The 57671-nt window shown below is 70.4% G+C and carries 50 protein-coding genes and 1 pseudogene (2 of these 51 only partly in view); 35 read left to right on the forward strand and 16 right to left on the reverse strand.

The features are described from left to right. Both NRB56_RS33765 and NRB56_RS33770 read left to right on the forward strand, forming a co-directional pair. Positions 1-68, forward strand: partial view of a hypothetical protein gene (locus NRB56_RS33765; RefSeq protein WP_319943921.1) — the final stretch only. It extends 217 nt beyond the left edge of the window; 68 of the gene's 285 nt are visible here — the last part of the coding sequence; its start codon lies off the left edge, out of view; the stop codon is at positions 66-68. Between the two features lie 104 nt (positions 69-172). After that, entirely contained in the window at positions 173-1981 is a 1809-nt protein-coding gene (locus NRB56_RS33770) for an alpha/beta hydrolase domain-containing protein (protein WP_153348425.1), read from the forward strand. A 349-nt stretch (positions 1982-2330) separates the two neighbouring features. Here the strand turns inward: NRB56_RS33770 and NRB56_RS33775 are convergent, their stop codons facing one another. After that, a complete protein-coding gene (locus NRB56_RS33775; protein WP_153348426.1) occupies positions 2331-2948 on the reverse strand; it encodes a TetR/AcrR family transcriptional regulator in 618 nt (205 codons plus the stop codon). A 104-nt stretch (positions 2949-3052) separates the two neighbouring features. On the opposite strand from NRB56_RS33775, the gene NRB56_RS33780 reads away from it, so the two are divergent. After that, entirely contained in the window at positions 3053-4195 is a 1143-nt protein-coding gene (locus tag NRB56_RS33780; protein WP_153348427.1) for an acyl-CoA dehydrogenase family protein, read from the forward strand. 305 nt (positions 4196-4500) lie between these two features. Here the strand turns inward: NRB56_RS33780 and NRB56_RS33785 are convergent, their stop codons facing one another. Further along, positions 4501-5106, reverse strand: a complete 606-nt coding sequence (locus tag NRB56_RS33785) for a TetR/AcrR family transcriptional regulator (RefSeq protein ID WP_319943922.1) — start codon at positions 5104-5106, stop codon at positions 4501-4503. A gap of 2 nt (positions 5107-5108) precedes the next feature. Here NRB56_RS33785 and NRB56_RS33790 point away from each other — a divergent pair, with 2 nt between their 5' ends. Both NRB56_RS33790 and NRB56_RS33795 read left to right on the forward strand, forming a co-directional pair. Continuing rightward, on the forward strand, positions 5109-6227 hold the full coding sequence (locus NRB56_RS33790) for a hypothetical protein (RefSeq protein WP_227838551.1): 1119 nt from the start codon (positions 5109-5111) through the stop codon (positions 6225-6227). A 192-nt stretch (positions 6228-6419) separates the two neighbouring features. Next, positions 6420-7265 carry an enoyl-CoA hydratase/isomerase family protein gene (locus NRB56_RS33795; protein WP_194291088.1) on the forward strand — a complete coding sequence of 282 codons (846 nt, stop codon included), beginning with the start codon at positions 6420-6422 and terminating at the stop codon, positions 7263-7265. A 7-nt stretch (positions 7266-7272) separates the two neighbouring features. Here the strand turns inward: NRB56_RS33795 and NRB56_RS33800 are convergent, their stop codons facing one another. Next, positions 7273-10080: a helix-turn-helix transcriptional regulator gene (locus NRB56_RS33800; protein ID WP_194291089.1), complete on the reverse strand. Its 2808-nt coding sequence runs from the start codon at positions 10078-10080 to the stop codon at positions 7273-7275. A gap of 88 nt (positions 10081-10168) precedes the next feature. On the opposite strand from NRB56_RS33800, the gene NRB56_RS33805 reads away from it, so the two are divergent. The 5 genes from NRB56_RS33805 (at position 10169) to NRB56_RS33825 (ending at position 16102) form a co-directional block, all read left to right on the forward strand. After that, a complete protein-coding gene (locus tag NRB56_RS33805; RefSeq protein ID WP_153348430.1) occupies positions 10169-11809 on the forward strand; it encodes a carboxylesterase/lipase family protein in 1641 nt (546 codons plus the stop codon). Beyond that, the gene (locus NRB56_RS33810) at positions 11806-13263 is read left to right on the forward strand and encodes an AMP-binding protein (protein WP_406603569.1); all 1458 of its coding nucleotides are present in this window, start codon (positions 11806-11808) and stop codon (positions 13261-13263) included. The genes NRB56_RS33805 and NRB56_RS33810 overlap by 4 nt, the downstream gene beginning before the upstream one ends. Then, complete coding sequence (locus tag NRB56_RS33815; protein WP_319943923.1) at positions 13260-14747, forward strand: AMP-binding protein; 1488 nt, start codon at positions 13260-13262, stop codon at positions 14745-14747. The genes NRB56_RS33810 and NRB56_RS33815 overlap by 4 nt, the downstream gene beginning before the upstream one ends. Beyond that, the gene (locus tag NRB56_RS33820; RefSeq protein WP_153348432.1) at positions 14744-15676 is read left to right on the forward strand and encodes an enoyl-CoA hydratase; all 933 of its coding nucleotides are present in this window, start codon (positions 14744-14746) and stop codon (positions 15674-15676) included. The genes NRB56_RS33815 and NRB56_RS33820 overlap by 4 nt, the downstream gene beginning before the upstream one ends. A 66-nt stretch (positions 15677-15742) precedes the next feature. Continuing rightward, positions 15743-16102 (forward strand): nitroreductase/quinone reductase family protein, encoded by a 360-nt coding sequence (locus NRB56_RS33825; protein WP_194291090.1) that lies wholly within the window; start codon positions 15743-15745, stop codon positions 16100-16102. Positions 16103-16108: 6 nt separating this feature from the next. Here the strand turns inward: NRB56_RS33825 and NRB56_RS33830 are convergent, their stop codons facing one another. From NRB56_RS33830 to NRB56_RS33840, 3 genes are all read right to left on the reverse strand, one after another. Next, positions 16109-16990, reverse strand: coding sequence for a TIGR03854 family LLM class F420-dependent oxidoreductase (locus NRB56_RS33830; RefSeq protein ID WP_153348434.1), 882 nt, complete (start codon positions 16988-16990; stop codon positions 16109-16111). Positions 16991-17096: 106 nt separating this feature from the next. Then, entirely contained in the window at positions 17097-19049 is a 1953-nt protein-coding gene (locus NRB56_RS33835; protein WP_153348435.1) for a VWA domain-containing protein, read from the reverse strand. Beyond that, entirely contained in the window at positions 19046-20440 is a 1395-nt protein-coding gene (locus tag NRB56_RS33840; RefSeq protein ID WP_319943924.1) for a sigma 54-interacting transcriptional regulator, read from the reverse strand. The genes NRB56_RS33835 and NRB56_RS33840 overlap by 4 nt, the downstream gene beginning before the upstream one ends. A gap of 355 nt (positions 20441-20795) precedes the next feature. Here NRB56_RS33840 and NRB56_RS33845 point away from each other — a divergent pair, with 355 nt between their 5' ends. The 5 genes and pseudogenes from NRB56_RS33845 (at position 20796) to NRB56_RS33865 (ending at position 24955) form a co-directional block, all read left to right on the forward strand. Then, positions 20796-21590: a hypothetical protein gene (locus NRB56_RS33845; RefSeq protein WP_153348436.1), complete on the forward strand. Its 795-nt coding sequence runs from the start codon at positions 20796-20798 to the stop codon at positions 21588-21590. A 245-nt stretch (positions 21591-21835) separates the two neighbouring features. Further along, on the forward strand, positions 21836-22114 hold the full coding sequence (locus NRB56_RS33850) for a hypothetical protein (protein ID WP_019930639.1): 279 nt from the start codon (positions 21836-21838) through the stop codon (positions 22112-22114). Positions 22115-22216: 102 nt separating this feature from the next. Then, positions 22217-22990 (forward strand): annotated as a pseudogene (locus tag NRB56_RS33855) (ABC transporter ATP-binding protein); the annotation flags it as partial. A 49-nt stretch (positions 22991-23039) separates the two neighbouring features. Continuing rightward, positions 23040-24011 carry an aliphatic sulfonate ABC transporter substrate-binding protein gene (locus tag NRB56_RS33860; protein ID WP_153348437.1) on the forward strand — a complete coding sequence of 324 codons (972 nt, stop codon included), beginning with the start codon at positions 23040-23042 and terminating at the stop codon, positions 24009-24011. 200 nt (positions 24012-24211) lie between these two features. Further along, positions 24212-24955, forward strand: a complete 744-nt coding sequence (locus NRB56_RS33865; RefSeq protein ID WP_406603567.1) for an ABC transporter permease — start codon at positions 24212-24214, stop codon at positions 24953-24955. A 12-nt stretch (positions 24956-24967) separates the two neighbouring features. Here NRB56_RS33865 and menC read toward each other — a convergent pair whose 3' ends face one another. Together menC and NRB56_RS33875 are read right to left on the reverse strand one after the other, a co-directional pair. Continuing rightward, complete coding sequence (gene menC, locus NRB56_RS33870) at positions 24968-26077, reverse strand: o-succinylbenzoate synthase (RefSeq protein ID WP_153348438.1); 1110 nt, start codon at positions 26075-26077, stop codon at positions 24968-24970. A 283-nt stretch (positions 26078-26360) separates the two neighbouring features. Then, on the reverse strand, positions 26361-27305 hold the full coding sequence (locus NRB56_RS33875; RefSeq protein ID WP_153348439.1) for an AraC family transcriptional regulator: 945 nt from the start codon (positions 27303-27305) through the stop codon (positions 26361-26363). An 87-nt stretch (positions 27306-27392) separates the two neighbouring features. On the opposite strand from NRB56_RS33875, the gene NRB56_RS33880 reads away from it, so the two are divergent. Further along, entirely contained in the window at positions 27393-28268 is an 876-nt protein-coding gene (locus NRB56_RS33880; RefSeq protein ID WP_153348440.1) for an NAD(P)H-binding protein, read from the forward strand. Here NRB56_RS33880 and NRB56_RS33885 read toward each other — a convergent pair. Continuing rightward, a complete protein-coding gene (locus NRB56_RS33885) occupies positions 28235-29410 on the reverse strand; it encodes a 4-hydroxybenzoate 3-monooxygenase (RefSeq protein WP_153348441.1) in 1176 nt (391 codons plus the stop codon). The genes NRB56_RS33880 and NRB56_RS33885 overlap by 34 nt on opposite strands. A gap of 157 nt (positions 29411-29567) precedes the next feature. Here NRB56_RS33885 and NRB56_RS33890 point away from each other — a divergent pair, with 157 nt between their 5' ends. The 4 genes from NRB56_RS33890 (at position 29568) to NRB56_RS33905 (ending at position 33786) form a co-directional block, all read left to right on the forward strand. Next, on the forward strand, positions 29568-30335 hold the full coding sequence (locus NRB56_RS33890) for an IclR family transcriptional regulator (RefSeq protein ID WP_153348442.1): 768 nt from the start codon (positions 29568-29570) through the stop codon (positions 30333-30335). A gap of 245 nt (positions 30336-30580) precedes the next feature. Further along, the gene (locus tag NRB56_RS33895; protein WP_153348443.1) at positions 30581-32041 is read left to right on the forward strand and encodes an aldehyde dehydrogenase family protein; all 1461 of its coding nucleotides are present in this window, start codon (positions 30581-30583) and stop codon (positions 32039-32041) included. Positions 32042-32108: 67 nt separating this feature from the next. Continuing rightward, positions 32109-32582, forward strand: coding sequence for a GNAT family N-acetyltransferase (locus NRB56_RS33900; RefSeq protein ID WP_153348444.1), 474 nt, complete (start codon positions 32109-32111; stop codon positions 32580-32582). A 67-nt stretch (positions 32583-32649) separates the two neighbouring features. After that, entirely contained in the window at positions 32650-33786 is a 1137-nt protein-coding gene (locus NRB56_RS33905; protein ID WP_153348445.1) for a Fic family protein, read from the forward strand. A gap of 60 nt (positions 33787-33846) precedes the next feature. Here NRB56_RS33905 and NRB56_RS33910 read toward each other — a convergent pair whose 3' ends face one another. Both NRB56_RS33910 and NRB56_RS33915 read right to left on the reverse strand, forming a co-directional pair. Next, entirely contained in the window at positions 33847-34899 is a 1053-nt protein-coding gene (locus NRB56_RS33910; RefSeq protein ID WP_153348446.1) for an aminotransferase class V-fold PLP-dependent enzyme, read from the reverse strand. Between the two features lie 65 nt (positions 34900-34964). Beyond that, positions 34965-35531: a TetR/AcrR family transcriptional regulator gene (locus NRB56_RS33915; protein WP_319943926.1), complete on the reverse strand. Its 567-nt coding sequence runs from the start codon at positions 35529-35531 to the stop codon at positions 34965-34967. 197 nt (positions 35532-35728) lie between these two features. Between NRB56_RS33915 and NRB56_RS33920 the strand changes: the two genes are divergently transcribed. The 10 genes from NRB56_RS33920 (at position 35729) to NRB56_RS33965 (ending at position 46963) form a co-directional block, all read left to right on the forward strand. Beyond that, positions 35729-37081, forward strand: coding sequence for an MFS transporter (locus NRB56_RS33920; RefSeq protein ID WP_319943927.1), 1353 nt, complete (start codon positions 35729-35731; stop codon positions 37079-37081). Between the two features lie 166 nt (positions 37082-37247). Next, entirely contained in the window at positions 37248-38255 is a 1008-nt protein-coding gene (locus NRB56_RS33925) for an isopenicillin N synthase family dioxygenase (protein WP_319943928.1), read from the forward strand. After that, positions 38252-39538: an O-acetylhomoserine aminocarboxypropyltransferase/cysteine synthase family protein gene (locus tag NRB56_RS33930; RefSeq protein ID WP_153348447.1), complete on the forward strand. Its 1287-nt coding sequence runs from the start codon at positions 38252-38254 to the stop codon at positions 39536-39538. The genes NRB56_RS33925 and NRB56_RS33930 overlap by 4 nt, the downstream gene beginning before the upstream one ends. After that, entirely contained in the window at positions 39531-40322 is a 792-nt protein-coding gene (locus NRB56_RS33935) for an alpha/beta fold hydrolase (protein ID WP_319943929.1), read from the forward strand. Before NRB56_RS33930 ends, NRB56_RS33935 begins: the two co-directional genes overlap by 8 nt. A 10-nt stretch (positions 40323-40332) precedes the next feature. Next, positions 40333-41904, forward strand: a complete 1572-nt coding sequence (locus tag NRB56_RS33940) for an ABC transporter substrate-binding protein (RefSeq protein ID WP_153348448.1) — start codon at positions 40333-40335, stop codon at positions 41902-41904. A 10-nt stretch (positions 41905-41914) separates the two neighbouring features. Next, positions 41915-42865: an ABC transporter permease gene (locus tag NRB56_RS33945; RefSeq protein WP_319943930.1), complete on the forward strand. Its 951-nt coding sequence runs from the start codon at positions 41915-41917 to the stop codon at positions 42863-42865. Further along, positions 42862-43905: an ABC transporter permease gene (locus NRB56_RS33950; protein WP_319943931.1), complete on the forward strand. Its 1044-nt coding sequence runs from the start codon at positions 42862-42864 to the stop codon at positions 43903-43905. The genes NRB56_RS33945 and NRB56_RS33950 overlap by 4 nt, the downstream gene beginning before the upstream one ends. Beyond that, positions 43902-44858, forward strand: a complete 957-nt coding sequence (locus tag NRB56_RS33955; RefSeq protein WP_227838552.1) for an ATP-binding cassette domain-containing protein — start codon at positions 43902-43904, stop codon at positions 44856-44858. Before NRB56_RS33950 ends, NRB56_RS33955 begins: the two co-directional genes overlap by 4 nt. Next, positions 44855-45649 carry an ABC transporter ATP-binding protein gene (locus NRB56_RS33960; protein WP_153348449.1) on the forward strand — a complete coding sequence of 265 codons (795 nt, stop codon included), beginning with the start codon at positions 44855-44857 and terminating at the stop codon, positions 45647-45649. Before NRB56_RS33955 ends, NRB56_RS33960 begins: the two co-directional genes overlap by 4 nt. A 114-nt stretch (positions 45650-45763) precedes the next feature. Further along, a complete protein-coding gene (locus NRB56_RS33965) occupies positions 45764-46963 on the forward strand; it encodes a GNAT family N-acetyltransferase (RefSeq protein ID WP_319943932.1) in 1200 nt (399 codons plus the stop codon). Between the two features lie 12 nt (positions 46964-46975). Here the strand turns inward: NRB56_RS33965 and NRB56_RS33970 are convergent, their stop codons facing one another. Further along, entirely contained in the window at positions 46976-48274 is a 1299-nt protein-coding gene (locus NRB56_RS33970) for a sensor domain-containing diguanylate cyclase (protein WP_319943933.1), read from the reverse strand. A gap of 20 nt (positions 48275-48294) precedes the next feature. Beyond that, a complete protein-coding gene (locus NRB56_RS33975) occupies positions 48295-49104 on the reverse strand; it encodes an SAM-dependent methyltransferase (protein ID WP_319943934.1) in 810 nt (269 codons plus the stop codon). A 258-nt stretch (positions 49105-49362) separates the two neighbouring features. On the opposite strand from NRB56_RS33975, the gene NRB56_RS33980 reads away from it, so the two are divergent. The 3 genes from NRB56_RS33980 (at position 49363) to NRB56_RS33990 (ending at position 52214) form a co-directional block, all read left to right on the forward strand. Further along, positions 49363-50010 carry a TetR/AcrR family transcriptional regulator gene (locus NRB56_RS33980; protein WP_153348450.1) on the forward strand — a complete coding sequence of 216 codons (648 nt, stop codon included), beginning with the start codon at positions 49363-49365 and terminating at the stop codon, positions 50008-50010. After that, the gene (locus NRB56_RS33985) at positions 49967-51184 is read left to right on the forward strand and encodes an oxygenase MpaB family protein (RefSeq protein WP_153348451.1); all 1218 of its coding nucleotides are present in this window, start codon (positions 49967-49969) and stop codon (positions 51182-51184) included. Before NRB56_RS33980 ends, NRB56_RS33985 begins: the two co-directional genes overlap by 44 nt. Before the next feature lie 271 nt (positions 51185-51455). Further along, positions 51456-52214: a DUF6319 family protein gene (locus NRB56_RS33990; RefSeq protein WP_153348452.1), complete on the forward strand. Its 759-nt coding sequence runs from the start codon at positions 51456-51458 to the stop codon at positions 52212-52214. A gap of 6 nt (positions 52215-52220) precedes the next feature. Here the strand turns inward: NRB56_RS33990 and NRB56_RS33995 are convergent, their stop codons facing one another. From NRB56_RS33995 to NRB56_RS34005, 3 genes are read right to left on the reverse strand one after another with little or no spacing between them, the layout of a single operon-like run. Further along, a complete protein-coding gene (locus NRB56_RS33995) occupies positions 52221-53741 on the reverse strand; it encodes a GGDEF domain-containing protein (protein ID WP_153348453.1) in 1521 nt (506 codons plus the stop codon). Next, on the reverse strand, positions 53741-54346 hold the full coding sequence (locus tag NRB56_RS34000) for a hypothetical protein (protein WP_227838553.1): 606 nt from the start codon (positions 54344-54346) through the stop codon (positions 53741-53743). Before NRB56_RS34000 ends, NRB56_RS33995 begins: the two co-directional genes overlap by 1 nt. After that, a complete protein-coding gene (locus NRB56_RS34005; RefSeq protein ID WP_153348454.1) occupies positions 54343-54981 on the reverse strand; it encodes a pyruvoyl-dependent arginine decarboxylase in 639 nt (212 codons plus the stop codon). Before NRB56_RS34005 ends, NRB56_RS34000 begins: the two co-directional genes overlap by 4 nt. A gap of 300 nt (positions 54982-55281) precedes the next feature. Here NRB56_RS34005 and NRB56_RS34010 point away from each other — a divergent pair, with 300 nt between their 5' ends. Then, the gene (locus NRB56_RS34010) at positions 55282-57621 is read left to right on the forward strand and encodes a hypothetical protein (protein WP_153348455.1); all 2340 of its coding nucleotides are present in this window, start codon (positions 55282-55284) and stop codon (positions 57619-57621) included. 36 nt (positions 57622-57657) lie between these two features. Further along, positions 57658-57671, forward strand: the 5' portion of a protein-coding gene (locus tag NRB56_RS34015) for an MFS transporter (RefSeq protein ID WP_319943935.1). It continues 1531 nt past the right edge of the window; the window shows 14 of its 1545 coding nt (coding positions 1-14); its start codon is at positions 57658-57660; its stop codon lies beyond the right edge, outside the window.

Consider the following 57671-nt stretch of genomic DNA (forward strand, 5'->3'; position numbering starts at 1 on the left):
ACGGGCGCTGGCACGACGACGAGCACGACGGCTGGGGGCACGACGACGGCCGCTGCCGTGCGTGGTGACCTTTCCCGCTGAGTAGCGGGCCCGGAGCCCGGCGCGGCGATCCGATGCGGATCGCCGCGCGTACCGTATTCGGGGCCGGTCAACCCGAACCCGAGGAGCGCGCATGGCCGTGGAAGCCGTCCGGATCGAGTCCGTCGAACCGTACGCCGACCCGCGTTACGAAACGGTGAGGGGGACGGCGGCATTCGCGGTCGATCCCGCGCATCCGGCGAACGCGCGCATCACCGATCTCGCTCTCGCGCCGCGCGGCGACGACGGACTGGTGCGATTCGACGCCGACCTGCGAATCGTCCGCCCGGCCGGCGCGCCCAGCCGGAATCTGTTGTTCCTGGTGCCCAATCGCGGCATGCTCGGCGGGCTGCCGTTGAGCACGGGCGCCACCCCCGACTACGCGAACCTCGAAAAGGTCCCGCCCGGTGACGGTTTCCTGCTGGACCGCGGCTGGACGGTGGCGTGGTGCGGCTGGCAGTGGGATGTGCGCCGCGGGCCGGGGCAACTGGGCCTGACCGCGCCGGAGGCGGCCGTCGAACCCGGCTGGATGCGGGTGGAATGGCGCGCCGACATCGCCGAGAAGGAGCATCCGCTCGCCGACGCCATGCCCGGCATCGGTGCGCTCTTCTCGTTCACCGAATATCCGACCGCGGACCTCGCCGACCCGGCGGCGGTACTCACCGTGCGCACCGCGCCGGACGCCGAACCGGTCGAGATCCCGCGCGGCGACTGGCATTTCACCGACCCCACGCACATCGCGCTCACCGGGGGCTTCCGGCCCTTCCACTGGTACCGGCTGGTGTTCCGGACCACCAAGGCCCCGATCGCCGGCTGCGGGCTGCTGGCGGTCCGGGATCTGGTGTCCCACTTGCGGGCCGGCGGTTTCGAGCACACGTTCGCCTACGGCATCTCGCAATCCGGCCGGTTTCTGCGGCAATTCCTCTGGGACGCACTGAATCTCGACGAGTCCGGCCGCCGGGTCTTCGACGGTGTCCACATCGATCGGGCGGGCGCGCATCGTGGCGAGTTCGATCACCGGTACGCCCAGCCGTCGGTGACCGGTGTCGAGGGTTTCGGCACGCTGGCACCGTTCGACAGCGCGAGCCTGCTGGCGCGGCAGCGGTCCCTCGGCGGGGTGCCGAAGGTGATGCAGATCAACACCGCCGCCGAATATTGGCGCGGTGACTCGGCTCTGGCGCACATCGACGCCGGGACCGGCACCGATCTGCCCGACGATCCGGACGTGCGGGACTACCTGGTCGCCGGTACCGATCACTTTCCGCCGATGGGCGGGATGAAGAGTTTCTTCCCCGCCGCGAACCCCGCGCACGATCTGGACATGACACCGGTGCTGCGCGCCCTGCTGGTGGCGCTGGAGCAATGGGTACGCGGCGAGGCCGATCCGCCGGACAGCCGGGTGCCGCGCGTCGCCGACGGCACGGCGGTGCCGCGCGCGGAGGTGCTGGACCGCTTCGCCCACGCGCACCGGCCCGACCCCACCGCACTCGCCGTGACACACCGGCTAGACCTCGGACCCGACGCCGACCACGGCGTCGGCCGCTGGCCCGCCCGGCTCGGCGACCCGTATCCCGCGCTGGTGTCCGCGGTCGACGACGACGGCAACGAGATCGCCGGTGTCCGGCTGCCCGCCGTCGAGGTCCCGGTGGCCGCTTACACCGGCTGGAATCCGCGCCGCGCGGTGCCGGGACTGCCCGATGTGCTGTACGAAAGGCTCGGCAGCAAACTCGATTTCCCGCCCGGCCGGCCCTCGGTCACCCAGCGCTACCCGACCGTGGCCGCCTACCGCACCGCCGCCGCGGCCGCGGCCGACCGGCTGGTGGCGGCGCGACTGCTGCTGCCCGCGGACCGCGCCGCGGTCGTCACCGCCGCCGTCGCCGAATACCGTTCCGCCGCAGGCTGATCGAGTGCCGGTAGCCGCGCCGGCTCCGGCCTGCCCGGTGGTATGGCTGCCGCCCGTCCGGTGTGGCGGGCGTGTCGATCAGCGCTCTGGGTTGCCCGGTGGTGTGGCTGCCGTCTGCCCGGTGTGGCGGGCGTGTCGATCAGCGCTCTGGGTTGCCCGGTGGTGTGGCTGCCGTCTGCCCGGTGTCGTGGACATGTCGATCAGCCGGGGATTGCGCGCGGGCCCGGAATTCCGGCGGTCACCGCGCCCGTCGTGCTGTTCGTGGTGCCGTGTGCCGGTGCCCCCGGGCGGCCGAGGCGAGCCGCTGACCCCGCAGGCCTGCGCCGACTCCAGCGCGGGTTACCCGGCCTCAGCCGTTCTCGCCGCCGCGCAGGGCGTGCTCCGTGAGCGCGGTCCAGTCGGCGAGGACCTGTTTGCGGCGGGCGCGGTCGCGGCCGACCATGTCGTCGAGGGTGGCGCCGCGGACCACGTTGATGGTGATCCAGAACGCGGACTCCAGGCGCTCGCGGGGGAGGGCCGGCTCCAGCCGGGCGGCGCAGATGTCGAGCAGTTCGACGGTGAGATCGTGTTGCACGCGCAGCATTTCGCGGCGCAGGTCGCGCTCGTAGGCGATGCCGACGTAGAGCTCCACGGCCGCGCGGCCCAGTTTGCCGGCGAACGTCGCGGTCACCAGTTCCACGAGAACGCTTCCGGCGGTGGCGGTTTCGCCAAGAGCGCGGGCACGCCGCAGCATGGCCTCGCGCTGACGCTGGGTCAGGTGGCCGATGGTATGGGCGAACAGTTCGGCGCGGGTGTGGAAGTGGTGCAACTGCGCGCCGCGGGTGACCCCCGCACGGGCGGTGATGTCGGCGATGGACGCGCTGCCGTACCCGACCTCCGCCAGCGAGTCGATCGCCGCGTCCAGCAGCAGCGCGCGGGTCCGCAGACTCTTCTCCTGATGTTTGTTCGGCGGCAGGGGCGAGGGCATCGGCCCAGTGTAGCCGGAACAAATTGCGTGCTGCCTTGCATGTAATCGAGTGCTGTGCGTACTGTGATGGCGTCGACGTCGAATGCGGTGAGGAGAGGGACGACATGCCGGTGGACCGCCTGCTGCCCACCCCGGAGGCCCGGGATCTGCTGGAGCTGACCCGCGAGATCGCCGAGAAGGTGCTCGAACCCCAGGTCGTCGCGGCCGAGAAGGATGAGACCTACCCGGCCGAGGGATTCCGGGCGCTGGGAGCGGCCGGGTTGCTGAGCCTGCCGTATCCGGAGGAGTTCGGCGGCGGCGGGCAGCCGTACGAGGTGTACCTGCAGGTGCTGGAGGAGATCGGCTACCGGTGGGCGGCGGTCGCGGTCGCGGTGAGCGTGCACAGCCTGTCGTGCCATCCGCTGTTCGCCTACGGCACCGACGAGCAGAAGCAGCGGTGGCTGCCGGAGATGTTGTCGGGCAACCTGATCGGGGCCTACAGCCTGTCCGAGCCGCAGGCGGGATCCGACGCGGCCGCGCTGCGGTGCCGGGCCACCGAGGTCGCCGGCGGCTATCGGATCACCGGGTCGAAGGCGTGGATCACCAACGGCGGCAAGGCCGATTACTACACCCTGTTCGCGCGGACCGGGGAGGGCTCGCGCGGCATCTCCTGCTTCCTGGTGCCGGCCGGCACCGAGGGCCTCACCTTCGGTAAACCGGAGGAGAAGATGGGCCTGCGCGCGGTGCCCACCACCTCCGCGTCCTACGACGAGGCGTTCCTGCCCGCCGAGCGCCGCCTCGGTGAACCGGGACAGGGCCTTTCGATCGCGTTCAGCGCGCTGGATTCCGGGCGGCTGGGTATCGCGGCCGTCGCCACCGGTCTCGCGCAGCGGGCTCTCGACGACGCGGTCGCCTACGCGAAGGAGCGAGAGGCGTTCGGCCGCAGGATCATCGATCATCAGGGCCTGGGGTTCGTGCTGGCCGATATGGCCGCCGCCGTCGACACCGCGCGCGCGACCTACCTCGATGCCGCCCGCCGCCGGGATGCCGGGTTGTCGTACTCGCGGCAGGCCAGCGTGGCGAAACTGGCCGCCACCGACGCCGCCATGAGGGTCACCACCGACGCGGTCCAGGTGTTCGGTGGATACGGGTACACCCAGGACTTCCCGGTCGAGCGCTATATGCGCGAGGCGAAGGTGATGCAGATCTTCGAGGGCACCAACCAGATTCAGCGCCTGGTCATCGCGCGGCACCTGGCCGGCGCGTAGTCCGCGCCCCGCCCCCTGCTGGTGCGCAACTGAGCCGGAGCGAGAGCCTGCGGCCCGGAGCGGCGGTGTCTGCGGGCGGGTCGGCGGTGTCTCCGGCCGGACTGGCGGAGCCCGCGGCCCGGCCAGCGGAGCCTGCGGCCGGACTGGCCGAGCCTGTGGCCGGACCGGCGGAGCCTGCGTTTGGACTCGCGGAGCCTGTGGCGGGGCGGGCGGAGCCTGTGGCCGGACCGGCGGAGCCTGCGGCCGACCAGCGGAGCCTGCGGCCGGAGCGGTAGTGCCCGCGCGCTTCCGCCTCCGCCTCCGCCTCAGCCGCGGCCGCGGACCAGCGGTAAGTAGACCTCGTCGACGATGTCGACGAGTACGTCGTCCGGCGCGGTGGGGATACCCCGCACCACGAACTCGTTGCGCAGCAACACCATTGCCACGGTTGCGACGCGTGGGTGCAGTGCCTCCGGGGCCGCATCGCCGCGTGCGACGGCTCGGCCCAGGATGGTGAGGCAGTCGGCGGTCATGCTGTCCGTGGACTGCTCGGGTAGCCGGCCCATCAATTCGGTGGCGCCCCCGGCGGCCGCCAGCAGTTCGCGCAGGATCGTGCCGAGCGGTGAACTCCAGTGCCGATTCGCGCGCCGGAGCAGTTCCAGCATGTCGCCGCGCAGGTCGCCGGTGTCCGGCGGCCGGACCTCGGTGGTCAGCTGCCGGTAAGCGGCGATGCCGAGCGCCAAGCGGTTCGGCCAGCGCCGGTACAGGGCGTTCTTGTTGGTGCCGGCCCGTTGCGCGACCTTGTCCATGGTGAACGCGGCGAAGCCGGATTCGGTGAGTTCGTCGGCGGCGGCCCGCAGGATCGCCTGTTCCAGGGCGGCTCCCCGTCGCCGGATGGCCGCGCCGCCCGCTGGTTCCGCTGGTTCCGACACGGTTGTCCACCGTACCGTGCGGGGCCGCGCTTGCGCACTCGCATCCGACAGTTTTAGGGTACTTAAAGTACCGTATTGCTTCGACGAAGGGCTCGACCGTGCGTGCCAGAGGTATCAGCTACGACACCGGCTTCCTGCGGAACGGCAGGTTTTCCCGCGCCGATCCGGATCCGGAAGTCATCGGGCGTGAACTGCGGATAATCCGTGACGATCTGCACTGCAATGCCGTTCGCGTGATGGGCGGCGACCCCGACCGGCTGGATCTCGCCGCGCGTCTCGCCGCCGATCTCGGTCTGGAGGTTTGGTACTCACCGTACCCTCTGGATCTGGATGCGGACGAGATCCTGGCGCTTTTCGCCGAGTGCGCCGAGCGGGCTGAGCGGCTGCGGCGTGGCGGCGCCGACGTGGTCTTCGTGGCGGGAGCCGAACTGTCCCTGATGAATCCGGGCTTCCTCGCCGGGGACACGCTCGAGCAGCGGCTCGACGCGCTGCTACGGCACCGCGACCGCCTGCCCGCCGTGATCGCCGAAGTCACCCCGCGGATCAACGCCTTCCTGGGCCGGGCCGCGGCCGTGGTCCGTGAGCGCTTCGGCGGCCCGATCACCTACGCCGCGGTCCCGCTCGAGCGGGTCGACTGGTCGCCGTTCGATATCGTCTCGGTGGATCTGTACCGGTCGGCCGAGGTCGCCGACGCCTTCGCCGACGGGGTGAGAACCCTGGTGTCCCAAGGGAAACCGGTCGCGATCACCGAATTCGGCTGCGCGACGTTCGCCGGTGCGCCGGACCGCGGCGCGACCGGGCTGGACATCGTCGTGAATGACGAGAACACCGATGTCCCTTCGCATCTGGACGGCGAGTACGTGCGGGACGAAGCCGGGCAGGCGCGGTACGTGCGTGAATTGCTGGAGATCTTCGATGCCGAGGGTGTCGACGCCACCTTCGTGTTCACCTTCGCCCTGCACGACTTCCCCCATCGGCCGGGCGATTCCCGCCGCGATCTCGATCTGGCGAGCTACGGCGTCGTCCGGGTGCTCGAAAACGGTTCGGGCACGACCTATCCCGGCCTGCCCTGGGAACCCAAGACCGTCTTCGCCACGATCGCCGACACCTACGACATATGACAGCCGACCGGCCGGTCCGGCTACGTGGTCGACCGCGCTCATCAGCGCATTGATCGCTACCTCGCGGGTGTATCCCCACTGCGCCGCCGGCGACCCGTGCGGCACGGTCGATTCGGCCGGATACGGAGTGGCTCACGAGGTCCGTGCCGAGGGCCGCTCCGACGAAACGACGCAATGTTGGGAGAAAGTCGCGTGACAACATTCGATCCGCTGTTCCGCACCCACCTGGACGAGTACGCACCGCACTTCGAGCAGTTCTTCAAGCTCCGGCGCGAGGACGGCATCCTGGAGGTGCGTCTGCACACGAACGACGGGCCGCTGCGATGGGGTGGTGGCCCGCACCGGCAGTTGATCCCGTTACTCCAGGCGATCGACCACGACGAGGACGTGGAGGTCGTGATCATCACGGGAACCGGTGATTCCTTCAACGCCGCGATCGATACCGCCGAATACGTCGGCCGCGGCATGCTGAAGCGATGGGACGGCTGGGCGACCGGATACGACCTGACCTACCGTGATCAGGTTCGCGAGCCGCTCGCGCTGCTGGGGCTGTCCGTGCCCGTCATCGCGGCGGTGAACGGTCCCGTTCTCACGCATGCCGAATTGGCACTGCTGAACGACATTGTGATCTGTTCCGAGACAACCATTTTCGCCGATGGCCATTGGGAAGGACTCGGGATCGTGCCCGGCGACGGGGTGCACACGATTTTCCGTGAACTGCTCGGATTCAATCGCGGACGTTATTTCCTGTACTCCGGACAACAGATCGACGCGCGGGAAGCCCTCGCACTCGGCCTCGTCGGCGAGGTACTGCCGCCGGATCAGGTGCTCGAGCGCGCGTGGCAGATCGCCCGCGAGTGGTTCATGACGAAGAGTCGCGTGCAGCGCCGGATGGCGCGTGCGACCCTGATCCAGCCGTGGCGCGAATTGTTCGTCAAGGAAATCGGATTCGGTATGGCACACGAATGCCTGGGTGCCGCGATCGGTCCGCCGGCGCCGCTCGGTGGGCCGCTGCGGGAGCTGTTCGGGGTCGACTGATCCCGGGTCAGGCCGGGTGGTCGGCGACTCCGACGCGCACCCGGCCTGACTCGACCGCCCGCGCCAGCTCGACCCGGTTGGCGCAGCCGGTCTCGAGGTAGATGCGGCTCAGATACGCCTCGACCGTTTTGACACTGAGGAATACGGCCGCCGCGATCTCGCGATTCGTGTATCGCTGGTGAACCAGCCGGACGATCTGTTCCTCGGTCTCGGTCAGGGAATAACTCCGACGCGTTCTCGAGCGTGGGAGCGGCAGGCCCCGGTGCCGGAGTTCCGCCACCGCCTGCCGTTTCCACGGTGCGGCGCCGAGCGACTGGAAAATGCGGGCGGCCTCGGTCAATTGGGGGCCGGGTTCGTGGTCGACCGCGCCGAGGGCGAGGCGGACGACCCCGCGTTGCAGGGCGAGACCGTACCGATCGGCGATCCGCCGTGCGTCGAGCAGGCATTCGACATCCGCGGTGGCCCGGCCGTAGGCGATCCGGATCGCGACCGCGGTCGGGTGGTCGACGCGGTCGGGGTCCGCGGTGACGAGGTCGCGGACCAGATCGGCGGCGAGCTCCCGGTGCCCGGCGCTGATCTCCACCTCGGCCGACCGGCTCCGCAGCAGGGCGTGCGCCCACTGCGGGGTGCCCGGGTGTTCGAGCTGGTCCGCGAGCAGTTTCCGCGCGATGTCCAGTTCGCCGCCGAGCAGATGGAAGCCGGCGCGGGCCCAGATCTGCAGGGCGGTCGAATGCGCGTCACCGGCCGGCGGCCGATCGGCGGCGCGGCGCGCGGCCGCCCATTCGCCCCGGTGGGACCGGATCTCGATCTCGGTGGCGCGCAACACCGCGAGATGGGTGCGCGATCCGGTCGACACGAGGTCGTGCGAGATCGAGTCGATGATCGCGAGTGCCGACGACCAGTCACCGAGATGCAGCGCGTTCTGCACCGCAGCGGTCGCGAGGTCGTGGCTGTACAGCGTCCACCCCACGGTGGCCAGCAGCCACTGGGCACGCGCGATCGACGCCGAAGCGAGTTCGGTCTCGCCGGTGCCGGCGTGCGCGTAGGCCACCACCGCGTGCGCCGCGAGCGCGTGGGACTGCGAGGCCGCCCGCGCGGCGTCCTCCATCGCCGTGCACAGCCGCCGCAGCGGCTCGAGCCGGCGCTCGACGAACCGCATGCGCATGAGATGGCCGAGTGCGACGATGCGATCGTGCGGATGCAGGCGGGGAATCGAATCCGTCACGAGCGCAGCACTTTCCAATGCTTCGTCGGCTCGTCCCACCCCCATCCGGATGTGCGCGGCGCGGGCCGTGAAGACCGGGTTCCCGCCCGACCGCGGCACTTCCGCGTCGACCAGTGCGGCGGCGTCGTCCATGGCGCCGGCCAGCACCATGCCGTCGACGATGCGGATCGCCAGCCGGGTGCGCGCCGGACCGTCCGGGATGCCGTCGAGGGCGAGCAGGCCGGCCTCGACCGACTCCTCCGGACGCGCCGCGAGCAGCAGGGCCCGGGACAGGTCGGCCAGCAGTTTCGTGCGCCGCGGATCGCCTACCGGCACAATGCCGATGGCGGTCCGATACCAGCCGATCGACGACTGCGGCGCGGCCTCACAGGCCCGCTCGGCGGCCCTGGTCAGCATGGTGATCGCCTGATCGTCGCCGACCTCGGCCACCCGGCGGATGTGGTCGGCGACCTCGAAATCGACCCCCGGGGTGGACGGTAGTGCCGATAGTCGTTGTGCGGCAAGGCGATGCCAGCGCCACCGGGTGGCCGGTCCGATCTCCTGATACAGCGCCTCGCGTACCAGATCGTGGGACACGCTGTAGCCGTGGCGTTCTCGCAATCGCAGGATGCCCTGATCGACGAGCACGTCGAAGGCGCCGACCGCTTGTTCGGGGGTCAGGCCGGCCAGCTCGGCGGCGAGGTCGACCCGGCCCTGACCGACCACCCGCAACAGCGCGACGGCCCGGCTGAGACTCGCGGCCTCCGGCCCGACGCGCAGGACGCGGTGCAGGAAACTGCGGCGCCGGTCCTCGGCGAAGGTCGGGATGTCCGTGGTGCCGGCACCGGCCGCACCGTCGCACAGCGTCAGCGTCGCCTCGATGGCGAACAGCGGATTGCCCTCGCTCCATCGGCGGATGGTCTCGAGTTCACTCGCGTCGAGGGGGCCGCCGGCGAGTGTGCGCGCGATCCGGTCGATATCGGGATCCGGCAGCGGTCCGAGCCGGACCTCGGCGAGGGCATGGTCGGCGTCGAGACGTTCGAGCAGCCGGGTGACCGTGGGCGGCACCGCGCCGTCCCGGCAGCGCAGATTACCGACCAGGACCATCGGGTGCTCGCCACGCAGCCGCAGCAGATGGCCGAGCAGCACGACGGTGTCGTCGTCGGCCTCGGCCAGCTCGTCGAACGCCAGAGCCACCGGACGGCTGCCGGTGACGGCGGAGCAGAACCGGGCGGCGGCGGCCCGGACCGACGCGGTCGGTCGCTCCGCGACCAGGTCGAAGGCGGTCACCAGGGCCCGGCCCGCGGCGGCGGCGTCCGGCGGCAGGTCCGGCAGGACCCGGTCGATCGCGTGGCGCAGACAGGCGTAGGGCACCAGCCGGTCGAGCCGATCGGCCCGCACGTCGAGCACGACCCAGCCGTCGGCCGCCAGACCCGCGACCGTCGCGGCGAGCACGCGGGATTTGCCGAGACCGGCCTGGCCGAGCAGGATCGCGGCGCCGACGGCCGTGTCTCGGCAATCACCGAGCAGTCTGCGCAGAGCCGCGCATTCGTCGTCGCGGCCGACGAGCGGTAACTCCCGGCTCACGGGCGTACGCACCTGCACCGACACCCTTGTCTCCTGACTGTTGTGGCGAACGTAACACGCGTCCCGGTACCGGGGCCATCCGCCACCGGGCCGCGGCAACCGCCCGGCCATCGTGGCGTTCGCGACCAGCGCCGATCTGTTAACTACCGGGGGATTCCCTCTTCAGCGCCGGACCGCTGCCCTCGCATCATCGACAGGACATCCGATGCGAGGAGATACGATGGACGCAGTCGTCGCGACGACATCCGGTCCGGTCCGGGGCACGATCGAGGACGGCCTCACCGTCTTCCGGGGAATCGCCTACGCACAGCCGCCCGTGGGGCCGCTGCGGTGGGCCGCCCCGGAACCGCCGGTGCCCTGGACCGAACCGCGACCGGCGGTGTCCTTCGGTCCCGCGGCCCCGCAACCGCGTCCTGACGGGATCGTCGGAGACATCTTCTCTCCCGCCTTCCCGAGCGGCGAGGACTGCCTGTCGCTGAACGTGTGGACGCCGGATCCGCAGGCCACGGGCCTGCCGGTGTTCGTGTGGATCCACGGCGGCGCGTTCCTGTTCGGCAGTGGCGCAGACGATCTGATCGATCACGGCTCGTTCGCCCGCTCGGGAATCGTGTTCGTGTCGATCAACTACCGCCTCGGCATGGACGGTTACCTGTACGTCGAGGGCGACGAGAACGCCGGTAACTACGGCACGCTCGATCAGATCGCGGCGCTGCGCTGGGTGCGGGCCAATATCGCGGCGTTCGGCGGCGACCCCGAACGGGTCACGATCGGCGGGGAGTCGGCCGGTGGCACCGCCGTCGCGGCGCTGCTCGCGGCGCCGGCCGCCCGGGGGCTGTTCGTCCGGGCCATCGCGCAGAGTGCGTATCCGGAACCGCTGCTGTCACCGGATTCCGGGCGGATCGTCGCTCGCGAGCTGGAGTCGCGGCTCGGGGTGCCGGCCGGCGACCTGGCGGCCCTGCGCGAGGTCCGCGAATGGCATCCGCGCGATGTCACCACCGTGGTCAGGGAACTGTTCGAGGATGTGGCGAACCGCGACGCCACCCACTACGGCGCCGAGATCGCCGCGCAGATGAACCCGCTCATGCCGATCGTGGGCGGCGAGGTGCTGCCGTCCCGGCCCGTCGAAGCGGGCGCCGCGGGCGAACTCGCGGATGTGGACCTGCTCATCGGCACCAACCGCGACGAATTCCGGATCGTCTTCGCACTCGGGATGATGTCGGTCGACGACGCCACGATCGATGCGGTGTTCGAGGCGACGTTCCCCGGTCGCGGCGCCGAGGCGCTCGCGACCTACGCGGCGGGCCGGCCCGGCTCCTCGCGCCTGGATCTCCTGGCCGCGCTCGAGACCGATCGTTCCTATCGCGTGGGCTCCACGCTCCTCGCCGACGCCCATGCCCGACATCGCCCCGGCTCGACCTGGTTCTATCGATTTGCTTGGCCCTCAACGGCTTTCGATGGCCAGATCGGCGCGGCGCACGCGGTGGAGCTCCCGTTCGTCTTCGACGCGCTCGGCACACCCATGGCCGAGGCGCTGACCGGTCCCGGGGCGCCGCAGCCGCTGGCCGACGACATCCATCGGGCCTGGGTGGCCTTCATCACCACGGGCGATCCGAACCACGACGGCCTGCCGACATGGCCGGCGTACGACCACGCGAAGCGCCGGGTCATGGAGCTGGGATCCGGGCATCGGGTCGTGGCGGCCCCCGACGCCGACGAGCTCGCCCTGTGGATCGGCGACGAGGAAGGACGCTGACCATGCGTCCCGTCGGCGACATTCTCACCGAGCACGCGCGGCAGCGACCCGACGATATCGCCCTGACCTGTGGTGATCGCTCGGTGACGTGGCGGATGCTGGAGTCGCGGGCCAATCGCCTGGCCAGGGCGTACCGCGAACTCGGCGTCGAGGCCGGCGCCATGGTGACGATCGCGCTGCCGAACTCGATCGAGATGTTCGAGGTCTGCTACGCGCTCTGGAAACTGGGCGCGGTGCCGCAGCCGGTCTCCGCCGGACTGCCGGGCAACGAGCTCGCGCAGATCGTGGAGCTGGCCGATCCCGCGCTCGTGATCGGAGTTCCCCGCGACCTGGCGCCGGGGCGACGGACCCTGGCCGCCGGATTCGAGCCCTCGGCCGAGCTCGCCGACAGCCCGTTGCCGACGGCGGTGTCACCGGCCTGGAAGGCGCCGACGTCCGGGGGCAGCACCGGCCGCCCGAAACTGATCGTCTCCGGCCACACCGGCGCACCCGACATCGATGCGCTGGCCACGGTCTTCCGCCTGCGCCGGGACCAGGTGCAACTCGTGCCCGGACCGCTGTATCACAATGCGCCGCTGACGATGTCGACCGTCGGCTCGTATCTCGGTCAGCACGTGATCCTCCTGGAACGGTTCGACGCCGCGGCCGCCCTCGCCGCGATCGCGCGGCATCGCGTCACGATCGTCGATCTGGTGCCCACGATGATGCTGCGGATGCTGCGGCTGATCGACGCCGAACCCGATCGCTACGATCTGAGCTCACTGGAACTCGTCTGGCACATGGGCGGGCCGTGCCCGCCGTGGCTGAAGGACCGCTGGATCGAATTGGTCGGCGCCCACAGGCTTTTCGAACTGTACGGCGGGACCGAGAGTCAGGCGTTCACGGTGCTGGACGGGGCCGAGTGGCAACGGCACCGAGGTTCGGTGGGCCGTCCCGTGACCGGCGAGATCGGCGTCGTCGACAGCCGCGGCGACCTCGTGCCCGCCGGCGTCGAGGGTGAGGTGGTGTTGCGGCGCACGGCCGGCACACCGCCCACCTACCGCTACATCGGCGCCGAACCGCGGGTCTTCGCCGGGGGCTGGGAGTCGCTGGGCGACCTCGGATACCTCGACGACGACGGCTACCTCTACCTGACCGATCGTCGCGCCGACCTGATCGTGAGCGGTGGGGCGAACGTGTATCCCGCCGAGGTCGAGGCGGTCCTCGAACAACACCCCGGCGTGACGGCGGCGGTCGTGGTCGGCCTGCCCGACCACGACCTGGGTGCGCGGGTGCACGCGCTGGTACAGGCCGAGGGGACGATCGATGGCGGTGAGTTGCTTCGATTCGCCGCGGACCGGCTCGCCCGCTACAAGGTCCCGCGCAGTGTGCGGGTCGTGGACGAGGCCCTGCGCAACGACGCGGGGAAGGTGCGCCGCAGTGCGCTGCGAGATCGAGAGGTGACACGACAGTGAACGACCTACGCCCGATCGGGGACCTGCTGACCGAACATGCCCGGCAGCGCCCCGACGCGCCGGCGGTGACCTGCGGCGCGGAGTCCCTCACGTTCGCCGGGCTGGAGGCGCGGGCGAATCGGCTCGCGCGCGCCTACCGGGAGCTCGGCGTCCGGCACGGCGACCTCGTGAGCGTCGGCCTGCCGAACGGCATCGAGTTCTACGCGGCGTGCTACGCCATCTGGAAGCTCGGCGCGACCCCGCAACCGCTGTCCGCTCGGCTGCCCGCCGCCGAGCTGACCCAGGTACTGGCCGTCGCCGAACCGTCCCTGATCGTGGGTTTCCCCGCGGACCTCGCGCCCGGCCGCGTCAGCCTGCCCGCGGGTTTCGTCCCCGATCCCGCGCTCGCCGACACCCCGCTGCCGTCGGCCGAGTCGCCGGCGTGGAAGGCCCCGGCCTCGGGCGGCAGCACGGGTGTCCCGAAGATCATCGTGTCCGGCGCCACGGGCGCCTTCGATGTCGATGCCGTGGGATCGGTATTCGGCATGCGCCGCAACCAGATTCACCTCGTCCCCGGACCTCTGTACCACAACGCGCCGTTCGCGTGGTCGATGCTCGGCTCGTATCTCGGTCATCACCTGATCGTGTTGCCGCGCTTCGACGCCGACGCCGTACTCGACGCCGTCGAACGGCACCGGGTGCAGTGGCTGAGCCTGGTCCCGACGATGATGCACCGCATCGCGCAGGCCCTCGACGCCCGGCCCGGCGGCGCCGATCTCGACTCCCTGGAACACGTCTTCCACACCGGCGCGCCCTGCCCGCCCTGGCTCAAGCGGCGCTGGATCGACCTGGTCGGCGGCGCACGCCTGCACGAGGGGTACGGCGGCACCGAGGGGGTGGCGTTCACCTCGATCGATGGTGACGAATGGCTCACCCGCCCCGGTTCGGTCGGCCGGGTGATCGTCGGCCGGATGCGGGTGGTGGGCCCGGACGGGCTGGAATTGCCGACCGGCGAGATCGGCGAGATCCAGTTGCAACGCCCGGCGGGCGCGGCGCCCACCTACCGCTACCTCGGCGCCACGGTCACCGAATCCGCCGGCGGCTGGGACTCGATCGGAGATCTGGGCCGTTTCGACGCGGACGGCTATCTCTACCTGAGTGATCGCCGCGTGGATCTGATCGTCTCCGGCGGCGCCAACGTCTACCCGGCCGAGGTCGAGGCGGCACTGCTCGAACATCCCCGGGTGTCGTCGGTCGCCGTCGTCGGGCTGCCGGACGACGACCTGGGTCAGCGCGTCCATGCCGTCGTCCAGCCCGAGGGCCGGCTCGAGGCCGGCGAACTACTCGAGTTCGCGGCCACCCGGCTCGTGCGCTACAAGCTGCCGCGTTCCGTGCGCTTCGTCGGCGAACCACTGCGCGACGAGGCCGGCAAGGTCCGCCGCTCCGAGGTGCGCGAGCGCGAGATCGCGCTGCTCACCACCGCCCCCACCGAAGGATTCCGATGACCGGCTACACCTACCTCGAGTACGAGACGTTCGACGACGGCAGCATCGTCCGCATCGCGCTGAATCGCCCCGAGCGCCGCAACGCCCAGCACCGGGGCCTGCTGGTCGAACTCGACGACGCCTTCCTGCGCGCCGAGCGCGACGATGTCGTGCGCGTCGTGATCCTCGCCGGCAACGGGCCGACGTTCTCCGCCGGTCACGATCTCGGTTCCCCCGAGCACATCGCCGAGACGACACCGGGCCCGACCGAGCACCCGACGTACCGCATAAACGGCGGTACGCGACTGGCCGCCGAGCGCCGAATGTTGCAGGAGCACCACTACTTTCAGGAAAACACCAAACGCTGGCGCAACCTGCGCAAGATCACCGTGGCCCAGGTGCAGGGCGAGATCTTCGCGGCCGGGCTCATGCTCGCGTGGGCATGCGATCTGATCGTGGCGGCGACCGACGCGCGCTTCGCCGATCCCGTGGGCCCCCGGCTGGGCGGCGCCGGCGTGGAGTACTTCGCCCACCCCTGGGAGTTCGGTCCGCGAAAGGCCAAGGAACTGCTGCTCACCGGCGACGCGATCGACGCCGAGGAGGCCTACCGCCTGGGCATGGTGACCAAAATCTTCCCCGTCGAGACCCTCGCCGAGCGCACCCTCGAATTCGCGCGCCGTATCGCCACGGTGCCGACCGCGGCGGCGCTGGTGACGAAGGAGGCCGTGAATCAGACGGTCGATGCCCAGGGCTTCCAGACCGCGCTGTCCGCCGCCTTCTCGCTGCACCACTACCTGCACGCGCACTGGGCCGAACTGCACGGCAGCGACATGCCGCTGGCGACACCGGAAGACGGTGTGCCGCACTGGCGTACCGCCCCTCCGGTCCGGATCGCCGGCAAGGACTCGGTGGCCGGCCGGGACCCCGCGGCCGTCTCCGACGCCGGATGACGGGCCGATCGGCATGTTTCGGCTAGGTTGGGGGACCGGCATCCGATCAGTGAACAGGAGGGCACGATGGAGTTGGGCAAGGTGCTGGCACCGGTGATCCACGGTTTCAACGGCGGGATCGTCGCCCTGACGAAGGCGCCGTACATCGGGCCCCGGGTGAGCAGGTACATCACCGAGATCACCTATGTGGGAAGGAAATCCGGCCGGACCATCACGACGCCGGTCGGCTACACCCGCTCCGGCGACGACGTCACCATCGCCGTCTCGATGCCGGAGCAGAAGTCGTGGTGGCGCAATTTCCTCGGCGACGGCGGGCCGATCAGCATCAGGCTCGACGGTGCCGAACGGTCCGGGCACGCGGTGACGCAGCGCGACGACAAGGGTGTACGGGTGCAGATCCGGCTCGACCCCATCAGGTCGGCGTAGGGCCGATCAGTTCTGGCGGGGCAGCAGTTCCGCGGCGAAGCGCTCGGTGAACTCGTCGAACGGTTGTTTGCCGGTGGGCGTGACGACGAATTTGGTCAGCCCCGCCTCGAGATAGCCGTCGATCAGGCGGTGCAGCGCGGGCCAGTCGGCGGCGATCAGGTCGCGCGGGTCGCTGTCGGGCCGGCGGCCGCGGATCGCCGCCGCCAGGTCCGCGGGCAGTTCGCCGTCGGCCAGGGTCAGGTTGATGCCGAAGTGGTCGGGTTCGATCTCGCGCCCGGCCTCGGCGGCGGCCGCGCGGATCGCGCGCACACCCGCCTCGGCCTCGGCGGCGGTCAGGAAACTGCCCAGCCAGCCGTCGCCGTACCGGCCGATGCGGCGGAACGCGCCGGGGGCCGAACCGCCGAGCCAGATATCGAGCGGCCGGGCCGAACGCGGTCGCAGCGCCACCTCCGGCACATCGAAGAATTCGCCGGTGAACGGCCCCTCGCCGCCGTCGAGCGCCGCGCGCAGCAATCGCAGCGACTCGTCGAACACCGCACCGCGTTTCCCCTCGGGGACCGGGAACAGCGCGCGCTCCCCGGGCCGTGCGGGCTGCAAGCCGAACACCGGCAGTACCCGCTTGGGCGCCAGCGCCGCGAGCGAGGCGAGTTGCTTGGCGACCAGCACCGGATTGCGTCCGGGCAGGATCGCCACCGAGGTGCCGACCTTCAACCGGGTGGTCCGCGACAGCGCGAACGCCATCCCGACGATGGGCTCCACCGCCTCGGAGTACACGATCTCGGACAGCCACAGCGAGTCGATGCCCGCGGCCTCCAGCCGGTCGACCATCGCGGGGAGTTCCTCGGCCGCGGTCTGTGCCCCGGACCCGACTCCGAATCGAATCTTCATGCGCGCCTCCTCGATTGCGTAACCGGCCGACCGGCGCCTTTCATTCCCGCCCCGGGTTCGGTGCCACCCGCTCGGCCGGCCGGCGATACCGCGTGCCGCACGCGGTTCAGCGCCGCCGCCCGCGCAGATAATCCGAGACGACCGCCGCGCCCAGGCCGTCCAGATCCGGCGCCACCACCCGGCCGCCGCTGCGGCGGGCGACCAGGTCGACGAACGATTTCAGCCGCGGGTCCTCGCCGAGCATGAAGACCGTCACCGAGGCGCCGAGTTTGGCCAGCGCGTCCACCTGGGCCATGGTCACCGCGAGGGTGCGCTGATCCGGTGGCCAGTTGAACCAGGTGTCGCCGTTGGGTTCCAGGTGCGCGGTCGGCTCGCCGTCGGTGACGACCAGCACGACCGGTACCGCGTCGGGGTGGCGGCGCAGGTGCCGGGCGGCGAGCAGCAGTGCGTGGTGCAGGTTGGTGCCCTGCTCCCAGACGGCCTCCAGGGCGGTCAGTTCGCCGATGTCCACCGTGCCCGCGTGCCGGCCGAAGGTGATCAATTCCAGTGCGTCGGAACGGAATCGGGTGCTGATCAGTTGATGCAGCGCGAGCGAGGTGCGCTTCATCGGCAACCACCGGCCGTCCTGCACCATCGACCACGAGGTGTCGACGCACAGCGCGACGGCGGCGCGGGAGCGTTGTTCGGTCTCCATGATCTCGACATCGGAGACGTCCATCCGCACCTCGCGGCGTCCGGCGGACGCGGACCGCAGCACCGCGTTGCGCACGGTGCGCGACACGTCCCAGGGCTCGGTGTCGCCGAACTGCCACTGCCGGGAACCGCCGGTCGGCTCGCCCGCGGCTCCCGCCCGCGCGGTGTCGCGCTGGCCGCGCCGGGACCGCAAGCGGCCCACGATGTCTCGCAGCGCCACCTCGCCGAGACGGCGTAATGCCTTGGGTGTCAAGCGCAGTGAACCGTCGGCGGTGCGCTCGAACAGGCCCTGGCGGCGCAGCTCCCGTTCCAGTTCCGCGAGCCGTCTCGCGTCGACGCTCGCGTCCTGGCCGAGCTGGCGTTCCAGCGCGTCGAGATCGATGTCCTCCAGCCGGGCGCCGGGATAGGACTGCGCGAGTTGTTCTGCGAGCGCGTCCAATTCGGCCAGATCCTGCAGCGCCTGGGCGCCCTCGCCGAGACCGAGCGGATCCTGGCCGCGGAAGCGCTGGGACGATTCCCAGTCCTCGCCGGGGCGCAGCGCGCGCAGATTCGCGTCGAGCGCGGCGACCTGTCCGGCGATGCGCGGGTCGCCGAACGCCTGGCCGATCAGTTCGGACAGTTCCGCGCGCTGCTCCTCCGACATCGAGTTGAGCATGCGCTGCGCGGCCGCCGAGCGGGCCGCCAGCGCATCGATCAATTCGTCCGTGTTGCGCGGATTCTCGGGGAAGAACTCGCCGTGCTTGGTCATGAACTCGCCGAACTGCCGCTCGGTGTCCTCCCCGCGGGCATGCGCCGCGAGCAGGTCGTTGAGGTCGGACAGCATCTGCTGGATCCGCTCGACGTCTTCGGGGGTCGTGCCCTGCAGGGCCTGTTTCATGCCCTGGAACCGGGATTCCATCAGTTCCTGGCCGAGCAGGTCGCGGATCTTGCGGTAGTTCTCGCGGCCGGTCTCGGACTTCCACTGATATTCGGCGAGTTCGTTGACCGCGGCCGCGGTGCTGGACGGCAGCGCGTCGAGCTGGGCCTCGGCGAACCGGGCATCGTCGGAGGGGTCGGGGAACAGGGCGCCGCGCTCGGCCTCGACCGCCTCGTCCAGCAGCCGCCGCACCTCCTGCAGGGTGCCGTCGAGCCGGTTGCGCCGGGTGATCTCGGCCCGGCGCTGCCACAGCCGCCGGGTCAGTTCCTCGAGGCCACTCATGTTGCGGGTGCCGCGCCGCAACAGCTCCTGCAGCGCGGTGCGCGGCGAACTGCCCTCCATGACCTCGCGCCCGATCTGGTCGAGCGCCTCGCGCAGATCCAGTGGGGGCGCCAGCGGATCGGGGCCGTCGTGGTACGGCCCGTAGGAGTAGCGGCCGGGGCCGGTCATCGCCCGTACACCGCCATGCCGTCGTCGGAATCCTTGGCGATCTGGCGGGCCAGATACAGGGCCTCCAAGCCGAATTCGACGGCCGCCGCGATGCGGGTCGGCGGATCGGCCGCTTCGGCGCCGAGCCGGCGGGCCACCTCGTGCAGGACGGGCAGCTCCGGCAGCGCGGCCAGTACCTCGGTGCCGGGCACCCGCTCGCCGGTGGTGACCAGGTGACCGTCGCCGACGGCCTCGGCCAGCGGCCGCAGGTCCAGGCCGCCGAGCCGGCCGCGCGCGGTCTCCGCGAACGAGCGGCGCAGCAGGTGGGTGAGATGCTCCTGCTCGCGGCCCTCCTCGCCGGATTCGAACTCCAGCTTGCCGCGCAGCACCGCGGGAACCGCGTCGAGGTCGACCGGTCGCGCGACGGCCGGCGACTCGCCGATCAGCGCGGACCGGCGCAGCGCCGCTGCGGCCACCGTCTCCGCCGCGGCGACCGCGAATCGCGCGGACACGCCGGACCGCTGGTCGATCGCGGTGGATTCGCGCAGTTGCCGGACGAACCGGGCCAGCACCTCGATCAACGGGTCGCCGACCTCGGCCACCAACTCGGCCTCCTGGCGGATCAGGGCCATCTCGGCCTCGACCGTCAGCGGGTAGTGGGTGCGGATCTCCGCGCCGAAGCGGTCCTTCAGCGGGGTGATGATGCGGCCGCGATTGGTGTAGTCCTCCGGGTTCGCGGTGGCGACGAGCAGCACGTCCAGCGGCAGGCGCAGCGTGTAGCCGCGGACCTGGATGTCGCGCTCCTCCATCACGTTCAGCAGCGCGACCTGGATGCGCTCGGCGAGGTCGGGCAGCTCGTTGATCGCGACGATGCCGCGATGCGAGCGTGGCACCAGGCCGAAGTGGATGGTCTCGGGGTCGCCCAGGCTGCGGCCCTCGGCCACCTTGACCGGGTCGACGTCGCCGATCAGGTCGCCGACGGAGGTGTCGGGGGTGGCGAGCTTTTCTGCGTAGCGCTCCGAGCGGTGCCGCCAGGCCACGGGCAGGTCGTCGCCGAGTTCGGCGGCCAGCCGGCGGCCGGCCGGGCTGACGGGATCGAGCGGGTGCTCGCCGAGTTCGGCGCCGGCGATCACGGGACTCCACTCGTCCAGCAGGCCGATCAGCGTACGCAGCAGCCGGGTCTTGCCCTGGCCGCGCTCACCGAGCAGCACCACGTCGTGCCCGGCCAGGAGCGCGCGCTCGAGCTGCGGCAGCACGGTCCGGTCGAAGCCGACGATGCCGGGCCACGGGTCCTCGCCCGCACCCAGCTTGGCCAGCAGGTTCTCCCGGATCTCGGTCTTGATCGAGCGGGGCAGGTGGCCGGCGGAGCGCAGCTCGCCTGCGGTGGTGGGCAGGTGTTCAGGAACTGTCACACTACGACGCTACGTCGATCGGGCCACGGCGTCGATGTTCCGGTGAACGCGGAAACCTGCCGGAAATATGGTTGACAATCTCGCCGCCAACGGTATTCGCCCTGTCCGATGTGACACAACTCACTGATGTGCGATGGCTATTCGAGTTGGTCTGCAACGCAACGCAATCCGGTTCGGGCAAAAGCAAATCAACCGCAAATTCATGTTGTGAACGCTGTCATGACAATTCTGAGGATGCGCTGAGGATTAGCCGAGCCCTAGCATCGCCGATGATCACAGTTTGCTTGCGATCGTGGAAAACCCGAGGCAGACGGGTTGGAGGCGTCGCCCTACCCCGAAAGTGCCTGAGATTCAGATGAGGAAAACCATTACCATCGCCGCGCTCGTCAGCGTGGCGGTCGGGATCACCACCGGTGTCGCGAACGCCGATGAGGCATCCGCTCCGCAACCCATCCGGGTGCACACCCTGGAACAGCGCCAGGACGCGGGCCAGGAGATGGACGTCAACGGCGTCCACTACACCCTCGGCCGCGACGGCGATTCGATCCTGCTGACCGCCCCCGACAACTCCTTCGACACGGTCGACGGCAACCTGGTCGTGAACGACGTGGACGGCAACGCCGTCGACGCGCTGCCGCTGAGCTATCGCAAGGACAATGTCGCCTTCCCGATCGACGCGCGGATCGACGACCACACCGCGCGCCTGACCCCGGCGCTGGCCGGGGGCGCCGACACCGCCGACCCGCTCAGCGCCGAGGCCATCGCGGCGGCGAAGCCGATCGAGTCCTTCACCCCGCGCGACCAGCAGGAGCTGGGTGCGTTCTCACAGCGCACCGGCATCGCGAGCACCGTGGGCGCCGTCGTCGGCGCGATCGTCGGCGGCGGCATCGGCTGCATCGCCGGTGCGGTCGTGGGTTCGGTGTCCGCGGCCATCACCACGCTGCTCGGTGGCTTCCTGCCGGGCGCCGTCGTCGGCTGCATCGCGGGCGTCGCGCTGATCGGCTCGGTCGGCACGCTGGCGGGCGCGGCCTTGGTCGCGGGCCCGGTGGTGTTGTTCTCGGCCTTCCAGTACTTCTCGACCATCCTGTCGCCGTGCACCGGCCCGGGTGCCTACTGCGTCGACCCGGCCGCCCCGGCGCCGGCCAAGTGACGCCTGCCCGAATCGGCTGAGGCCGGCCCGGATCGACGAACGGTCCGGTCCGGCAACAGGGTTCGGGATCACAACTACACACCGGTCGGTACGGGTGCGCCGCGTGATCGCGGCGCACCCGTTCCGTCTCTCGACCTGCACGGTCGAGCAGCGACATCGGGTTCGCTGGCAGTCAATCGCCTTACGCCACTATCATTCTCGCGATAGGAACCGGGTAAGCCCAACGACTGCGAAAAGAGCTCGCCATGATCATCGCGGCCCTCCACGACACCCTTCTCGCTCAGGTCGGCAACCCCACCCCGGAGACCCCGCCGGCGGCGGACAAGCTGATGAAGCTCGTGCGGTACTTCACCTGGTTCGTACTCCTGTCCGGCGTGCTGGCGATCACCTACGCCGGGGGGCATTTCGCCTGGGAGAAGTGGACCGGTGGCGGATCGCAATCGCCGAAGATGGTGGCAGGCGCCATGATCGGCGGGATCGTCGCCACCAGCGCCGGCACCATCATGAACGCCGTCATCGGCTGAACTCCGCACCGCCGGCGCAGCCGGACAACCGTGCCGAGGCGCATTCGAATCACGAGTAGCGCAAACCTGTTCCCGCGGTGACCCGCTGCGTACGGTGCAGCGGTGTCTTCGACCGATGTCCGGCCCGCCCGGGTCACGCTGCGCGGGGTGAGCCGTGCCTTCGGCACGCGAACGGTGCTGCGCGACATCGATCTCGACGTCACACCCGGTGAAACCGTTGCCCTGGTAGGGGCTTCCGGCAGCGGTAAGTCGACCTTGCTGCGCCTGCTCGCGGGCCTGGACCGGCCCAGCGGCGGTACCGTCCACATCGACGAGCGGCCGGTACGCGGCGTGGATCCGCGCTGCGCCGTGGTGTTCCAGGAGCCGCGGCTGCTGACCTGGCGCGACCTGGCCGGGAACGTCGCTCTCGGGTTGCCCGCGGGCACCGCGCGGTCCGAAGGCCGTGCCGCCGTGCGGCATTGGCTGGAGGTCGTCGGGCTCGGCGGGTTCGAGCGGCATCGGCCGCGGCAGGTGTCCGGTGGTATGGCGCAGCGCACCGCGCTGGCCCGCGCGCTGGTGCGCCGGCCCGGGGTGTTACTGCTCGACGAACCGTTCGCGGCCCTCGACGCCCTCACCCGGCTGCGCATGCAGGACCTGCTGACGGCGGTGCAGCGCGAGACCGGCACCACCGTCGTGCTCGTCACTCATGACGTGGACGAGGCGCTCACCCTCGCCGACCGGATCGTGGTGCTCGCCGCCGGGGGAACCGCGGCGGCCGTGGACGACTCGGGCGCGCGGATCGCCGCCTCGGTCGGCATCACGGCGGCCCGCCCGCGCGACCGCGCCGACCCCGAACTCGAGGCGCTGCGCCTGCAGCTGCTCGACCTACTCGGCGTGCCCCGGCGCGGGCCCGCCGTTGCCGCAGAACCGCACGAGGAGATCGTCGATGAAGCACCGAATCCTTTCCGCCGCAACGGCCGTCGTAGCGGCGGTGACGTTGCTGTCGGCCTGCGGTAGCGGCGGCGGCTCCGGCGCGTCCGAGGCGGTGCACCTCGACTACGCCTACTACAACCCGCTGAGCCTGGTGGTGCGCGATCAGAAACTTCTGGAGAACAAGGGTTACGACGTGACCTGGGTGCTGTCCAGCGGCAGCAACAAGGCCAACGAGGGTGTCCGCTCCAAGGCGCTGGACTTCGGCTCCACCGCGGGCTCGGCGGCGCTGGTCGCCCGCGCCAACGGCACACCGCTGAAGTCGGTCGACGTCTACAGCAAGCCGGAGTGGACGGCACTGGTCGTCGGCAAGAACTCGCCGATCACCGCCCTGAACCAGTTGAAGGGCAAGAAGATCGCCGCCACCAAGGGCACCGACCCGTACTTCTTCCTGGTGCAGGCGCTCGCCTCGGTCGGACTCACCACCGGTGACGTCGAGATCGTGAACCTGCAACATCCGGACGGCAAGACCGCGCTGGAACGCGGCGACGTGGACGCCTGGGCCGGGCTCGACCCCTACATGGCCCAGACCGCGCAGGAGCAGGGCTCCCGATTGCTGTATCGCAACGTCGATTTCAACACCTACGGCGTGCTCAACACCCGCGAGGACGTCATCGCGCAGCGTGGCGGCACGGTTCGCGCGGTGGTCGACGCCTACGAGCAGGCCCGCGGCTGGGCACTCGCCCATCCCGACGAACTGACCGCCCTGCTGGCGCGCGAGGCGAAGATCCCGGCGAGCGTCGCGAAGGAGGAGCTCGACCGCACCACCCTCGGCATCGACCCGGCCCCGGGCGACACCCTGCGAACGGTGTTGTCCCACATCGTCCCCCTGCTGGCCGCCGACAACGACGTGAAGTCCGCCGACGCCGCGCAGACGGCCCTCACCGGCCTGCTGGAACCGAGCTTCGCCCAGCGCCGGTCGTCGTGACCGGTGAGCCGGCGTCCGGGGCCGCGGCACTCCCGGCGGTCGAACGGGACGCCGCCGCGGTCGACAAGCGAGCAGCGCCGGAAGTGCCCGGCAGCGGCGCTTCGGCGCCCGTCACTGCCGGACGCCCGAGCGAGCAGACGGTGGACGCCGGTAATGCTGTAGCACATAGGATTTCGTCCCGGTGGGGCTGGGCTGGGCGGGTGCGGTCCGGGTTGGTGGCGTTGCTGGTGCCGCTGGCGTTGCTCGGGTTGTGGCAGTGGATCACGGCGGCCGGGCTGTATTCGCCCAGTCAGTTGCCGCCGCCCGCGGAAGTCGTTGCGGCGCTGGGTGATCTGCTGCGTCACGGGGAACTGTGGACCAATGTCGGGGTCAGCGTGCGGCGGGTGGTCACCGGTTATGTGTGCGGTGTCGGCGCGGCGCTGGCGCTCGGGGCCGCGATCGGGCTGTCGCCGGTGGTGCGGCGGCTGTTCGCGCCGACGGTCGAGGCGTTGCGCACGGTGCCGTCGCTGGCGTGGGTGCCGTTGTTGCTGTTGTGGCTGGGGATCGGGGAGGAGCCGAAGATCGTGCTCGTCGCGATCGGCGCGTTCTTCCCGGTGTACACCACCACCGCCTCGGCGCTCTCTCACGTCGATCCGCACCTGCTGGAGGTGGGACGTGCGTACGGGCGCACCGGGATTCGGCTGCTGGGCACGATCGCGCTGCCCGCCGTGGCGCCCACTCTGGTCAACGGCCTGCGGTTGGGGCTGGCCAACGCGTGGCTGTTCCTGGTCGCCGCCGAGCTGATCGCCTCGTCGAAGGGACTGGGCTTCCTGCTCATCGACAGTCAGAACACCGGCCGCACCGACATCATGCTGCTGGCGATCGTGCTGCTGGCCCTGCTCGGCAAGCTCAGCGACGTGCTGTTCGCCGCCGCGGAACGCGGGCTCGCGGCCCGGCGGGCGTAGGGGCGGCGGAAATCACCGCAGCGGAATCCATTCCGTGCCGGTCGTGGCGGCGGCGAGCGCGTCCGGGAGGGGTTCGATGCCGAGCCCCGGTCCGTCCGGGACGCGAATGTACCCGTCCGCCATCTCGATCGGCTCGGTGACGTCCCGGTCGTAATAGCGGCCGGACGGCGTGATGTCCGCGGGCTCGGTGCAGCCCGGCAGCGCCGCCACCGCGAGATTGGCGGCCTGGCCGAGACCGGTCTCCAGCATCCCACCACACCAGGCCGGGATGCCGGCGGCGACGCAGACATCATGGACGCGAAGCGATTCCAGCAGCCCGCCGACCCGGCCCGGCTTGATGTTCACCACCGCGCACGCGCCCAGACGGATCGCCTCGGCGGCGGCGCGGGCCGAGACGATCGACTCGTCCAGGCAGAGCGGGGTACGCAGGCGGCGGGCCAGCACGGCGTGATCGCCGATGTCCTCCTCGCCGAGAGGCTGTTCCAGCATGGCCAGGCCGAATTCGTCGAGTTCGGCGAGCCGGTCGGCGTCGGCGAGGGTGTACGCGGCGTTGGCGTCGACCTGTAGCAGCACGTCGTCGCCGAAGCGCTCGCGCACCGCGCGGACCGGTTCGACGTCCCAGCCGGGCTCGATCTTCAGCTTGATCCGCCGATAGCCCTCGCCGAGGTGGGTGGCGACCGTGTCGAGCAGTGCCGGGAGGCCGTCCACGATGCCGATCGATACACCCGAAGCGACCACGGCCCGGGTCGCGCCGAGATACGTTGCGCAGGAACGGTTCCGGGCGCGCAGCCACGCGTCGAGCAAGGCCGTCTCGACGGTGGCCTTCGCCATCCGGTGGCCCCGCACCCGAGCGAAGATCGGCGCGATGTCGCCCGGTTCCGGATCACCGTGCGCCGCCAGCGCGGGCAACAGGAACCGGCGGACGACCTCGGCCGCGCCGTCGAGATATTCGGCGGAATAGCTCGGATCGGGCAGCGCGACACACTCACCCCAGCCCTCGGCGTCCGGTGTCACGATGCGCAGCAGCAGGATCCAGCGGTGCCGCTCGATACCCATCGAGGTCCGGAACGGTTCGCGCAACGGCAGTTCCATCCACCGCAGTTCGGCACCCTCGAGTTCCATCCGCCCACCCTAAGCGTACTGCCGGGCCGGCCGGCGGACCGCGGCTCGGGCGGGCATTCCTCGATCGGCGCAACACTCTGGGACAATCCGACGATCCCGTGATCCGGCGGACCGGCGGACCGGCTGGGCGGAGCCGATACTCGCAGCGCCGGCCGGCGCCCCGGTGCGGGCCGGCTGGTGCGCGATGTCGTGGCGGGGCCGGGCCCGTTGGAGAGCTCGATGCCTGCGACCCCGGGGCGCACTCCGTAGTGGTGGTCGCGACGGAAGGTGCTGGTACGCAACGTCAATCGGGGTCAATCGCCGATCGGCGCCAGGCCGACGGGCTGACGCCGCGGGCGCGTTTGAACGCGGTGCTGAAGGCGAAGGCGTCCTGATAGCCCACGGTGCGAGCGACTATCGCGATCGGAGCGTCGCTGTCCCGCAACAGATCCGCGGCCAGGGTCATGCGCCAGTCGGTGAGATAGGACAACGGCGGGCGGCCCACCAGTTCGGTGAACCGCGCGGCGAACGCGGCGCGGGACATTCCGGCCCGGCCCGCCAGCTCCGCGACCGACCAGCGATGAGCGGGGTTGCCGTGCAACAGATTCAGGGCACCGGAGATCGCGGGATCCGCGAAAGCGTTCGTGCGATCCGGGATCTTGCCGCCCGGCCGGATGCACCACTCGCGCAGTACCAGTGCCAGGAGCAGATCCAGCAGGCGGTGCAGGACGGCGTCCTGGCCGGGCTCGTCGCGAACCACCTCGGCGGACAGCAGTTCGAGCGTCGCGCGGGTGCGCGGCCCGGCCGCGACGATCGCCAGGGGCGGGAGCAGATCCAGCAGTCGCGCGCCGACGGCACCGTGCAGGGTGTAGGCCGTCCGCACCATGACCGTGGCGCCCGGAAGTCCGTCACCATAGGTGCGGGGCCGGAGCGGTTGCGAGGCAACAGGTTCCGCACTCAGCGACTCCTTCCGGCCGTCGCGGATCACGACCTGTGGCGGGGTACCCGGATCGTCGCGGACCGTGTGGTCGGCGTCGCCGGTGAGGAGTGCGATGTCACCGGCGGCGAGCCTGCGCGGTGGCCGCGCCGGCTCGTCGAACCCGATCCAGCAGTGTCCGGCGAGGATCGTCACCAGGGTGAGATCGGGTGGATCGGCGAAGGTCAGTGCCCACGGTGGGCGCTGGATCAGCTGCCGGACCGTCGACTGGCGGGCCTGCGCTCCGCGCAGCAGATCGGTGAGCACGTCCATGCCGGCACGATAGCCGCTGGACGATCGCAAAGGTATCGCGGATCGTGAACCATGGATCGTCTCGTTCCCGCGAGGTTGGCTGGATCCATGACCAACATCCTCGTTCTCGGCGGTACCGGCACCACCGGACGCCGTATCGCCCACCGACTGCGCGCCACCGGACATCCGGTGCGCACCGCCGCGCGAGCCGGCGCCGATCTCGCGGTGGATCTGACGGCCCCGGCCGGCTGGCCGGCGGCCGTCGCGGACGTGAGCGCGGCGTATCTGATGGAGCCGGCCGTCCCGGCCGACGCGGCGGGCCGCGAGCGGCTCGCCCGATTCGCCGCGGACGTGGTGGCGGCGGGCGCGCGGCGGCTGGTGTTGTTGTCGGCGCCGGGCGGGGGCGAGCCCGGCCACCCCCTGTACGCGGCGGAGCGGGCGGTGCGCGATGCCGGCGTCGAGTGGACGATCCTGCGGCCCAACTGGTTCGCGCAGAATTTCAGCGAAGGCATCTGGCGGCGTGGCATTCTCGACGGCACCCTCACACTGCCCGCCGGCGCCGGTCGTGCTCCCTTCCTCGATGCCGACGACATCGCCGACGTCGCGGTCGCGGCGCTGACCGGGACCGGTCATCACGGCCGCGCGTACGAGTTGAGCGGCCCGCGCGCGATCGGGTTCGGGGAGGCGACCGAGATCATCGGTGCCGCGCTCGGGCGGCCGGTGCGGTACGACGACATCGAGCCGGACGCCTTCGTCGAACGTCAGACCGCGGCGGGCGTGCCGGCGGCCGTCGCGCGCATGATGACCGGCCTGCTGGCCGGGTTGCGGGACAGCGGTCCGGGCAGTGCAGTCACCGACGGCGTCGAGCGGGCACTCGGCCGGCCGGCCCGCTCGTTCGAGGATTTCGCCGCTGCGGCGGCCGCGGCGGGAGCGTGGCGGCCCGAGGCGGTTCAGTCGAGTCCGGGCATCGGTAATCCGGCGTAGTTCTCCGCGAGTTCGGTTGCGGCGGAGCGTGATCCGACGACCCGCCGCAACTGGGACAGTTGCAGCCGGGCGTCGAAGTCGTCGCCGTGGCGGTGCAGCATCGTGGTCATCCACCACGAGAAGTGGGTGCAGCGCCAGACCCGTTCCAGTGCGGTGTCGGAATACGTTGCGGCGGGGGCGGTGTCGCCGTCGCGCAGCCACGCGATCAGGGCCCGGGACAGCAGGGCCACGTCGGCGATCGCCAGATTCAGGCCCTTGGCGCCGGTGGGCGGCACGATGTGCCCGGCGTCGCCGGCCAGGAACAACCGGCCGTGCCGCAGCGGAGTGGTGACGAAACTGCGCATCGGCAGCACGCTCTTCTCCGTGATGGCACCGGTTTTCAGCGTCCAGCCGTCGAGCGCGAAGCGGGTGGCGAGGTTGTCCCAGATCCGGTCGTCGCTCCAGTCGCCGATGTTCTCGTCCGGGGTGACCTGGAGGTAGAAGCGGCTGACAGTCCGCGAGCGCATGCTGTGCAAGGCGAAACCGTCGGGGTGCCAGGCGTAGATCAATTCGTCGGTGGACGGTTCGACATCGGCCAGCACGCCCAGCCAGGCGAACGGATAGTTCCGTTCCCAGGTGTGCCGCAACGCATCCGGGATCGCCTGTTTGCTCGGGCCGTGGTAACCGTCGCAGCCGACCACGATCTCGGCGTCGACGCGCCGCGGCCGCCCCGCCGCGTCGACGAACGCGACATACGGTCGCTCACCGTCGATCTCGTGCGCGGTGACCTCCGACGCCGCGTAGAACGCGGCCTGCCCGGCGCGTTCGCGGGCCGCGAGCAGATCCTTGGTGACCTCGGTCTGCCCGTACACCCACACCGAGCGCCCGATCAGGTCCACGAAGTCGAGGTGGTGCCGCTCGTTCGGCCACTGCAGGTGAATTCCGCGGTGTTCCATGCCTTCCCGCGCCAGGCGCTCACCCAGTCCCGCGCGGCGCAGCAGATCGACGCTGCCCGCCTCCAGGATCCCGGCGCGGATGCGGGCGGCCACATGCTCCGCGTTCTGCCGTTCGATCAGCACCGAGTCGATGCCCGCGGCATCGAGCAGATGCGCCAGCAGCAGCCCGGCCGGGCCGGCGCCGATGATCGCCACACGGGTTCGCATGTGCGGGACTCCTCGTCGAATCGGGATGGGTACCGGTATCCGGCGCCGGACGCGCCGCCCCAAGGTCCTTCCGAGGATGCGTCGCCGGGATCACACATCACCACCACTGTTCCATTGAATGGGTGAAATGACTCGTTTGTGCTGGTAGAACTGATTCATGGCGAGGTCGACCAGCGGTGAATCAGTGCTGGAACGGGTCGTGCGCATCTTCGAGGCGTTCGACACCGAGACGCCGTCGATCACCGTCACCGAACTGGCCCGCCGTGCCGGATTGCCCCCGGCGACCGCGTCGCGCCTGGTCGGCGAACTCGTCGGGTACGGCTGGCTGCGCCGCGACGCCGACCGGCGTGTCCGGATCGGGGTGCGGATGTGGGAACTGGCGGTGCGGGCGTCCCCGACCCTCGGCCTGCGCGAGGCCGCGATGCCCTACATGGAGGATCTGCACGCTGTCGTCGGGCACCACGTCCAACTCGGTGTGCTGCACCATCGCGAGGTGCTCTACGTCGACCGGCTGTCGGCGCCGGGGGCGGTCCGCAACGTCAGCCGGTTCGGCGGCCGGATGCCGCTGCACGCCACCTCGCTGGGGCTGGTGCTGCTGGCGCACGGCCCGATCGAACTCCAGGAGTCGATCCTCGCGGGCCCCTTGCGCGCCTTCACCGAACGCACCCCCAGCGATCCGCGCACCCTGCGGGTGCTGCTCGGCGAGATCCGGCACACCGGCTACGCCTACTGCGACGGCTTCATCGACGACCTCTCCACGGCTGTCGCGGCCCCGCTCCGCGGCCGGGGTGACCATGTGGTCGCGGCGCTGTCGGTGATCGTCCCGCGCGACGGCTCCGCCCGCTCGACCCTGCCCGCCCTGCTCGCCGCCGCCCGCGGAATCTCCCGTACTCTGCAATCCCCGGGTTTCACCGCGACCGGCTGAGCCGACGACCCGGTGGCACGACGCCTCACGGCCGCAGTCGAATTCCGGGCGCTCGGTGGCACGGGGTCGCGCACCGGTCGTCGGCGACGCCGGTGGCTACTTCCACCCCGCCGAGATTCCTCTTCCATTGAATGGAACGCAGGTAGTGCCCGGTGCCCCGAACCGGCCATGCTCCGCTGCGGAGCGCGATCGGGCCCGGGTCCGCGGGTGATCGCGCCGTGGACGACGAGATTCGAGGAAGATTCATGAGCGTCATCCGTGAGCTGCTGATCGGCGGCAAGGAAACTCCCGCGCGATCCGGCCACACCGCCGACGTGGTGACCCCGCACACCGGAGAGGTGTTCGCGACGGTCGCCGCGGCCGCACCCGCCGACGTGACCGCCGCCGTCGACGCGGCGGCCCACGAGTTCGAATCCTGGTCGGCGCTGGGCCCGTTCGAACGGCGCGCGATCTTCCTCACGGCCGCGGATCTGCTGGAGCAGCGGATCGAGGCGGCCGCCGACACGATGGCCGGCGAGGTCGCCGCCACCCGCGGCTGGGCGCACTTCAATGTCGGGCTGGCGGCCAACGTGTTTCGTGAGGTGGCGGCCGCGATCACCGCGCCGCGCGGTGAGGTGCTGGCCGCACAGCAACCCGGTGTGCTGGGCATGGCCGTGCGCGAGCCGGTGGGCGTGGTCGCGGCGATCGCGCCGTGGAACGCCCCGCTGATCCTGTCGGCCCGGGCTGTCGCCGCGCCGCTGGCCGCCGGAAATACGGTGGTGCTCAAGCCCAGTGAGGCCGCGCCGCTGTCCAGCGGCCTGTTCATCGCCGACGTGCTGCGCGATGCCGGACTGCCCGCCGGGGTCCTGAACGTGGTCACGAACGCGCCCGCCGACGGTCCCGCGGTGGTGGCGGCGCTGATCGCCGACCAGCGGGTCCGGGCGGTGAACTTCACCGGTTCGACCGAGGTCGGCCGCATCGTGGGAACCCTTGCCGCGCAGCATCTCAAGCCGGCCGTGCTGGAACTCGGCGGCAAGAACTCGGTGCTGGTACTCGCCGACGCCGATGTCGACTATGCGGTCCGGGCAACGGTTTTCGCGACCTTCGCCAACTCCGGCCAGATCTGCATGTCCGCCGACCGCATCCTGGTGCACGAATCGCTGGCGGCGGAGTTCACCACGAAACTCGCCGAGGTGGTGGCGAATCTGCCCACCGGTGGCCCCGAGGATCCGGCGACCGTAGTCGGGCCTCTCGTGAACACCGCTGCCGCCCAGCGTGTCTCGGCCCTGATCGCCGATGCCGTCGGCAAGGGCGCGACGGTGCTCGCCGGTGGTGGCGAGCCGAGCGGCGCCCTGCACCCCGCCACCGTCCTGGCGAACGTGCCCGCGGCCGCCGAGATCGCCCGGGCCGAGATTTTCGGCCCGGTCTCGGTGGTCGAGACCTTCGCCACCGACGACGAGGCGATCGCGCTGGCCAACGACACCGCGAACGGCCTGTCCGCGGGCATCATCACCGAGAACGGCACCCACGGCCTGAAGGTCGCGGCCCGGCTGCGCACCGGCATCGTGCACATCAACGACCAGTCCGTCGGCGACGAACCGCAGGCCCCCTTCGGCGGTTTCAAGGCCTCCGGCTACGGCCGCTTCGGCGGCCGCTGGGGCATCGAGGCGTTCTCGAACACCCGCTGGGTCACCCTCGCCACCGAACACGCGCGCTTCCCCGGCTGATCCGCCCTCCGGATCCCGCTGAGCGCAACCCTTCTCGGCCGGCGACCCCTGCGCTACCGTCGCGTTCATGACCAGTGTGCCCCTCGACCTGACCGTGCTGGAAGTCGAGTGGGACCACCCGGACGCGGTGACACTGCGCGACGAGATGGCCGCCGAGGTGGGCCCGCGCTACGCCGGCCTGATGCGCGAATTCCCGGTGAACCCCAACCACGTGGACCCGGACACGGTCGTCCGCACCTACGTGGCGTACGCCGACGGTCCCGCCGGTCACGCGGCGGTCCGCTGGAACCGCGCCGACCTGGAACTGAAGCGCATGTTCGTCCGCCCCCGCCATCGCGGCTCGTACACCGCCACCGCCCTGCTCGAGGCCGCCGAGCGCACCGCCCGCACCCTCGCCCTGCCGCGCCTGATCCTGCAAACCGGCCACCTCCAACCGGAAGCGGTCCGCTTCTACGAGCGCAACGGTTACCAGCGCATCCCGCACTTCCCGCCCTACGAGGTCCTGCCCCTGTCCCACTGCTTCGAGAAGCGGTTCACCTGAGCGCGACCCGCACCGTTCCACACCAACCGGTCGCGACGCTATGATTGCGTCATAGTATTATGCCGAAATGCTCTTTCCGACACCTGCCCTGACGGCCGCCGACGAGCGTGTGTTGTCCGACGTGGACCGCATGCGGGACGACTTGCGACATCAACTACAGGGCAGGCCCGCGAAGTGGGCAGGCGGCCTGCGCAAGTTCCTGACCGCGGACGCGGTCGCGGCGTCCAACTCGATCGAAGGGTTCAAGGTCTCCACCGTCGATGTCGAGGACCTGATGGCGGGGGAGCGCGATGTCGACGTCTCCGATGAGAACCGGGCGGAGACCCTGGCCTATCAGCAGATGATGACCTACATCCAGACTTTGCACTCCGTCCCGGATTTCGCCTACGGCAAGGGTCTGTTGAACGCCCTGCACTGGATGTTGCAGGGGCATCGGCACACCGAACGCAGACCGGCCGGGCAATGGCGTCCGGGCCCGGTCTATGTCACCGACGCCCGCGATCCGAGTATCGCGGCCTACACCGCACCCGGCGTCGAACAGGTGCCGGCGTTGATGGCGGCGCTCATCGACTGGCTGAACGCCGACGATCGTTCGCATCCGCTGATCCGGGCTGCGATGGCCCACCTCCATCTGGTGTCGATTCATCCCTGGTCCGACGGCAACGGCCGGATGTCCCGCTCGTTGCAGACTTTGATGATCGCGAGGGAAGGTGTTCTGGCGCCGGAATTCTCGTCCATCGAGGCGTGGCTCGGCCGTCCCGGCAACACCTGGGAGTACTACCAGGTGCTGGGGCGTCGTGGTCCGACTTATCGCCCGGATCAGGATGTCTCGGACTGGATTCGCTTCAACCTGATGGCGTATCACCAGCAGGCACAGACCGTGCACGCGCGGTTCGAGCGATCCGGCCGGGTGTGGAATGCGTTGACGGAGTTCGCTTCCGGCGCGGGGCTCGACGAGCGACCGGTCACCGCTCTCCATGATGTCGCGATGGCCGGGCGGGTGCGCCGCACCCGCTACGAACGCAGTGAGGCGCTGAGTGTGCAACAGGCGCAACGGGATCTACGCGAGCTGGTGTCGCGCGGCATCCTGGAACCGGTCGGCCGGACCCGGGCCCGGTTCTATGTGGCCGGTCGGTCGTTTCCCGAGCACGTCCTGGACCTTGCGCGCACCCCGGTCGTGCTGGACGATCCGTACCGCGACTGATTCGTTCGCCCGGCGCCAGTGCGCGACCGCCACCGGGGATTTCGCGGCGGGTGCGCCGGATCAAGCCCCGCCGAGGATCTTCAGGGTGTGGTCGACGTCGGCGTTGGTGTTGTGGACGTGGAAGGCGAAGCGCAGGGTGTTGTTCCGGGCGGTGGCGACGATGCCCGCGGGCGGCAGCAGCGGGGCCAGGCCGGTGGCGTCGGGGATGGTGACGATGGGGGAGCCGGGGGCGGGGAGGGCGGGGATCGACAGGGCGGACAGGCCGGTGCGGAAGCGGTCGGCGAGGGTCAGGTCGTGGGCGCGGATGGTGTCGACCGTCAGGTGTTCCACCAGTTCCAGGCCCGACAGCGTGGCGGTGATGCCGAGCCAGTCGGGGGTGTCGTCGAGGCGGCGGATCGTGGACGCGAGGCGTTGCGGGGCATACATTTCCGACCATCTGTCGGCGGCGGCGTACCAGCCGGGGGCCAGGGGGCGCAGGGTTTCGGCGGCCTCGGGGCCGGCCGCGAGGAAGGTCACGCTGCGGGCGCCGAGCAGCCATTTGAAGGTGGCGCAGACCCAGTAGTCGGCGTCGTCGAAACGCAGGGGCAGCCAGCCGGCGGCCTGGCTGGCGTCGAGGAGCAGGCGGGCACCGTGCGCCCTTGTCGCCGTGCGCAATTCGGGTGCGTCGAGGATTCGGCCGTCGGCGGACTGGACCAGGCTCGCGGCCACCAGGGCGGTACGCGGGCGCACCTCGGCGGCGAGATCCTCGAGCGGTACGGTGCGCACCGACAGGTCGCCGCGGTACCGGAAGGGGTTCGACACCGACGCGAAATCGCCTGCGGCGACGAGCACTTCCGCGCCGGCGGGCAGGGCCGCGGCGATCGGGCCGATCAGGGCGGCCACCGTGCTGCCGACGGCCACGTCGTCGGCGGTCGCGCCGGTCAGCAGCCGCGCGAAGGCCGCGCGCGCCGGATCCACCCGGTCGTCGTGCTTGTTGGGCGCCGCCCGCCCGGCCACCCAGTCGTCGGTGACCGCACGCACGGCGGCGAGCGCCCGCGCGGGCGGCAGGCCGTAGCTCGCGGTGTTGAGGTAGATGGCGTCGGTGGCGAATTCGCCGGGTGCGAGGGGCTGCATGGTTTCAGTGTCGAACCGGCGCCACCACCCGCGCCAGAGCCACCGGTGATCCGCTGGACCGCGACTCAGATCGGGTGCAGGCCGTTGACCGCGACCGAGAGCAGGCGGGGAGCGGCCTCGGGGGAGTGTTCGCAGGCGGTCGCGATGCCGTGGCCCAGCCGGATCAGGTCGCGCGGTTCGATGTCGGTGCGGACCAGGCCGGCCCGCTGGGCCGGGATCAGCACGGCCGCGGCCGCGTCGGTCATCATGGTGCGGCACAGGGTGAAGGTTTCGGAGGTCTGATCCATCGAGGCCTTCAGGGTGAGCGCCAGGCTGTGCTCGCTCAGCACGTAGGTGACCTGGTCGTACAGCCACTGCTCCAGGGCCTTCATCGGCTCCAGGGTCTCGACCAGTTCGTAGGCGCGGGCGGCCAGGTGCTCGATGCGGGCGCGATAGACGGCCTCGATCAGCGCCTCCCGGTTGGGGAAGTGGCGGTAGAGCGTGCCCGCGCCGACGCAGGCGCGCCGCGCGATGTCGTCCAGGGGCGCCTCGGGGCCGTGCTCGGTGAATGCCTGCCGGGCGCACTCGATGATGCGCTCGTAGTTGCGCCGCGCGTCGGCGCGCATCGGCCGCCCTGGAGACGGTGCGTCCACGAACCCTCCACTGGAAACGGACAGACTCTCCGCTTACTCTTGCGTAAACGGAGACTATCTCCCTATGCTATCCCCATCGGAAACGGAGAGTCTCTCCGCTTAGTTCCCTCACCGATGGAGCGTCCTTGTCTACTACCACTACTGTGTCTTCCGGCGCGCCGGTTCGGGCCCGATTCGGGCAAACGCGGCCGGGTGTCGTGCTGACCACCCTGCTCAGCGGTCAGCTGATGATCATGCTCGACATCACCGTCATGAACGTGGCCCTGCCGCGCATCCGGTCGGATCTGGACTTCAGTCCGACCGGCCTGTCCTGGGTGATGAACGCCTACACGCTGGTTTTCGGCGGGTTGCTGCTGCTCGGCGGCCGTGCCGGTGACCTGTTCGGGCGACGGCGGTTGTTCCTGATCGGCGTCGCCCTGTTCACGCTGGCCTCGCTCGGCGGCGGGCTGGCGCCGTCGGCGGCGTGGCTGCTGGTCGCGCGGGTGGTGCAGGGCATCGGCGGCGCGCTCGCCGGACCCAACACGCTGGCGATCCTGACCACCACATTCAGCGAGCCGAAGGCCCGAATCCGGGCGCTGGCATGGTTTTCCACGATCGGCAGTGCCGGGTTCGCGATCGGGCTGATCGTGGGCGGCCTGCTCACGCAATGGTTCGGCTGGCGGTCCGTGCTGTTCATCAATGTGCCGATCGGCGCGGCGGTGGTGGCGGCCGGCCTGCGTTATCTGCCGGACACGCCCCGGCAGCCGGCCCGGCTGGACCTGCCCGGCGCGGTCACCGCGACCGGCGGTGTCGCCGCGCTGGTGTACGGATTCATCGAGGCAGCCGCGCACGGCTGGTCGGCTGCGGCCACCGATATCTCGCTGGGCGCGGGCGTTCTGCTGATCCTCGCGTTCGTGGCGATCGAATTCCGCACGGCGCAACCGCTGCTGCCGTTGTACCTGTTCGCCGACCGCAATCGCGCGGCCGCCTACGCCAATTTCTTCCTCGGGCCGATGGCGGGCATGTCGATGTTCTTCTTCCTCACCCAGTATTTGCAGGAGGTGCGTGGAATGAGCTCGCTGACAACGGGTTTCGCTTTCCTGCCGACGGCGGTCACGATGTTCACCCTGGTGCGCCTGATCCCGCGGCTGCTGCCCCGGCTCGGTCCCAAGGTGATGACCATGACCGGCACGACACTGATGATCGGCGGCCTGGTGCTGCTGGTCTTTCTCACCACCGACACCGCGTATTTCCCGGTGATCTTCGTGGCGACGGCACTGATCGGCACCGGGATCGGCCTGGCCTTCGCGCCGTTGAACGTGCTGATCATGGCGAATGTGCCGCCCGCCGAGGCGGGGGCGGCCGGTGGCGCGCTACAGACGTTGCAGCAGACCGGATCCGCGCTCGGGCTGGCCATCCTGGTCACCGTATTCGGCACCGTGAGTCGGCACGCCACCGGCTCGGCCCATCATGTGCTGACCGAGGGAGTCACCGCCGCGTTCGCGGGTTCGGCGGCGATCGCGGTGCTCACGCTGGTGATCGCCACCACCTTCCGGCGGCCGGCGAACTGAGCGCCGCCGGACTCGGACCCGCCGTGCCCTTCGGCCCGGCGGGTCCGGCCGCTCGCGAATCGGGCCGTCGTGAATCCGGCCACAGCGAATCCGGTCCCAGCGAATCAAAACTCACAATGAATCAAAGGGGGCTACCGGCGGCCCCGTGCGCCTACCATCCGGAAGGGTGACTGCCCGTCTGCCGTTGATCGACATCTCCAGGTTCCGGGGGCCCGCCGCCGAGCGGGCGGCGTTCCTCGACGACCTGCGGCACGCCGCCCACGAGGTCGGCTTCTTCTACGTCGTCGGCCACGGCGTGCCGGACGAGCTGACCACCGGAATCTTTGATGTGGCACGGCAATTCTTCGCGTTGCCGGTCGAACAGCGCCGCGAGATCGAGAACATCCACTCACCCCAGTTCCGCGGATACACCAGCACCGGACACGAATACACCGCCGGCGCACCGGATCGCCGCGAGCAGATCGATATCGGCCCGGAGCGCGAGGCGCCGGCCCCGGTGCCGGGCGCCCCGGCCTGGACCCGGCTGATCGGCCCCAACCAGTGGCCGGCGCGACTGCCGCGGTTGCGCGAGATCACCCTCGCCTGGCAGGCGGAGGCGCTGCGGGTGAGCCGGGAGGTGTTGCGCGCCTTGTCCGTCGCGCTCGGCCAGGACGAGAGCTACTTCGACGCCTGGTTCGACGAGCAGGCGTCGACACACGTGAAGATCATCCACTATCCGGGCCGCGAGACCGCTGATTCGGATCAGGGGGTCGGTGCGCACAAGGACTACGGTTATCTCGCGCTGCTGCAACAGGACGAGATCGGCGGGCTGCAGGTGCAGGGCCCGGACGGCTGGTTCGACGCGACGCCGGTACCCGGCAGTTTCGTGTTCAACATCGGCGAGATGCTCGAGATCGCCACGCGCGGTTACCTGATCGCGACCCGGCACCGGGTGGTCAGCCCGGCGCCGGGCGTGGACCGTTATTCGGTGCCGTTCTTCCTCGGGCCCCGTCTGGACGCCGTGGTCGAACCACTCACGCTCCCAGCGGATCTGGCGGCCCGGGCGCGCGGCGTCAGCGCCGAGGCGGACAACCCGCTGCTGGCCGCGTACGGGGAGAACGCGCTGATCGGCTGGCTGCGTTCGCATCCGCGGGTGGCGCGGCGCTGGTGGTCCGACGTGCTGGAGCAGTCTTGAGCGAGGACTGGTCCTTCGAGACCCGGCAGATCCACAGTGGGGCACAACCGGATCCGGTCACCGGCGCGCGCGCCACACCGGTCTATCAGACCACCTCGTACGTCTTCCACGACGCCGAGCACGCCGCGGCGACCTTCGCGTTGCGCGATGCCGAGACCCACGCCTACACCCGGGTGTCGAACCCGACCACGGCGGTCGCCGAGGCGCGACTGGCCGCGCTGGAGGGCGGGGTCGGTGCGGTGGCGGTGGCCAGCGGGCAGGCGGCGGTATCGCTGGCCCTGCTGACGATCGCGCGGGCCGGCGACCATGTCGTCGCGGCCGCCACGCTCTACGGCGGCACCTACAACCTGCTCGCCTACACCTTCGCCGATCTCGGCATCACCGTCGATTTCGTGCGCGACCCGGACGACGCGGCACAGTGGCAGGCGGCGATCCGGCCGAACACCAAGGCGCTGTTCGCCGAGACCGTGGGCAATCCGCTGGGCAACGTCCTCGACATCGCCGCGGTCGCGGAGATCGCCCACGCCGCCGGGGTGCCGCTGGTGGTCGACAACACCGTTCCCACACCGTATCTGCTGCGACCGATCGAGCACGGCGCCGACATCGTGGTGCATTCGACCACGAAATTCCTCTCCGGGCACGGCACCGCGATCGGCGGCGCCGTGATCGACAGCGGCCGTTTCGATTTCGCCGCCGACCCGCGACGCTGGCCGCAGCTGAACGCACCGGACCCGAGCTATCACGGCCTGGTCTTCGGCGCCGATTTCGCCGAGCTCGGCTATCTGACCCGATTGCGCACCAAGCTGCTTCGCGACCTCGGCCCGGCGGTCTCGCCGTTCAACAGTTTCCTGTTGCTGCACGGGCTGGAAACGCTGTCGCTGCGGGTGGCCCGGCACAGTGCGAACGCGTTCGCGATCGCCGAATGGCTGTCCGCCCGGCCCGAAGTCGAGCGGGTGCACTACGCCGGGCTGCCGTCGAGCCGCTGGCACGACGCCGCGAAACGGTATCTGCCGCACGGGGCCGGCGGGGTGCTCGCGTTCGAGCTGACCGGCGGGTCGGACGCGGGGCGCCGCTTGGTCGACCGATTGCGACTGTTCAGCCACCTCGCCAATATCGGCGATGTGCGCAGCCTGGTGATCCATCCGGCCTCGACCACGCACGCGCAGCTGGACGCCGCGCAGCAGCTCGACAGCGGGGTGACCCCCGGTCTGGTACGCCTGTCGGCGGGCCTGGAAGGGACACGCGATCTGATCGCGGATCTGGAAGAGGGATTGGGTGGCTGAATTCGACGGCGCGACCGGAACCGTCCACTACCGGCGCTGGGAACCGGAGCGGCCGCGCGCCCTGGTCGTGTTCTGCCACGGGCTCGGCGAACACATCGGCAGCTACGAGCCGCTCGCGGCCGCGCTACGGGCGGCCGGATTCGCGTTCTGGGCCGCCGATCACGCCGGGCACGGCCGCAGTGCGGGTGAGCGCGTGCTGATCACGTCGGTCGACGATCTGATCACCGACGCCGCCACCCTGATCGGGCTGGCGCGGCAGCGACATCCGGACCTGCCGCTGGTCGTGGCCGGACATTCCCTGGGCGCGCTGGTGTCCACACTGCTCGTCGCCGAACGCGGCGTGCCCGCGACGGCTCTGGTGCTGGCCGGCTCCTCGCTGGTCGCCGCGGGAGAGAGCTGGGTGGTGAAAGTGCTGTCCGCGGGCACCGATCCGTGGGAACTGCGCCGCGATCCGAGCGAGATGGTCCGGGATCCGGCCTACGCGCGGCAGATTCGCGAGGACCCGCTGACCTGGCAGGGCGGGCTACGGCTCGAGACGATCGGCGCGCTCGGCGAGGTCGCGCCGCGCATTCCGGCGGCCCTCGAAAAGCTCACGCTGCCGGTACTTTTCGTGCACGGCGCGGACGACGACATGGCGCCGGTCGCCGGGGTCCGGCAGGCGGTGGCGGCGCTCCCGGATGCCCGCGCCGCGATCTTCCCGGAGGATCGGCACAACATCCTCAACGAAATCGACCGCGACGAGGTGTTCCGCGCCGTGGTGGCCTTCATCGACGAGCAGCTGTAAAGGATCCACGATGACACGCGCACACCGGAATCCGGTGGCGGTGGCGGCGGCCGCCGCCACCGCACTGCTGGCCTGCCTCGCCTTGTCGGGGTGCGGCACCGGCGGCGACACCGGCCCGAACACCGTCGCGCAGACCACCCAGGCGGCCACGCCGCCGGACGATCAGCTCGACACCGGAGCCACGGTGAACGTCCGGCTGACGCTGGAACCGACCAGCCTCAACATCTTCGGCACCGCGGGCACCGCGCTGGAACAGTTGTTGCTGGACAACGTCTATCGGAGCCTGCTCAGCGTCGACACCGCCGCGAAGGACAAGATCGTCCCGGCCCTGGCGAGCGCGTGGGAGGTCGCGCCGGACGGACTGTCCTACACCTTCCACCTGACGCCCGGCGCGACATTCCACGACGGCTCACCGCTGACCGCCGCGGACGCGGCCTGGTCACTGAATCAGCAGATCGCGCCCGGCTCGAAATCGGTGCGCGCGGCCAACTTCAGCTCGGTCGCCGAGGTCACCGCGCCCGATCCCGCGACCGTCCGGCTGACCCTGAAACAGCGCGACACCCAGCTGCTGTGGACCCTCGCCGGTCGCGGCGGCATCGTCTACAAACAGGGCACCGACTTCGCCACGCTGGACGGCGCCGAGAACGGGTCCGGGCCGTTCCGGCTGACCCAGTGGAACCGGGGATCGTCGATCACGTTGCAGCGCGACGACTCCTACACCGGCGCGAAGCCGAAGGTCGCCAAGGTGGTGTTCCACTACATCAAGGACCCCAACGCGGCGAACAACGCGGAATCGACCGGCCAGACCGACATTCAGGTGTCCGCCGATCCGACCCTGCTGCAACCGTTCACCGGCAACGGCAAGTTCACCGTGTTGCGCGGCACCACGACGGACAAGTTCGTGCTGGCGTTCAACGGCTCGCAGGCCCCGTTCACGAATCCCGATGTGCGGCACGCCATCCGGCAGGCCATCGACAAGAATTCCACGGTCCGGACCTACGGCGCGGGCGTCGTCATCGGCAGTGACGTGCCGCCGCAGGATCCCTGGTACGAGGATCTCACCGGAATCGACGCGTACAACCCGGACAATGCCCGGAAGCTGCTGGCCGCGGCCGGTTTCGGCAACGGACTGCAACTGACCCTCGATGTCCCGAACATCTACCCGCCGTCGGTCACGGATGTGCTGGTGTCCGATCTGAAGAAGGTCGGCGTCACGCTCGTGGTGCGGCAGGTGGAGTTCCAGACCTGGCTGCAGAAGGTGTACACCAACAAGGACTTCCAGCTCAGCCTGGTCGATCACGCCGAACCGCACGATCTCGACAACTACACCAAGCCCACCTACTACTTCGGTTACGACAACAAGCAGGTGCAGCAGTGGTACGCCCAGGCCCGCACCGCCGCCTCCGAGGCCGAGCGGGACACGCTGCTGAAGAACGTGGCCCGGCAGATCTCGCAGGACGCCGCCACGGATTGGCTGCTGCTGGTGGAGACCACGACCGTCGTGCGCACCGGGGTCTACGGGGTGCCGCAGGCGGAAACCAGCAACCGGTTCACCCTGAGCACGCTCGCGGTCGGCCGGTGATACCGCCGTCGTGACCGTATTCCTGCTGCGCCGCACCGGGTTGCTGGTGGTGTCGCTGGCGGTGGCCAGCGTCGTGGTGTTCGCGTTGCTGCGGCTGCTGCCCGGCGACGTGGCCGCCACCATCGGCGGCATCAACTACAGCCCGGCCCAGTTGGCGGCGCTGCGCACCGACCTCGGGCTCGACCGGCCGCTGCCGATGCAGTACCTGTCCTGGATCCGGGGTGTGCTGCACGGTGATTTCGGGCGGTCCCAGCTCAACGGCGCCTCGGTGAGCGCCGAACTCGGCCGGAAGCTGGAGGTTTCCGGGCCGCTGGTGCTGGGCGCGATCGCGGTGTCGCTGAGTCTGGCGGTGCCGCTGGGCACCTGGGCCGCGGTGCGCCACCGTACCGCCGCCGGTGCCGCGCTGTCGGCGCTGTCGCAGCTGGGCATCGCGATTCCCGGGCTGTGGCTGGCGCTGCTGCTGATCACAGTGTTCGCGGTCGAGCTGAAATGGCTTCCTGCACAGGGGTTTCCGGTGGAAGGCTGGGCGCATCCGGGGCAGGCGGTCCGTAGTCTGGTGCTGCCGTGCCTGGCCCTGGGCCTGACCGAGGGCGCGGTGCTGCTGCGGTTCGTGCGGTCGGCGGTGCTGGGCGTACTGCACGCGGACTTCCTGCGCACCGCGCGTTCGAAGGGGCTCACCCGTGGACAGGCGTTGCTGCGGCACGGTTTCCGCAACGCGGCGGTGCCGGTGGTCTCCATCCTCGGCCTGCAGATCGCGACCCTGCTGGTCGGGGGAGTGGTGGTCGAGACGGTGTTCACCCTGCCCGGCGTCGGCAACATGCTGGTGGCCGATGTCGGCAACCGGGATCTGGTGAAGGTGCAGGGCGAACTGATGCTGCTCGTCGCGGCGATCCTGATCATCGGCTTCCTGGTCGACATCGCCCATCGGCTGATCGATCCGCGCACCGGGATCGCGCGGTGAGCGGCCGGCTCGCGACCCGAAGGCGGGGGCGCTCGCTGCGCACCGTACTGCGGGCGCTGCTGCGCCGACCGGCCGGGGTATTCGGCCTGGCGGTGGTGGCGGTCCTGGCGATCGCCGCGCTCGTGGCGGTGTGGTGGACACCCTTCGATCCGCAGGCCACCGACCCGCGCGCGGCCTGGCTGTTGCCCTTTCGGCGCGGCCATGTGCTGGGCACCGACCGGGTCGGCCGCGACCAGTTCAGCGTGCTGCTGGCCGGCAGCCGCGAAACCCTGGTCGTCGCGGCCGGTTCGGCGCTGATCGCCGCGATCATCGGCTTGGCCCTGGGCATTTCGGCGGCGCTCGCCCCCCGGTGGGCGGGTGCGGTGGTGGCGCAGGCGATCGATCTGGTGATCGCCTTCCCGGCGCTGTTGCTGGCCATGGTGCTGGCTGCTGTCTACGGTGCCTCGCTGGCTACCGTGCTGGCCGCGATCGGGATCAGCGCCGGGGTCGCGGTGGCGCGGGTGTCGCGCGGCGAGATCGCCCGAGTGCTGGGGGCGGATTACGTGCTGGCGGCGCGGGCGGCGGGCGCCTCGACCCCGCGCATCGTGCGAAAACACTTGCTGCCCAACATCGCTCCCACCCTCATCGTTCAGCTGTCGCTGGTGATGGCGGTGTCGGTGCTGACCGAGGCCGCGCTCACCTACCTCGGCTACGGCAGTTCCCCGTCGACCCCGTCGTGGGGTGGCCTGCTGCACGAACAGCAGGCCTACATCTCCGCCCGGCCGCTGCTGGTGGTCTGGCCCGGCCTGGCCGTCGCGGTGACGGTGCTGGGCCTCAACCTGCTCGGCGACGCCCTGCGCGAGGCCACCGATCCGCGCCTGCGCCGAGGCCGGACCGGTGGGCGTGGTAGTGCCCCCGGTCCGGCCCTCGCGGTCGGCGCCGTGCTCGCCGAGCCGGGTGTGGCGGTGGAGTCCGGCGTGGCCGCCGAGTCCGGGTCGGCTGCGCAATCCGGTGTGGCCGCTGCCGATCACCTCGCCGGGGGCGCCGGGGGTGCGGCATGACGCTGCTGCGGGTAGCGGGCCTGACCGTCCGCCTGGGTGGGCGGACGGTCGTCGACGATGTCGGATTCGACCTCGACGCCGGGGAACGCCTCGGTCTGATCGGTGAGTCCGGATCGGGCAAAACGCTGACGGCACTGGCGATCCTGGGCCTGCTGCCGGACGACGCGGAGGTGTCCGGCAGCATCCGCCTGGACGGTGCGGAACTGCTCGGCCGCCGGGATCGGGAGCTGTCGCGGATCCGCGGCAATCGGATCGCGATGGTGTTCCAGGAACCGCTGTCGGCGCTGAATCCCCTGATGCGCGTGGGGAAGCAGATCGCTGAGCCGTTGCGCCTGCACGGCGGGCTGTCCCGCAAACAGGCTCTGGCCGAGGCGGTTTCGCTGGCCGCGAAGGTCGGCCTGCCCGATCCGGAGGTGCTGGTGCGCGCCTATCCGCACCAATTGTCCGGCGGCCAGCGGCAGCGCGTGGGTATCGCTATGGCCGTCGCCTCCCGGCCCGCTCTGCTGCTGGCCGACGAGCCCACCACCGCACTGGATGTCACCGTGCAGGCCGACATTCTGGCGCTGCTGGCCGATCTCGTCGCCGAACAAGGCACCGCGCTGTTGTTCGTGACGCACGATCTGGCCGTGCTCGCCCAGGTGGTGCAGCGAGTGCTGGTCCTCGGCAAGGGCCGCGTGCTGGAACAAGGCCCCCTGGATCGAATCCTGCACGACCCGCGACACCCTTACACCCGAACACTTCTGAACCTGGCCCGCGCCGCCGCCTTCCGCCGCCCGCCCCTGCCGAATGCCCCTCGTGCCGATGCCGCGGATTCCCATCCGCCGGTCTCGAACACCGTGCCTGCCGATCCGGTCCGCTCGGATGCGAAACCTGCTGTCCCCGAACAAGTATCGACCGCCGCTCCCGATGCGGCCGGCGTGCCCGCCCCCGGCCCGACGGAGGGAACGCGATGACCACCGGCACCCCGGTGACCCCGCTGCTCACGGCCACCGGCCTCACCCGCAGCTACCGGCTGCCGCGGCGCGTGCCGTGGGAACGGCCACAGGTCCGGCATGCCGTGCGCGACGTCGGTCTCACCCTGCCCGAGGGCGGTCACCTCGGCATCGTCGGCGAATCCGGGTCCGGGAAGTCGACCTTGCTGCGCCTGCTGCTCGCGCTGGAACGCGCCGACGCGGGCACGGTCCGCTACCGGGATCGCGCGGTGGCCGGGCGCGACCTGCGCTGGTTCCGCCGCGAAGTGCAAGTGGTGCTACAGGATCCGCTGGATTCCCTCGACCCGCGCGGTAGCGTGCGCGACTCGATCGCCGAACCCCTGGAATGCCTGCGTATTCCCGGCGACCACGATGCCCGGGTCGCCGAGCTGCTCACTGCCGTCGGCCTGGAACCCGATGCCGCCCAGCGTTATCCGCACGAGTTCTCCGGCGGTCAGCGGCAGCGCATCGCGATCGCCCGCGCCCTGGCGCCGCAACCGGCGGTCCTCGTCGGCGACGAGCCCTTCTCGGCGCTGGATGCCTCGGTGCGGGCCCAGATCATCGACTTGGTCCGCGATCTGGCGGCCCGCTTCGGCCTGTCGCTGATCCTGGTGTCGCACGATATCGGCGTCGTGCAGCAGTTGTGCGACGAGTTGCTGGTGCTGAAGGACGGCGCGGTCGTCGAATCCGGTTCGACCGCAGCGATTCTCGATGCCCCCGAGCACCCGTACACCCAGGCGTTGCTGCGCGCCGTACCGGCGCTGCCGACCTGAGCGAGGGGCGGCAGCCCACGTCCTCGGCTCGGTACCGTTGATCGTGGTCCCGCCGACCGTGGGCGCGACGGATCGGCGGTTTCCGAATTCCGCTGAGGCACAGGAGGCGAATCGGTGACGATCGAGATCGACACCTTGACCGAACCCGCCGAGGTGCGGGCCGCCGGGGCGATATTCCGGACCGCGATGGTCGGTCTGCCGCCGGTTCCGGCGGAGGTCGCCGACGGCCTCGTCGAACCCGGGCGGACCCTCGGCGCGCGGCTCGGTGGTGAGCTGGTGGGCGGGGCCGATTCGTACACCAGCCGGCTGGTGGTGCCCGGTGGGCAGTGGGTGCCGCATGCCGCGGTGACCCATGTCGGGGTGCTGCCGACGCATACCCGGCGCGGGGTCGTCAGCGCGCTGCTGCGGCATCAACTGGCCGATGCGGCCGAGCGCGGGGAGGTCGTAGCGAGCCTGCGCGCCACCCAGGGCGGGATCTACGAGCGGTTCGGGTACGGGGTGGCCACCTCCTACGCCACGGTCGAGGTGGACCTGCGGCGCGCCCGCTTGCGCGACACCGTCCCCGGCGGTGGGCCGGTCCGCTACCTCGATGCCGCGGCACGCTGGGACTTGTTGCCGAAAATCTATGCCACCGAGGGTTTTTCCTGGATCGGCGCGATCGAGCGGCCCCGATACTGGTGGCGGCTGCAGGAATCGGTCGCGGCGGGCGGCGGATGGGCCGTGGTGCACGGCGAACCCGGCGCCGAGGACGGATTCCTGCGGTACCGGGCCACCGATACCGACGGGTGGCCGCGACATCCGCGGCGCACGGTGGTCGTGGACGATTTCGTGGCGACCACGCCCGCCGCCTTCCACGGGCTGGTGCGCCATCTGGTGTCCCACGACATCGTCGACCGGCTGATCGTCACCTTCACCCCGCTGGACAGTCCGTTGCGGCACTTCTTCACCGACGAGCGCGCGGTCACCGTCACCGGTGTCACCGACGAGACCTGGCTGCGGCTGGTGGACGTGCCCGCGGCGCTGGACCGCCGCACCTACCGGGCGGGCACGCCCGTCGTCGTGGCGGTCACCGATCCGATCCTGCCGGCCAACTCCGGTCACTACCGGATCTCCGCCGAGGGGGCCGTCCCCACCGGCGATCCGGCCGATCTGAGTGCCGGCGTGGCGAGCCTGGCCGCCGTGTACCTCGGCGGCAGCGCGTGGCGGCAACTGGCGGTGGCGGGCCGGGTCCGGGAGCACCGGCCGGGCGCGGTCGACGCGGCGGATACGTTGTTCGCCACCGGAATTCAGCCGTTCGGGGGCACCTTCTTCTGATCGGCGGCCGGGTCAGCGCGGGTGATCGGCCGGGTCCGGCACGTCCCGGGGCCGAATCGCCTTGTCCCGGTACATCGCCGAGTCCACGGTGTGCATGAGCGCGTCGACGTCCTGCGGGCGGCGGTCGACCAGGGTGGTGCCGACGCTGGCGCCGATCGAGACCGGTTGCCCGGCAACGACGATCGGCTGGGACACCGCGGCGAGCAGGCGCTCGGTGACGGCGGCCAGTTGGGCGGGGCCGGTGCAGTTCTCGATCAGCACGATGAATTCGTCGCCGCCGATGCGGGCGGCGAGGCCCTCCGGGGCGGCGGCCGCTCGCAGGCGCTCCGCCACCGTCCGCAACACCCGGTCGCCGACAGTGTGGCCGTGCGCGTCGTTGATCGCCTTGAACCGGTCCAGATCCAGATAGCACAGCCCGAGCGGGCCGTCGGCGTGGGCGAGCCGGTCGAAGAACAGCACCCGGTTGGCCAGGCCGGTGAGATTGTCGTGGTGGGCGTCGTGCCACAACCGGTCGGCGAGCGCCTTGCGTTCGGTGATGTCGACCGCGACCCCGATCAGGAACCGCACCCGTCCGTCCGCGTCGCGGACCACCGACATCGACAGGTCGATGTCGGTGTGGCTGCCGTCGGGGCGCATGGTGTGGGTCTCCATGCGGAATCGGTCGACCTGTCCGAGCAGCAGCAGCCGGAACCGGTCGTAGGCGGGGCCGATGTTGTCGGCGCCGAGGACCTCCAGCACGGTGCGCCCGGGGATGCGATCCTGCGGGACGCCGAGCATGTCGGCGAAGGTCGCGTTCACGTCGAGCACCCGTCCGGTGTCCGCGTCGATCGTGCCGATGCCGACCGAAGCTCCGGCGAAGATCGCCGCGAACCGCGCCTCCGACAACTGCCGCTGGGACTGTGCCTCGCGCACGGCGGCCAGCGCCGCCGCCAGTGTGCTCTCCTGTTCGGCCAGTGCGGTGGAGCGCAGGGCCGCGGTGAAACCCGCGGCGAATTCGCCCGCCGCGTCGATCGCGCGCTGCCGCACCTGCTCGTACTCCGGCTCGTCCCGCTCCGGGCAGACGGCGTCGACCATGTCGCGGCAGATCACCGAGATCGAGCGGCTCACCGCGGCCGCGTCCCGATAGTTGGCGTCCACCAGGGCGGAGGCGGCCTGTCGCGCGGTGCCCGGCTCGGCCGTGCCGCGCAGCACCGCCAGCAACCCCTCGCCGAGTTCGGCCAGCAGTTCCTCGATCCGGGTTCGCGTGAGGGTGGGCGCGACGACGCCGTCCAGCGCGTCGGCCCAGCGCACCCCCAGCTCGTGCGAACCCACACCTATACCCCTGCCGTAGTTCAGATCTTGCGTCCCACCCCCGCCAGGCCGAGCGAGCGACCGGGGGCCTCGTGCAGATCGCGGTCGGATTCCGGCCGCCACTGCGGCAGTTCCACCACGCCGGGATCGATCATCTCCCAGCCGTCGAACATCGCGGTGATCGCCGCGCGGTCGCGGAAGCGGATCCCGACGTGACTCGTGTTGGCGGAGTGGTCGCCCAGCAGCGCCGCGTCGTCGGGGCGCAGCGCGGAGGTGAGATGCGAGATGGCCACGTAGCTGCCGACCGGCAGCGCGGTCCGCAGCGCGGCGACGCGCTCGGCCGGGCGCTCGGCGTCCTGGAGCAGGTGCAGCACCGCGATCAGCAGCAGGCCGATCGGCTCGCCGACATCGATCAGGCCGGTTCCGGCGGCGGTGGCGAGCAATTCGTCCGGTTTCCGGAGATCGGCCTGAATCGCGTCGGCGCCCGGGACATTCGCGAGGATCGTGCGGGAATGCGTGACCGCCACCGGATCGATGTCGGCGTAGAGCACCCGGATGCCGGGGTCGATCGACTGCACGATCTCGTGCACGTTGCCGGCGGTCGGAATGCCGGACCCGACGTCGAGGAACTGCCGGATGCCCGCGTCGGCGAGGAAGCGGACCACCCGGCGCAGGAACGCCCGGTTGCTCAGCGCCAGCCGCGGCAGATCCGGTACGAGTTTCTTGGCCTGTTCCGCGACGAGCCGATCGATCTCGAAATTGTGCGAACCACCGAGCAACGCGTCGTACATCCGGGCCGGGCTGGCCCGCGTCATATCCACGCCGTCGGGTGCCCATGCCGGTCTTTCCACGCGAAAACCCCTCTTGCCCTTGTGCTTCCGAGCCTCCGCCCGGGCGGCCACCCGATGTGCGCCGAATCGACGGCACGGGTATACCAGCGGATATTAGTCCCATCCGCGCGTCGCGTCGATCTTGTCCGCTGCCGGCGGAAAACCGGCCGCAACCAGCGCGCATGGGGTCGGCCGCCGTGGGCCGCGCGGCCGGATGTCCCCCGATCGGACCACCCGCACCATTGACACAATGAAACAAATCAACCTACATTGTTTCATATGGGGACCGATCGAGACGATGTGGACGAACGAATCATGGACGCGGCCCTGGAGCGCATTCTCCAGGTGGGCATCCGGCGCGCGAGTCTCGACGATATCGCGCGGCGCGCCGGGCTCAACCGCATCACCATCTATCGCCGCTTCGCCGGCAAGGACAATCTGGTCGAGGCGACCCTGGCCCGGGAGACCCGGCGCATGCTCGCCGAGGTGACCACCGTGGTCACCACGACCTCGGGGGTCGACGCCCAGATCGAGGCCGCCGTCCTGTACGTGCTGCGGACCACCCGCAGCCATCCGCTGGTGACCCAGCTGCTCAACGTCGCTCCCGACGAGGCGATGAGCTTCTACACGGTCCGCGGCGAGGAGATGATCCGGCAGGGCGTCGAATACATCGTCGCCGTACTGGAACTGACCCAGCAGCGCGGCTTCATCGATGCGTACGACCCGCGTCCGGTCGCGGAACTTCTTGCCCGGATGGCACATTCGCTGCTGCTCACTCCCGACGGCGGCGTGAACTTCAAGGATCCCGATCGCGCACGGGAATTCGTGCGCGCCGCTGTCGTGCCGCTGGTGAAACACGGCATCGGCCCGAAGGAGAGCACCGATGAATTCTCCCGTCCCACTTCGTCATCCCGCGACACCCCGTAAGGTTCCCGGCCTGCGCGCCTTCGCCGTCCTGCTGAACATCGGCACGCCGGACGCGCGGGAATGGCAGGCGCTCGGCGAGGCGCTGCTCGTCGGCGACGAGCCGATGGACCGGCTGGTCGAGTGGATGTCCGGCGCGAGCGCCGGCGGACTCGCGATCACCCGGCCGATGTTCGAACAGGCCCTGCGCGAAGGGATCTCGTCTGTTCCGGACGCACCGGAACCGTTGCGGGAGTTCTTCGGCCGCTACGAGACGGCGCCGGACTGGGTGGACTGGCCCACCATCCGCCGGGCCGAGCGGGTGTTCCGGATGGGTGGTATCGACGGGCTGTACATCGCCCGGGACGTCGCGCTGCTCGGTGGTTATCTGGCCTCCGGATTCAACAAGACTCTGATCCGCACCGGCGCGCTGGAGAAGGGCCCGGCCAAACGCTTCGCCGAGACCCTGCAATGGGCCCTGGACGTCACCTCCGACGAGGGGATGCGGCCGCTCGGCGCCGGTTACCGGGCCACGATGCAGGTGCGGCTGATCCACGCGCTGGTCCGCAAACACGTTTCGGCACAACCGGATTGGGACAGCGCCGAGTGGGGCCTGCCGATCAACCAGACGGATATGGCCGCGACGCTGGTCGGCGCGCTCGTCTCGCCGTTCCTGGGCGCGATGCCGATGGGGGTGGTGCCCGCCCGCGGCGACCTGGAGGCCGCGGCCCACCTGACCCGGTACGTGGGCTGGTTGATCGGGGTGCGGGACGAGTGGCTGCCGACCGGCTTCCGTGATTCGGTGCGCATTCTGTACCACTGCATGACCGCGATCACCAATCCGGACGAGACCAGCGCGCAATTGGCCATGCCGATGGCCGACGATCCGCTGCGCTGGCACTATCCGAATCTGGCCGGGCTGCGGGGCCGCATCGCACGGGCGCAGCATCTCTCGATCGCGAGCCTGTTCCTCGGCCCCGCCTCGATGCGCCAGTTGGGCCTGCCGGCGACCGTGCCGCCGTGGTACCCGCTGGCCCGACTTCCGGTGAACCTGGTCCGCAGCGCGCTCACCCGGCTGCTGCCCGGCGGGGTGGAGCGCGCCGCGATCCAGGGCCGCCGCCGCCAGGAACAGTTCCTGCGCACGCTGATCGGTGACGCGCCGGCGGTGATCGGGGAGTCGGCCCGCTCCGCCGCCTGAGGGCTCGATGTTGCTGTGCGGATGCGAGATTCTTTCCCGATCGCGTCCGCCGGCGCCGCGGGTTCCGGCAACTCGCCACCGGACCGGGGCTCGAGCGCCTACCATGCAGTTGGCCGAAGTCATGTGCCGACATCGGCTGAACGGCAATGTAGCTCGATCATAGCCAGTAGGTGGGGAGTGGGCCGGGTCAACCTGCCGATGTGGACTTGTCGGTGTCATGGGGCATGCTCTTGGCACGCAGACTGTCCACGAGCCCGTCCGGAGTACCCCAATGTCGTCCCGTCGAACGAAGCCACAACCGCTGTCCGACACCGAGATCCGGCAGATCGCCGCGGAGATCACCGCCGGCACGCCGCCGATGGTGTGGTTCACCGCGGAGGCCGTCGGCGTGCCGGAAGGCCGTTCCGGCAAGGTGGTTGCCCTCGGAGATCCCACCGAGGGCGACTTCCTGCAGGTTCGGCCCACCGGTTCCAAAGATGTGCTGTCGTTCTCGCCCACCGAAGTGACGCTGATCAAACCGGCCCGGCGCACCCCGCCCGCGGCCCCGAGTTCCAGGAAGGACCCCGCATTGACGACCCCGTCCACCGTGACCCCCGCGTCGGCGCCGAGTCAGGAGCCGGCGAACCCCGTTGCCGCCGAGCCGAATCCGGCGCCGGCGACCCCCGCCGCGAACACCGACGCGACCGGCCCGGCGGGCGCGAAGCCCGCTACCGGCGGCACCCGCGCCCCGCGGGAGAAGGCGCCCGCCGCCCCCAAGAAGGCGAAGGTGCCGGAGGTCACCGTGACGTTGTCCGGTACGGCCGACGGCGAGTGGACCGTCGACGTGGTCAACGGTAAGAAGCGCACGGTACGCGGCCTGCCGGTGTCCGGCGCCGCGGTCGCCCAGGCGGCGAGCCTGCTGCATCCGGAGGTCGCCGAGGTCGTCGACTCGGTGCTGGAGTCCGTGCGTACCAGCCAGCGGGCCAAGGTCGAGCAGTTGCAGGCCGAACTGGAGAACGCCCGCCGGCTGCTCGACGAGCTCTCCGGGTAGATCCGGCTATACGGCGGTTTCCCGCCGCCAGTTGCGCCGGCTGCTCGCCGCCGCATGCCCGAGATGGCGGATGTCGTCGTAGAACACGTACCCCAGCGAGTATTCCTTCGCGTGATACATCGCCGAATCCGCCTCGCGCAGTAGGTCGTACACGGTGTCGTCGGCGCTGCGCGGGGCGTCGCAGGCGATCCCGATGCTGGTGGCCACCGACACCGGGCCCGCGGTGAGTTCGAACGGTTTCCGGAAGGCGTCGAGCAGCCGCTCGGCCAGCACCGCGGACTCCTGCCGGTTCGCGCAACCCAGCACGACGAATTCGTCGCCGCCGTATCGGGCCGCCAGATCGTCCTGCCCGATCACGTGCCGGATCCGGTCCGCCGCACCGGCGATCAACTCGTCGCCGACGGCGTGGCCGTGGGTGTCGTTGATGGCCTTGAAGCCGTCGAGGTCGAGGAACAGCAGGCACAGCGGCCGCCCCGCCCAGCGGTCCGCGTACACCCGGGGCGCCCGCAGCAGCGCGGCCCGGTTGGACAGTCCGGTCAGCATGTCGTGATCGGCCTGGTACTGGGCGCGCCGCTCGCTGCGCAGGCTGCGCACCACCGCGCGCTCACTGCGGGCCAGCACGCCGACCAGCAGGACCGCCAGCAGGGCGGAGACCACGGCCCGATCCAGCGTGTCGAGGTTGGCCCCGACCACCGGCCCGAGCGAGGCGACCACCAGCAGCACCGCGATGAAGCTGGCGCGCTGCCGGGACTGGTGGGGATGGATGTGCCGCGGCTGCCCGACGGTCACCATGGTCGGGTGCAGCGCGGCCAGGCCGACCAGCAGGAAGGCCAGCAACTCGGGGATCAGCAACATGTTCGGGCCGAGCGTGAGATATCCGGCGGCGTCCAGGTTGTAGCCGAGATCGCCGCCGAGGACGGTCAGCAGGCACAGGTGCACCAGCCGCAGCGAGGTCTCCGAGCGCCCGGCCGTGACCATCGAGTGGGTGACCACCGTCAGCAGCAGCGCGTCGACCACCGGATAGGTCACCCGGATCAGCGTGGGCCCGTCGAACACGCGCGCCGCGTGCAGCACCGGGGAGATCAGGAAGGTCCAGGAGGCCAGCAGCGCGCCCAGCCCGATCAGCCAGGAATCCAGGATCAGATCGATGTGGAAGGTGCGCCGCGGCACCAGCCACAGCACCGCGGCGGCGCCGACACCCACGTACCCCCCGAGGGTGAACAGATCCGCGAGCGGCGGCGGTATGGGCCACTCCAGGAAGTCGCGCAGCGTGGTGCCGACGCAGAACAGGACCGACGAGGCAGCGAGCAGGAACCACGCCACCGGAGCCGGCGGCCGATGGCGGTGCACACCGGTGCAGATCATCGCCAGCGTGGCGGCCACCACCACCAGCATCGCGCCCAGCGCGAGCGGCCGGCCCGCGAGCGGCACCGTGATCACCGCCAGGATCAGGATGGGCGTGGTCGCCCACCATGGTGACTTGGTACGACACCAGTTGCGGCTCGCGTGCTGTCCGTCGGCTGCCATCAGCCCCCCTTGTCCACGTAGTCCCCTGTGAACCGTGCCGCGTAGTAGGTTTGTGCGTCCTCCACCGCGACGTCAGCATCCGCCTGCTCATCGAGCGCCGCTCGAAGCGCGTCGGCGAACGAAAACCGAGAGTTGTTGTACGAGCAGATGTCCCAGCCGACGACCGCGCGTTCTGCCGCCAGGATCCGGACAATCGAAGTGATCATGGCATGAAATGCGGTGCCCTGTCGCGCAGTCGGGTCGACCAGTGTGAATCCGGCGTAGAAGATGGCGCCGCGGGCCGCGTGTAGCGGGAAACGTGCTGCGAAATAGTCCGGGCTGATCCACGGTACCGTTTCCAGGTGCCGGGTCAGGGTACTCAGGCCGACGGGGGTGCCGCCGGGGGTCCGGGCCACATGCTTCTGTACCCGCGGGTCGGTCATCTCATCCTGAAACTCGTTGCGGTACAAGACTTGCCGTGCGATTGCCCGGGTGCGCAACGGGCCGAAGGCGGTCTCGTACAGCCGGTGGAAACCATCGATCTCCGCCTCGGGGATGGTGTGCTCGATGCTGACCCGGATCGCCGCGGCGCCGGCGGCGAGCGAGCATTCGCCGCCGGCGGTCACGACCGTCCCCGGCCGCCGGAACGGCTCCGGCCGAGCAGTCGCCGGCCGCCGGTCTCGGCGCAGGGCGTGTCGCCCCGGGCCGTGGCGTCGCCCCAGCCCGCGGTGGCGTACGCGGCCAGCACGAGCGCGCACACCGGTTGCCCTTCGGCGCGGGCCTCGATCGTGCAGGTGCGCACCGGACCGAAGCGCTGCGGCCGCCCCGCGGTCATGTCCGCGAGGCTGGCGTGGATGAGATCGTCCACCTCCCTGGCGGTTTCGCCCTCGTGCTCGACGAACAGCCCGGCGCCCGAGCCGTCGGCCCGCAGTGCCCAGCCCAGCCCGGCGGCCGCGCGCGCACCCGGTTCGGCGGCGTGCCCGGCGGCGTAGACGCAGTACAGCCGATCGCCCCAGACGATCGGTTTGCGCACCCGGCGCGTGCGTTCGATGGTCGCCCGCGGTGGGATCACCGACGACAACCGGATCAGATTCGCGTCGCCCACCCCGAGATCGCGCAACGCCGCGTCGAACGCGGCGACCGGGGTCGCGGCGGCCCCGACCGCGGCGCCCACCTCGATGGCGGGTGCCGCGATCCGATTCGATTGGCGCACATCGTCACCGAGCGCGTCATAACTGTGCTGTCCATAGGTCGCGATCATGAGCGTCCTTCCCCTGCCGTCCCAGTGTCGCATTTAAAAGGCTGGAGTTGCGGCATATTGGCTCGGCGTGCTCCCCGCGGCGGGTGACCGCAGGTGCGGACCCCGCCGAGACGTGTTCACCCCTGTTGACGGGTCCTCGGTCATAGCGAAGTCGAATCGGCCCGTGGGATGAGAAAAGGGCAATTCGGTCTGTTCGATGACGTGCCATCAGTTATCGGCACTGTTTACATCGTGCCATCGTCTGTGTAACTTGTCTGCAATCTGCAGTTCATCTGGTTCGCAATGTAAGTGGTGCAGAGTATGTCGTCACACGTTCGGGAACCCCGTTTCGAGTACCTGTCGAGTAATTCGACCGATTGGTATGCGCAATTGCGCAGTCCGCGAGTGCTGTTGCGGCGCTACCGGGACTGGCTCGGCGCGACGCGGGCCCGGCGGGTGGTGGCGCGGGTGCTGGCGGCCCCGCTCGTACTGGTCGCGCTCTGGTTGATCGGCGGTTCCATCGCTAACGCGAATAACGGCACATTATCCGGCGGCAGTATGTCGGCAATCGACGGTTTGTCCTGGACGGATGTCCGAGACACCTCGGATGTCCCGTTGTCCAGCTATCTGTTCGCGACCGATTCCGGCAGTCTGCTGCACCCCGGGACCACCGCGCTCGCGCTGGTGCTCGGGGTCGAATTCACCATTTTCATGGTCGTGGTGATCAGCGCGGTCTGGATGACCGGCTATGTGTTGAGCTTCCGCTGGCTGGACTGGCTGGGTAAACCGTTGACCGCGATCGGCGACGGTCTCACCCATCAGATCGCGACGCCGATCGTGCTGGCCGTGAGCGCCACCGCGGGCGCGTTCCTGGTGGGCTGGTTCGTGCTACGCGGATATCACGCCAAGGCGGCCCTGCAGGTGGCGGCGATGCTGGCCGTCGCGGTGCTGGGCGCCACCTACCTCGCGCACCCCCTGGCCGATGTGCTGTCCTCGGACGGCCTGCTCGCGCACGGCCGCGACGTCGGTATCACGATCGCGGCCGGCGTCACCGGTCAGGACAGTCCGCATCCCGGCGAGATCGTCGCCGGCCTGCAGGGCTCGCTGTCGGACAACTTCGCCCGGCATCCGTTGCAGGTGTGGAACTTCGGGCATGTGGTCGACGATCGGCCCGGTTGCCGCGCGGCCTGGTCGGCGGGGGTGCGGGCGGGCAGCCAGACCCAGATCGCGAACGGGATGTCGGGCTGCGGGGACGCCTACGCGCACGCCAAGATCGACAATCCGAGTTTCGGCCAGATCGGCACCGGCCTCGTGCTGATCGTCTTCGCGACGATCCTGCTGCTGTTCCTCGCGTATCTGGCGATCAAGGTGTTCCTTGCCGCGCTGTCGTCGGTGTATCACGGCATCCTCGCCGTATTCGGTTTCGCCGCAGGCGGTTTCGTGTACGGTCCGACCCAGGTCTTCCTGATCCGGAACCTGGTCGATCTCTTCGCCGACGCCGTGGCGATGGTCGTGTACACGGTCTTCCTGGGGGTGTACGCGCTGCTGCTCGACGCGCTGTTCCGATCCGCGCCGGGCAGCGGCATGGCGGTGATCTTCGTCGGGGCGATGGTGCTGATCGCCGGGTTCGCGCTGTTCCGGCGGCTGGACCTGAGCATGGTCGGCGGCCAGGTGCGGGTGGTGGAGCAGATCCGGGCCGCGCTCGCCGGCCGGCCGGCCGCCGCCGGGGCCGCGTCGCCCGCGGAGATGAGCGCCGCCTCGCTGCGCTACAGCCTGTCGCCGGGGCATCTGGCCGGCCGGGCCATGGCCGGATTCAACGAACTGGGCGCGATCAACGCCAATCCGGTCACCTCGTGGGCGTTCCGGCGGCCCAACCCGCTGGCCTTCTACTCGAAACAGATGCAGCACATGAACGAACTCAACTATCGGCTGCTGCTCGGGGAAATCCCGCCCGAGGCCGCCGGCGGCTGGATGGCCCGGCTCACCGCGGGCAAGAACGCCCACGACGGCGCGGCCCGGCACGCGGTGGAGATGTTCGGCGGGCACAACTCCCGCGCCGCGGCGGCCGCGGTCACCAACGTGCTCGAACTCGGCGGCGACGGCGCCGACGCGCAGGGCGCCCTGCTGGCCGCCGGTTTCTCGCCGCGGATGGCCGAACACGCGGTCCGGGTGCATCGGCACATGCTGGACGAGGCCAAGACCAGCGACGTCACCTACGAGCCGCTGGGCGAGGCCGCCGCGGCACTGCGGCTGGCCTCCCGGACCCGGGAGTACTCGCCCGATCGGCGCGGGGCCTACACCGCGCAGGCGGCCGAGGCGGCGAGCCTGTTCGAACGCGCGGCCACCCGGCCGCTGTGGGACGACGAGCACGACGTGGATCGCGCATTCGTCGCGCGGGCACTGCATCTCGTGGACGGTCACGCCGATCTACAGGAGATCCAGCGGCGAATCCCGGTGGACCAGTGGCGGTCCGTCACCGACGACACCCGCCGCAAGGTCGGCGTCGAGATCGCGCAACGACTGAAGGAGGCCACCGACCGATTCCATTCGGACCCCACCGACGCCAACCACGTCGCGGCGATGGAAATCGCCCGCAGCGCAATGCGTGTCGACCGTTTACTCACCACCGACCAGGCCAGTCTCAACCTGTGGACCAAATAACACCATCGCGGATGCGTCACCGATAGAGGAACCGATATGTCAACGTCGCA

It is taken from the genome of Nocardia aurantia (assembly GCF_009604425.1).
GTDB lineage: Bacteria > Actinomycetota > Actinomycetes > Mycobacteriales > Mycobacteriaceae > Nocardia > Nocardia aurantia.

Bases quoted from the DNA above. Each gene is read 5' to 3' on its own strand.
- NRB56_RS33995 (WP_153348453.1), bottom strand. From the start codon at position 53,741: ATGGCAGCCGACGGACAGCACGCGAGCCGCAACTGGTGTCGTACCAAG.
- NRB56_RS33960 (WP_153348449.1), top strand. From the start codon at position 44,855: ATGACCACCGGCACCCCGGTGACCCCGCTGCTCACGGCCACCGGCCTC.
- NRB56_RS33990 (WP_153348452.1), top strand. From the start codon at position 51,456: ATGTCGTCCCGTCGAACGAAGCCACAACCGCTGTCCGACACCGAGATC.
- NRB56_RS33910 (WP_153348446.1), bottom strand. From the start codon at position 34,899: ATGCAGCCCCTCGCACCCGGCGAATTCGCCACCGACGCCATCTACCTC.
- NRB56_RS33770 (WP_153348425.1), top strand. From the start codon at position 173: ATGGCCGTGGAAGCCGTCCGGATCGAGTCCGTCGAACCGTACGCCGAC.
- NRB56_RS33885 (WP_153348441.1), bottom strand. From the start codon at position 29,410: ATGCGAACCCGTGTGGCGATCATCGGCGCCGGCCCGGCCGGGCTGCTG.
- NRB56_RS33775 (WP_153348426.1), bottom strand. From the start codon at position 2,948: ATGCCCTCGCCCCTGCCGCCGAACAAACATCAGGAGAAGAGTCTGCGG.
- NRB56_RS33955 (WP_227838552.1), top strand. From the start codon at position 43,902: ATGACGCTGCTGCGGGTAGCGGGCCTGACCGTCCGCCTGGGTGGGCGG.
- NRB56_RS33830 (WP_153348434.1), bottom strand. From the start codon at position 16,990: ATGAAGATTCGATTCGGAGTCGGGTCCGGGGCACAGACCGCGGCCGAG.
- NRB56_RS33880 (WP_153348440.1), top strand. From the start codon at position 27,393: ATGACCAACATCCTCGTTCTCGGCGGTACCGGCACCACCGGACGCCGT.
- NRB56_RS33780 (WP_153348427.1), top strand. From the start codon at position 3,053: ATGCCGGTGGACCGCCTGCTGCCCACCCCGGAGGCCCGGGATCTGCTG.
- NRB56_RS33835 (WP_153348435.1), bottom strand. From the start codon at position 19,049: ATGACCGGCCCCGGCCGCTACTCCTACGGGCCGTACCACGACGGCCCC.
- NRB56_RS33850 (WP_019930639.1), top strand. From the start codon at position 21,836: ATGATCATCGCGGCCCTCCACGACACCCTTCTCGCTCAGGTCGGCAAC.
- NRB56_RS33890 (WP_153348442.1), top strand. From the start codon at position 29,568: ATGGCGAGGTCGACCAGCGGTGAATCAGTGCTGGAACGGGTCGTGCGC.
- NRB56_RS33980 (WP_153348450.1), top strand. From the start codon at position 49,363: ATGGGGACCGATCGAGACGATGTGGACGAACGAATCATGGACGCGGCC.
- NRB56_RS33905 (WP_153348445.1), top strand. From the start codon at position 32,650: ATGCTCTTTCCGACACCTGCCCTGACGGCCGCCGACGAGCGTGTGTTG.
- NRB56_RS33940 (WP_153348448.1), top strand. From the start codon at position 40,333: ATGACACGCGCACACCGGAATCCGGTGGCGGTGGCGGCGGCCGCCGCC.
- NRB56_RS33825 (WP_194291090.1), top strand. From the start codon at position 15,743: ATGGAGTTGGGCAAGGTGCTGGCACCGGTGATCCACGGTTTCAACGGC.
- NRB56_RS33985 (WP_153348451.1), top strand. From the start codon at position 49,967: ATGAATTCTCCCGTCCCACTTCGTCATCCCGCGACACCCCGTAAGGTT.
- NRB56_RS33820 (WP_153348432.1), top strand. From the start codon at position 14,744: ATGACCGGCTACACCTACCTCGAGTACGAGACGTTCGACGACGGCAGC.
- NRB56_RS33845 (WP_153348436.1), top strand. From the start codon at position 20,796: ATGAGGAAAACCATTACCATCGCCGCGCTCGTCAGCGTGGCGGTCGGG.
- NRB56_RS33900 (WP_153348444.1), top strand. From the start codon at position 32,109: ATGACCAGTGTGCCCCTCGACCTGACCGTGCTGGAAGTCGAGTGGGAC.
- NRB56_RS33895 (WP_153348443.1), top strand. From the start codon at position 30,581: ATGAGCGTCATCCGTGAGCTGCTGATCGGCGGCAAGGAAACTCCCGCG.
- NRB56_RS33860 (WP_153348437.1), top strand. From the start codon at position 23,040: ATGAAGCACCGAATCCTTTCCGCCGCAACGGCCGTCGTAGCGGCGGTG.
- NRB56_RS33875 (WP_153348439.1), bottom strand. From the start codon at position 27,305: ATGGACGTGCTCACCGATCTGCTGCGCGGAGCGCAGGCCCGCCAGTCG.
- NRB56_RS34005 (WP_153348454.1), bottom strand. From the start codon at position 54,981: ATGATCGCGACCTATGGACAGCACAGTTATGACGCGCTCGGTGACGAT.
- NRB56_RS34010 (WP_153348455.1), top strand. From the start codon at position 55,282: ATGTCGTCACACGTTCGGGAACCCCGTTTCGAGTACCTGTCGAGTAAT.
- menC (WP_153348438.1), bottom strand. From the start codon at position 26,077: ATGGAACTCGAGGGTGCCGAACTGCGGTGGATGGAACTGCCGTTGCGC.